The 55,266-nt window shown below is 66.6% G+C and carries 53 protein-coding genes and 4 tRNA genes (2 of these 57 running past the window's edge); 29 read left to right on the forward strand and 28 right to left on the reverse strand.

The window, feature by feature from the left end; translation table 11 throughout:
- On the reverse strand, positions 1-268 hold the 5' portion of the coding sequence (locus ACZ5YA_RS11050; protein ID WP_306636550.1) for a sulfatase-like hydrolase/transferase. 1,301 nt of this gene lie to the left of the window's left edge; 268 of the gene's 1,569 nt are visible here — the first part of the coding sequence; its start codon is at positions 266-268; its stop codon lies beyond the left edge, outside the window.
- 10 nt (positions 269-278) lie between these two features.
- Entirely contained in the window at positions 279-1,253 is a 975-nt protein-coding gene (locus ACZ5YA_RS11055) for a Bug family tripartite tricarboxylate transporter substrate binding protein (protein WP_059372143.1), read from the reverse strand.
- Positions 1,254-1,419: 166 nt separating this feature from the next.
- Between ACZ5YA_RS11055 and ACZ5YA_RS11060 the strand changes: the two genes are divergently transcribed.
- The 6 genes from ACZ5YA_RS11060 to ACZ5YA_RS11085 all read left to right on the forward strand — a co-directional run bounded on the left by ACZ5YA_RS11060 (position 1,420) and on the right by ACZ5YA_RS11085 (position 8,643).
- Entirely contained in the window at positions 1,420-1,944 is a 525-nt protein-coding gene (locus tag ACZ5YA_RS11060) for a MarR family winged helix-turn-helix transcriptional regulator (RefSeq protein WP_059372141.1), read from the forward strand.
- Positions 1,945-2,265: 321 nt separating this feature from the next.
- Positions 2,266-4,311: a TonB-dependent siderophore receptor gene (locus ACZ5YA_RS11065; protein WP_223283453.1), complete on the forward strand. Its 2,046-nt coding sequence runs from the start codon at positions 2,266-2,268 to the stop codon at positions 4,309-4,311.
- Between the two features lie 147 nt (positions 4,312-4,458).
- A complete protein-coding gene (locus ACZ5YA_RS11070) occupies positions 4,459-5,484 on the forward strand; it encodes a 2-keto-3-deoxygluconate permease (protein ID WP_082400881.1) in 1,026 nt (341 codons plus the stop codon).
- The gene (gene dtnK, locus ACZ5YA_RS11075; protein ID WP_118933694.1) at positions 5,481-6,698 is read left to right on the forward strand and encodes a D-threonate kinase; all 1,218 of its coding nucleotides are present in this window, start codon (positions 5,481-5,483) and stop codon (positions 6,696-6,698) included. The genes ACZ5YA_RS11070 and dtnK overlap by 4 nt, the downstream gene beginning before the upstream one ends.
- Complete coding sequence (gene pdxA, locus ACZ5YA_RS11080) at positions 6,695-7,747, forward strand: 4-hydroxythreonine-4-phosphate dehydrogenase PdxA (RefSeq protein ID WP_059372138.1); 1,053 nt, start codon at positions 6,695-6,697, stop codon at positions 7,745-7,747. The genes dtnK and pdxA overlap by 4 nt, the downstream gene beginning before the upstream one ends.
- A gap of 5 nt (positions 7,748-7,752) precedes the next feature.
- Positions 7,753-8,643: a GntR family transcriptional regulator gene (locus tag ACZ5YA_RS11085; RefSeq protein ID WP_251881998.1), complete on the forward strand. Its 891-nt coding sequence runs from the start codon at positions 7,753-7,755 to the stop codon at positions 8,641-8,643.
- Positions 8,644-8,718: 75 nt separating this feature from the next.
- Here ACZ5YA_RS11085 and ACZ5YA_RS11090 read toward each other — a convergent pair whose 3' ends face one another.
- Positions 8,719-9,387, reverse strand: coding sequence for a FadR/GntR family transcriptional regulator (locus ACZ5YA_RS11090; protein ID WP_059372134.1), 669 nt, complete (start codon positions 9,385-9,387; stop codon positions 8,719-8,721).
- Positions 9,388-9,575: 188 nt separating this feature from the next.
- Between ACZ5YA_RS11090 and ACZ5YA_RS11095 the strand changes: the two genes are divergently transcribed.
- Entirely contained in the window at positions 9,576-10,445 is an 870-nt protein-coding gene (locus ACZ5YA_RS11095; RefSeq protein WP_059372132.1) for a fumarylacetoacetate hydrolase family protein, read from the forward strand.
- 59 nt (positions 10,446-10,504) lie between these two features.
- On the forward strand, positions 10,505-11,476 hold the full coding sequence (locus tag ACZ5YA_RS11100; protein ID WP_059372131.1) for a tripartite tricarboxylate transporter substrate binding protein: 972 nt from the start codon (positions 10,505-10,507) through the stop codon (positions 11,474-11,476).
- A 39-nt stretch (positions 11,477-11,515) separates the two neighbouring features.
- Here the strand turns inward: ACZ5YA_RS11100 and ACZ5YA_RS11105 are convergent, their stop codons facing one another.
- Genes ACZ5YA_RS11105 through ACZ5YA_RS11125 form a run of 5 tightly spaced genes read right to left on the reverse strand, consistent with a single transcriptional unit; the run spans position 11,516 to position 16,502 of the window.
- Entirely contained in the window at positions 11,516-13,012 is a 1,497-nt protein-coding gene (locus ACZ5YA_RS11105) for a class I adenylate-forming enzyme family protein (protein WP_464092502.1), read from the reverse strand.
- A gap of 9 nt (positions 13,013-13,021) precedes the next feature.
- On the reverse strand, positions 13,022-13,756 hold the full coding sequence (locus ACZ5YA_RS11110) for a CoA-transferase subunit beta (RefSeq protein ID WP_059372127.1): 735 nt from the start codon (positions 13,754-13,756) through the stop codon (positions 13,022-13,024).
- Positions 13,749-14,582: a CoA transferase subunit A gene (locus tag ACZ5YA_RS11115; RefSeq protein ID WP_464092503.1), complete on the reverse strand. Its 834-nt coding sequence runs from the start codon at positions 14,580-14,582 to the stop codon at positions 13,749-13,751. Before ACZ5YA_RS11115 ends, ACZ5YA_RS11110 begins: the two co-directional genes overlap by 8 nt.
- A gap of 31 nt (positions 14,583-14,613) precedes the next feature.
- Positions 14,614-15,336 carry an enoyl-CoA hydratase/isomerase family protein gene (locus ACZ5YA_RS11120; protein WP_464092504.1) on the reverse strand — a complete coding sequence of 241 codons (723 nt, stop codon included), beginning with the start codon at positions 15,334-15,336 and terminating at the stop codon, positions 14,614-14,616.
- Positions 15,333-16,502: a CaiB/BaiF CoA transferase family protein gene (locus ACZ5YA_RS11125; RefSeq protein WP_059372117.1), complete on the reverse strand. Its 1,170-nt coding sequence runs from the start codon at positions 16,500-16,502 to the stop codon at positions 15,333-15,335. The genes ACZ5YA_RS11120 and ACZ5YA_RS11125 overlap by 4 nt, the downstream gene beginning before the upstream one ends.
- 284 nt (positions 16,503-16,786) lie before the next feature.
- Between ACZ5YA_RS11125 and ACZ5YA_RS11130 the strand changes: the two genes are divergently transcribed.
- Entirely contained in the window at positions 16,787-17,755 is a 969-nt protein-coding gene (locus ACZ5YA_RS11130; RefSeq protein ID WP_118933703.1) for a tripartite tricarboxylate transporter substrate binding protein, read from the forward strand.
- Complete coding sequence (locus tag ACZ5YA_RS11135; RefSeq protein WP_464092505.1) at positions 17,752-19,392, forward strand: FAD/NAD(P)-binding protein; 1,641 nt, start codon at positions 17,752-17,754, stop codon at positions 19,390-19,392. The genes ACZ5YA_RS11130 and ACZ5YA_RS11135 overlap by 4 nt, the downstream gene beginning before the upstream one ends.
- Here ACZ5YA_RS11135 and ACZ5YA_RS11140 read toward each other — a convergent pair.
- Positions 19,301-20,065, reverse strand: coding sequence for an IclR family transcriptional regulator (locus tag ACZ5YA_RS11140; protein WP_118933688.1), 765 nt, complete (start codon positions 20,063-20,065; stop codon positions 19,301-19,303). The two genes, ACZ5YA_RS11135 and ACZ5YA_RS11140, sit on opposite strands and share 92 nt — an antisense overlap.
- A 61-nt stretch (positions 20,066-20,126) precedes the next feature.
- Positions 20,127-20,753 carry a cysteine dioxygenase family protein gene (locus ACZ5YA_RS11145; RefSeq protein WP_464092506.1) on the reverse strand — a complete coding sequence of 209 codons (627 nt, stop codon included), beginning with the start codon at positions 20,751-20,753 and terminating at the stop codon, positions 20,127-20,129.
- A gap of 167 nt (positions 20,754-20,920) precedes the next feature.
- Between ACZ5YA_RS11145 and ACZ5YA_RS11150 the strand changes: the two genes are divergently transcribed.
- The 4 genes from ACZ5YA_RS11150 to ACZ5YA_RS11165 all read left to right on the forward strand — a co-directional run bounded on the left by ACZ5YA_RS11150 (position 20,921) and on the right by ACZ5YA_RS11165 (position 23,236).
- Complete coding sequence (locus tag ACZ5YA_RS11150; protein ID WP_251881984.1) at positions 20,921-21,733, forward strand: SIR2 family NAD-dependent protein deacylase; 813 nt, start codon at positions 20,921-20,923, stop codon at positions 21,731-21,733.
- A gap of 109 nt (positions 21,734-21,842) precedes the next feature.
- Positions 21,843-22,445, forward strand: a complete 603-nt coding sequence (locus ACZ5YA_RS11155; protein ID WP_464092507.1) for a helix-turn-helix domain-containing protein — start codon at positions 21,843-21,845, stop codon at positions 22,443-22,445.
- 120 nt (positions 22,446-22,565) lie between these two features.
- The gene (locus ACZ5YA_RS11160; RefSeq protein ID WP_054453154.1) at positions 22,566-22,793 is read left to right on the forward strand and encodes a hypothetical protein; all 228 of its coding nucleotides are present in this window, start codon (positions 22,566-22,568) and stop codon (positions 22,791-22,793) included.
- A 212-nt stretch (positions 22,794-23,005) separates the two neighbouring features.
- A complete protein-coding gene (locus tag ACZ5YA_RS11165; RefSeq protein WP_118933685.1) occupies positions 23,006-23,236 on the forward strand; it encodes a DUF3079 domain-containing protein in 231 nt (76 codons plus the stop codon).
- 102 nt (positions 23,237-23,338) lie between these two features.
- On the opposite strand, the gene ACZ5YA_RS11170 is transcribed toward ACZ5YA_RS11165, so the two are convergent.
- Positions 23,339-23,415, reverse strand: a tRNA-Arg gene (locus ACZ5YA_RS11170).
- Positions 23,416-23,750: 335 nt separating this feature from the next.
- Here ACZ5YA_RS11170 and ACZ5YA_RS11175 point away from each other — a divergent pair.
- The 3 genes from ACZ5YA_RS11175 to ACZ5YA_RS11185 all read left to right on the forward strand — a co-directional run bounded on the left by ACZ5YA_RS11175 (position 23,751) and on the right by ACZ5YA_RS11185 (position 26,839).
- Positions 23,751-24,440, forward strand: coding sequence for a DUF3313 domain-containing protein (locus ACZ5YA_RS11175; RefSeq protein WP_306636526.1), 690 nt, complete (start codon positions 23,751-23,753; stop codon positions 24,438-24,440).
- A gap of 81 nt (positions 24,441-24,521) precedes the next feature.
- Positions 24,522-25,964, forward strand: a complete 1,443-nt coding sequence (locus ACZ5YA_RS11180) for a DUF1254 domain-containing protein (protein ID WP_464092508.1) — start codon at positions 24,522-24,524, stop codon at positions 25,962-25,964.
- A gap of 98 nt (positions 25,965-26,062) precedes the next feature.
- Positions 26,063-26,839 carry a hypothetical protein gene (locus ACZ5YA_RS11185; protein ID WP_059372074.1) on the forward strand — a complete coding sequence of 259 codons (777 nt, stop codon included), beginning with the start codon at positions 26,063-26,065 and terminating at the stop codon, positions 26,837-26,839.
- Positions 26,840-26,919: 80 nt separating this feature from the next.
- On the opposite strand, the gene ACZ5YA_RS11190 is transcribed toward ACZ5YA_RS11185, so the two are convergent.
- The 9 genes from ACZ5YA_RS11190 to cysS form a co-directional block, all read right to left on the reverse strand.
- Positions 26,920-26,996: transfer RNA gene (locus ACZ5YA_RS11190), tRNA-Arg, on the reverse strand.
- A 128-nt stretch (positions 26,997-27,124) separates the two neighbouring features.
- Positions 27,125-27,201, reverse strand: a tRNA-Arg gene (locus tag ACZ5YA_RS11195).
- Positions 27,202-27,301: 100 nt separating this feature from the next.
- Positions 27,302-28,366 (reverse strand): tRNA 2-selenouridine(34) synthase MnmH, encoded by a 1,065-nt coding sequence (gene mnmH, locus ACZ5YA_RS11200; RefSeq protein ID WP_464092509.1) that lies wholly within the window; start codon positions 28,364-28,366, stop codon positions 27,302-27,304.
- A gap of 152 nt (positions 28,367-28,518) precedes the next feature.
- Positions 28,519-28,611, reverse strand: a tRNA-Ser gene (locus tag ACZ5YA_RS11205).
- An 86-nt stretch (positions 28,612-28,697) separates the two neighbouring features.
- Positions 28,698-29,963 (reverse strand): aspartate kinase, encoded by a 1,266-nt coding sequence (locus tag ACZ5YA_RS11210; protein ID WP_464092510.1) that lies wholly within the window; start codon positions 29,961-29,963, stop codon positions 28,698-28,700.
- 141 nt (positions 29,964-30,104) lie between these two features.
- Positions 30,105-31,079 carry a tRNA lysidine(34) synthetase TilS gene (tilS, locus tag ACZ5YA_RS11215; protein WP_464092848.1) on the reverse strand — a complete coding sequence of 325 codons (975 nt, stop codon included), beginning with the start codon at positions 31,077-31,079 and terminating at the stop codon, positions 30,105-30,107.
- 151 nt (positions 31,080-31,230) lie between these two features.
- Entirely contained in the window at positions 31,231-32,196 is a 966-nt protein-coding gene (locus ACZ5YA_RS11220; RefSeq protein ID WP_059372051.1) for an acetyl-CoA carboxylase carboxyltransferase subunit alpha, read from the reverse strand.
- 36 nt (positions 32,197-32,232) lie between these two features.
- Positions 32,233-32,877: a DNA-3-methyladenine glycosylase family protein gene (locus tag ACZ5YA_RS11225; protein WP_059372813.1), complete on the reverse strand. Its 645-nt coding sequence runs from the start codon at positions 32,875-32,877 to the stop codon at positions 32,233-32,235.
- 20 nt (positions 32,878-32,897) lie between these two features.
- A complete protein-coding gene (gene cysS / locus ACZ5YA_RS11230; RefSeq protein WP_464092511.1) occupies positions 32,898-34,352 on the reverse strand; it encodes a cysteine--tRNA ligase in 1,455 nt (484 codons plus the stop codon).
- Positions 34,353-34,703: 351 nt separating this feature from the next.
- Here cysS and ACZ5YA_RS11235 point away from each other — a divergent pair, with 351 nt between their 5' ends.
- The 3 genes from ACZ5YA_RS11235 (at position 34,704) to ACZ5YA_RS11245 (ending at position 36,797) form a co-directional block, all read left to right on the forward strand.
- On the forward strand, positions 34,704-35,387 hold the full coding sequence (locus ACZ5YA_RS11235) for a tetratricopeptide repeat protein (protein WP_059372045.1): 684 nt from the start codon (positions 34,704-34,706) through the stop codon (positions 35,385-35,387).
- A gap of 134 nt (positions 35,388-35,521) precedes the next feature.
- On the forward strand, positions 35,522-36,031 hold the full coding sequence (locus ACZ5YA_RS11240; protein WP_059372043.1) for a peptidylprolyl isomerase: 510 nt from the start codon (positions 35,522-35,524) through the stop codon (positions 36,029-36,031).
- Positions 36,024-36,797, forward strand: a complete 774-nt coding sequence (locus ACZ5YA_RS11245) for a UDP-2,3-diacylglucosamine diphosphatase (protein ID WP_464092512.1) — start codon at positions 36,024-36,026, stop codon at positions 36,795-36,797. The genes ACZ5YA_RS11240 and ACZ5YA_RS11245 overlap by 8 nt, the downstream gene beginning before the upstream one ends.
- A gap of 87 nt (positions 36,798-36,884) precedes the next feature.
- Here ACZ5YA_RS11245 and ACZ5YA_RS11250 read toward each other — a convergent pair whose 3' ends face one another.
- The 3 genes from ACZ5YA_RS11250 to azu form a co-directional block, all read right to left on the reverse strand.
- Positions 36,885-37,748 (reverse strand): undecaprenyl-diphosphate phosphatase, encoded by an 864-nt coding sequence (locus tag ACZ5YA_RS11250; RefSeq protein ID WP_059372038.1) that lies wholly within the window; start codon positions 37,746-37,748, stop codon positions 36,885-36,887.
- Positions 37,749-37,766: 18 nt separating this feature from the next.
- Positions 37,767-39,350 carry a TerC family protein gene (locus ACZ5YA_RS11255; RefSeq protein WP_059372036.1) on the reverse strand — a complete coding sequence of 528 codons (1,584 nt, stop codon included), beginning with the start codon at positions 39,348-39,350 and terminating at the stop codon, positions 37,767-37,769.
- 195 nt (positions 39,351-39,545) lie between these two features.
- Positions 39,546-39,995: an azurin gene (gene azu / locus ACZ5YA_RS11260; protein ID WP_059372035.1), complete on the reverse strand. Its 450-nt coding sequence runs from the start codon at positions 39,993-39,995 to the stop codon at positions 39,546-39,548.
- Positions 39,996-40,328: 333 nt separating this feature from the next.
- Here azu and ACZ5YA_RS11265 point away from each other — a divergent pair, with 333 nt between their 5' ends.
- The 7 genes from ACZ5YA_RS11265 to ACZ5YA_RS11295 are packed head-to-tail and all read left to right on the forward strand — an operon-like array spanning position 40,329 to position 49,058.
- Complete coding sequence (locus ACZ5YA_RS11265) at positions 40,329-42,539, forward strand: 4Fe-4S binding protein (protein ID WP_464092513.1); 2,211 nt, start codon at positions 40,329-40,331, stop codon at positions 42,537-42,539.
- A gap of 54 nt (positions 42,540-42,593) precedes the next feature.
- Positions 42,594-44,510, forward strand: coding sequence for a TAT-dependent nitrous-oxide reductase (gene nosZ, locus ACZ5YA_RS11270; protein ID WP_059372033.1), 1,917 nt, complete (start codon positions 42,594-42,596; stop codon positions 44,508-44,510).
- A gap of 29 nt (positions 44,511-44,539) precedes the next feature.
- Positions 44,540-45,811, forward strand: coding sequence for a nitrous oxide reductase family maturation protein NosD (locus tag ACZ5YA_RS11275; protein WP_464092514.1), 1,272 nt, complete (start codon positions 44,540-44,542; stop codon positions 45,809-45,811).
- Complete coding sequence (locus ACZ5YA_RS11280) at positions 45,808-46,710, forward strand: ABC transporter ATP-binding protein (RefSeq protein WP_059372029.1); 903 nt, start codon at positions 45,808-45,810, stop codon at positions 46,708-46,710. Before ACZ5YA_RS11275 ends, ACZ5YA_RS11280 begins: the two co-directional genes overlap by 4 nt.
- Positions 46,707-47,537, forward strand: coding sequence for an ABC transporter permease (locus tag ACZ5YA_RS11285; protein WP_059372027.1), 831 nt, complete (start codon positions 46,707-46,709; stop codon positions 47,535-47,537). Before ACZ5YA_RS11280 ends, ACZ5YA_RS11285 begins: the two co-directional genes overlap by 4 nt.
- Positions 47,534-48,034, forward strand: coding sequence for a nitrous oxide reductase accessory protein NosL (locus tag ACZ5YA_RS11290; RefSeq protein ID WP_059372025.1), 501 nt, complete (start codon positions 47,534-47,536; stop codon positions 48,032-48,034). Before ACZ5YA_RS11285 ends, ACZ5YA_RS11290 begins: the two co-directional genes overlap by 4 nt.
- A 25-nt stretch (positions 48,035-48,059) precedes the next feature.
- Positions 48,060-49,058 carry an FAD:protein FMN transferase gene (locus ACZ5YA_RS11295; protein ID WP_464092515.1) on the forward strand — a complete coding sequence of 333 codons (999 nt, stop codon included), beginning with the start codon at positions 48,060-48,062 and terminating at the stop codon, positions 49,056-49,058.
- Between the two features lie 67 nt (positions 49,059-49,125).
- On the opposite strand, the gene ACZ5YA_RS11300 is transcribed toward ACZ5YA_RS11295, so the two are convergent.
- Entirely contained in the window at positions 49,126-49,911 is a 786-nt protein-coding gene (locus tag ACZ5YA_RS11300; RefSeq protein ID WP_059372021.1) for an inositol monophosphatase family protein, read from the reverse strand.
- Positions 49,912-50,041: 130 nt separating this feature from the next.
- Between ACZ5YA_RS11300 and ACZ5YA_RS11305 the strand changes: the two genes are divergently transcribed.
- Entirely contained in the window at positions 50,042-50,833 is a 792-nt protein-coding gene (locus tag ACZ5YA_RS11305; RefSeq protein WP_118934149.1) for an RNA methyltransferase, read from the forward strand.
- Between the two features lie 66 nt (positions 50,834-50,899).
- On the opposite strand, the gene ACZ5YA_RS11310 is transcribed toward ACZ5YA_RS11305, so the two are convergent.
- Entirely contained in the window at positions 50,900-51,889 is a 990-nt protein-coding gene (locus ACZ5YA_RS11310) for a Bug family tripartite tricarboxylate transporter substrate binding protein (RefSeq protein WP_013395179.1), read from the reverse strand.
- A gap of 159 nt (positions 51,890-52,048) precedes the next feature.
- Here ACZ5YA_RS11310 and ACZ5YA_RS11315 point away from each other — a divergent pair, with 159 nt between their 5' ends.
- Positions 52,049-52,810: an IclR family transcriptional regulator gene (locus ACZ5YA_RS11315; RefSeq protein ID WP_059372016.1), complete on the forward strand. Its 762-nt coding sequence runs from the start codon at positions 52,049-52,051 to the stop codon at positions 52,808-52,810.
- A 73-nt stretch (positions 52,811-52,883) separates the two neighbouring features.
- Here the strand turns inward: ACZ5YA_RS11315 and ACZ5YA_RS11320 are convergent, their stop codons facing one another.
- The 3 genes from ACZ5YA_RS11320 to ACZ5YA_RS11330 all read right to left on the reverse strand — a co-directional run.
- Entirely contained in the window at positions 52,884-53,717 is an 834-nt protein-coding gene (locus ACZ5YA_RS11320; RefSeq protein WP_280016441.1) for a mechanosensitive ion channel family protein, read from the reverse strand.
- A 151-nt stretch (positions 53,718-53,868) separates the two neighbouring features.
- A complete protein-coding gene (locus ACZ5YA_RS11325; RefSeq protein ID WP_251882087.1) occupies positions 53,869-54,984 on the reverse strand; it encodes a DUF1513 domain-containing protein in 1,116 nt (371 codons plus the stop codon).
- Positions 54,974-55,266, reverse strand: the end of a protein-coding gene (locus ACZ5YA_RS11330; RefSeq protein ID WP_464092516.1) for an imelysin family protein. Its footprint extends 796 nt past the window's final position; 293 of the gene's 1,089 nt are visible here — the last part of the coding sequence; its start codon lies off the right edge, out of view — the gene reads right to left on this strand; it ends in the stop codon at positions 54,974-54,976. The genes ACZ5YA_RS11325 and ACZ5YA_RS11330 overlap by 11 nt, the downstream gene beginning before the upstream one ends.

A 55,266-nucleotide genomic window follows, 5' to 3' on the forward strand; every position in this document is an offset into this window, starting at 1 on the left:
CCAGGTATTCGCCCAGCGTGATTTCGTTGACCGACAGCGGCACGCGGTTCCAGGTGGCGCCATGGCTGGAGGGATAGCGGCCGGTGTAGTAGCTCATGCGCGAAGGTCCGCACACGCCCGAGTTCACGAAGGCGCGGTCAAAGCGCACGCCGCGCGCCGCCAGCGCATCCAGGCTGGGCGTCTGCAGGTAGGGATGGCCATAACAGCTCAGGTGGTCCGCCCGCAGCTGGTCGGCCATGATGAACAGCACGTTCTGTACATCGCTCATCGCCGCCCTCCTATTGCGTGGCCGTGAAGCCGGATGCGCGCACCACGGGCTCCCACTGCTTGCGGTAGGCGGCCAGGGCGTCGGCCGTGCCGCGCGCGTCCAGCGACACCGGCTCCAGGTACGCGGCACGCACGGCCTCCTGCATGGCGGGCTCGCGCAACACCGCCGCGATTTCCGCGCCCAGTCTGTCGGCCTTGGCCTGCGGCATCGCTGCCGGCGCGAAGAAGGCGTTCCAGCCGTCGGCCGCGAGGTTCACCCCGCCTTCCTTGAAGGTGGGCACGTCCTTGAGTTCGGTATCGCGCGCCTCGCCAGACACGGCGAGGATGCGGATCTTGCCGGCGCGGTGCTGCGGCAGCAGCGTATCCAGCGTGTCTATGCCTTGCGGCAGGATGCCGCCTATCAGCTCGGAGATCAGCGGACTCGATCCGCGGTAGCCCACGACTTCGGGCTCCAGGCCGATTTCGCGCCCCAGCATCAGCGCGAAGAAGTGCGGCAGGCTGCCGGTGGCCGGCACGCCCACGGCGAACTGCTTCGGGTTCGCCTTCAGCCACTGCCGCAGGCCGGCCAGGTCCTGGATCGGCGAATTCGCCGCCACCGCCATCGCAAACTTGTAGCTGCTGACCAGCGACACGGGCTTGAAGTCGCGCTGCGCGTCATAGCCGGGTTGGGCATAGACCAGCGGCGCCACCACCATCACGGCCGGGTTCGCCAGCATCAGCACGTTCTGGCCGGCCGGCGCCGCATGCAGGGCTTGCGCCGCGATGCGGCCGCCCGCTCCGGTCCTGTTTTCGACCACCACGGGTACGCCCACCCGGTCCTTGAGCCGGTCCGCGACCAGCCGCGCAATGCGGTCCGAACTACCGCCTGGCGGATAGCCCACCACCACCGTCAAGGTCCCGTCCAGCGGGGCCTGCTGCGCACCGGCCAGCGGCGCGGCCCCCGCAAGTATTGCCGCCGCGGCAGCGCCCGATATCCATTTACGCATGGTCAACTCCTGGAGACAGCGGCCCGCTGTCGATGATGGTTGTCACTGCCTGGCCGATACCCAAATAGGGAAATTGAATTTAGCAACGCGCATGTTTGTTGATCTAATCCAGGACTTCCCATAACGATATGCAGCGCGAACTGCAACGCCACCAGGAGGAAAAGCCATGCCGACCGATCCCGCGTCCGGACAACGCCAGCTTTCGGACATGCTGATGTACCGGCTGTACCAGGCATGGTCGCAATCGAATCCGGTATTCCTGCGCCTGTGCGAAGGACGCTTCGGCATCACGCGGCGCGAATGGCGAGTGCTGGCCTGTGCCATCGAGGGCGGCATCATGAGTTCGGCTGAACTGGCGGCCGCTGCAAAACTGGATCTGGCGCGTACCTCGCGCACCCTGGGCGCGCTATGCGAAAAAGGCTGGCTGCGCCGCCTGCACGACAGCGCCGACCGCCGCGTGGTGCGTGTGGAAGCCACGGTAGAAGGCTGCACCCTGTACGACGCCTTGCTGCCCGAAGTCTCGCACCTGAACGACCTGCTGGTGCAGGACCTGAGCGCCGACGAGGTCGCCTTGCTGCGCGACCTTCTGGGCCGCATCGAACAGCGCGGCCGCCGCATGGCCGAGGGCAACATCGTCTCGGAAAAGGCCAGCCGACGCGACGGCGGCACCCGCCGGCCGCGCCACGCCTGAGCCGTTCTGTCGCGCCTCGCCAACAGGCGCGCGGCTCCCGCGCCCCTGCCCCAAACGTCGCCAAGCCACTGATAGGACGGCGCTTTTCGTCGTCGGCCTTACCGCCCGGCAAGCTTTGCACGGCTTTTTTACATCTGCGGGCCGCGGATTTCCTGACATTCTCGATGCAGTAAATTAATAATAGTTATCGTTGTCATTTGCATCCAGAATCGGCCGAATTCAGGCCGAGGGGGAAATCCGTTGAAACACCACCCTGATCCCGCCGCCCGGCGCGCGCGGCCGCTGGTCCTGTTGCCTGTCGCCGCCGCGCTTGCCGCCTGCATGGGCGGCGCAGCGCAGGCCCAGCCCGCCGCATCCGGCGAGCCGGCCACCATCCTGCCCGCCGTGCAGGTCACCGGCACCGGCGAAACCGCGACCGGCCCGGTAGAAGGCTATGTCGCCACGCGTAGCGCCACCGCGACCAAGACCGACACGCCCTTGTCCGAAACGCCGCAGGCCATCACCGTGATCCCGCGTGAACAGATCGTGGACCAGGGCGCGCAGAACATCCAGGACACCATGAACTACGCGGCAGGCGTGCGCCCCAACGCCTATGGCGTGGACAACCGCGCCGACTACGTGCGCATCCGCGGCGTGGAGCCGGTGCAGTACCTGGACGGCCTGCGCCAGTATTTCAGCTTCAACAACCCGCGCACCGAGGTCTATGCGATGGAGCGCGTGGAAGTGCTGCGCGGCCCCTCCTCCATGCTGTACGGACAGGGCAGCACGGGCGGCATCGTCAACCTGGTCAGCAAGCGCCCGCTGGAGGAAACGCAACGCGAAATCGGCGTGGTGCTGGGCAACCACAACCGGCGCGAGATCCAGGCCGACCTCACGGGCCCGGCCAGCGAGGACGGCCAATGGCTGTACCGCGTCATCGCCGTGGGACGCGACAGCGATACCCAAGTTCAATACGCGCCGGACGACCGGCTGATGCTGGCGCCGTCCCTCACCTGGCGCCCCAGCGCGGCCACCTCGCTGACGCTGCAGGCCACCTGGCAGAAGGACCGCGCGGGCACCACGCAGTCCTTCCTGCCGTGGAGCGGCTCGGTGCAGGAAAATCCCAACGGCCGCATCCCGACCCGGCGCTTCGCCAGCGAGCCCGGTTTCGACGCCTATGACACCGAACAGTTCAGCGTGGGCTGGCTGTTCGAGCATCAATTCAACGACACCTGGAAAGTGCGCCAGAACTTCCGCAATACGGTCAGCAGCGTCGACTACAAGACGCTCTATCCCAACGTCTACGGCGCGCGCCGCGGCGATTCCTACATCGATCCGGAACAGACCACCGTCGACCGCATTTTCTATGTCAACAAGCCGCGCATGCGCACGCTGCTGGCGGACCAGAACCTGGAAGGCAAGCTGAACTGGGGCCGCACGGAACACACGGTGATCTTCGGCATGGACTATTCGCGCTACCGCGAGACCAGCCAGACGGCCAGCGGCGCGGGTTCGCCGTTGAACCTGTACCACCCCGTATACGGCAACGCGCCCGAGTACGAACTGTCGGACACCCCCAAGATCAATCAGCAGCAGATCGGCTTCTACGCGCAGGACCAGATCAAGTTCGACAAGAACTGGATCTTCCTCGCCGGCATCCGCCGCGACCGCGCCGACAGCACCACCGAAGGCCAGGACCGGGAAACCGACATGGCCACCACCAAGCGCTTCGGCCTGATGTATGCCGCGGACAACGGCTGGTCGCCCTATCTCAGCTACAGCGAGTCGTTCACGCCCATCGCCGGCGCCGACTTCTACAACCAGCGCTGGAAACCCATGCGCGGCAAGCAGGTGGAGGCCGGCATCAAGTACATGCCGAAGGACGCCGACATCGAATTCACCGCGGCCGCCTACGACCTGCGCGAGAAGAACCGCCAGACCAACGACCCGGACAATCCGAACAACCAGATCCAGGCCGGCAAGACCCGCACGCGCGGCGTGGAGCTGGAGCTGCGCGGCCGCGTCACCAAGGAACTGGACGTAATCGCCAACTACATCTACACCGACCTGGACCCGCAGCTTGAGGCCCAGCCCAAGCACATGGCCTCCATGTGGGGCAAGTACCGCTTCGCGCTGGCCGGCCAGCCCGGCTTCGCGGTGGGCGCGGGCGTGCGCTACCTGTCGGCCTTCCGCGACGGCGGCGCTCCGGAAACGCCGGCGGTCACGCTGTTCGACGCCATGCTCAGCTACGACAACGGTCCCTGGCGCTATGCGCTGAACGTGAACAACATCGCGGACCGCACTTATGAGGTGGTCTGCCTGGATCGCGGCGACTGCTTCTATGGCGCACGCCGCACCGTCATGCTGAGCGGCGCCTACCGCTTCTAAAATCGGAACTGCCTCCGGGTCCGGCAACCTGTACGTACATGCTGTACGTACAGGTGTACACTACGGTTTTTCATCCCTGATCAACCGTGTGACAGACGCGCGCTCGAACGTCTGCAACCCATAAAAACCGTCTTGGAGACTCCGATAGTGTCGACCGAAACTTCCCGCTCGCCCTTTTTTGGCACGATGCAGAAAATCCCCGGTGGATTGATGCTGGTGCCGCTGATCCTGGGTTCCTTGATCGGCACCTTCGCTCCCGACGCGTTGGCGATCGGCGGCTTCACCACGGCGCTGTTCAAGAACAGCGCCCTGCCCCTGATCGCGCTGCTGATCTTCGCCACCGGCACGCAGGTCAATGCGCGCACCGGTGGCCCGATCCTGGCCACCGCCGGCACCATCCTGTTGATGAAGACCCTGGTGCCCGCCACCCTCATCATCATTCTGGGCAGCTACGTCGGCCTGGACGGCGTGCTGGGCGTGTCCATCCTGGCGCTGCTGGCCGCCTTCGACAACAGCAACGGCGGCCTGTGGCTGGCCTATACCGGCCAGTACGGCGATGCCCGCGACCGCGGCGCCTATGTGGCCAGCGCGGTCAATGACGGCCCCTTCTTCAGCCTGCTGTTCCTGGGCGCCTCGGGCCTGGCCGACATCCCCATGATCGCCCTGGTGGCGGCGCTGGTGCCGTTCCTGCTCGGCGTGGTGGTCGGCAACCTGGACCCCAAGTGGCGCGACGTGCTCAAGCCCGTGCCCAACATCGTCATCCCGTTCTTCGCCTTCGCCCTGGGCACCGGCATCAATCTGGGCGCCGTGGTTTCCGGCGGCGTCAGCGGCCTGATCCTGGGCCTGATCATCAGCCCCATCACCGGCGGCCTGGTCTATCTGGGCTATCGCTACATCCTGCGCCGCGGCGGCAAGAGCGGCCTGGGCTTCGCCGCTGGCACCACCGCCGGCAACGCCATTGCCACCCCCGCAGTGGTAGCGGCCGCCGATCCCAACTTCCAGCAATACGTGTCGACCGCCACCGCCCAGGTCGCCGCCTGCGTGCTGATCAGCTCGATCCTGGCGCCCATGCTGGCCTCGTATTTCCTCAAGCGCGCGGGCGAACTCAAGTCCGAGGACGCCGACCCCACGGTCGCCCCCGCCCTGCGTGAAGCGCGCGGAGAGGCGCTTTGAATCCCGCCATCGCCATCGTCGCCGATGACCTGACCGGTTCGGGCGACACGGCGGTGCAGTTCGTGCGCGCCGGCTGGAACACCCATCTGTCCATCGGCGGCGCCGACGAGGCGCTGTCGGGTTCCGGCGCCGCCGGCGTGGAAGTGCTGGCGGTCACGACCAACAGCCGTCCCCTGTCGGCCGCCGACGCGGCCGAGGCCGTCTGGCAGAACGTGCGCCGCCTGCGTGCGGCCGGCGTCACGCGCCTGTACAAGAAGGTGGACTCCACCTTGCGCGGCGCCTTCAAGGCCGAGATCGACGCGGCGCGCGAGGCTTGGGGTCCGGACACCATTGCGGTGATCTGTCCGGCCTTCCCGGCCACCGGCCGCACCGTCGAACAAGGCGTGCTCTACGTCAACGGCAAGCCGGTCACCGAGACCTCGGCGGCCACAGATCCGGTCACACCCGTGACCGAAAGCCATATCCCCACCCTGCTGGGTTGCGCCCATGTGGCGGCGCAGCAAGACGACACGCCGCAAGCGCTGGCGGCCCGCATCCGCGCGGCCGGCAGCACCGTGGTGGTCGACGCGGCTACCGAAGCCGACCTGGAGCGCCTGGCGCGCGCCATCGGCTTGTTGGGTGTGCACGCCCTGCCCGTGGGCGCGGGCGGCCTGGCCGTGCCGCTGGCTCGGGTTTGGGCCGGCGCCGACCAGACCGCGCCGGTCGTGGTGGTGGTGACCTCGCAGCACAGCGCGGCGCGCGCGCAAGCCGCCGCCCTGCAAGCCTCGGGCGCCGACACCTGGACACCCTCGCTGGCTCAATTGGCCGACGACGCCGCATGGCAGGCCTGGAGCCAGCCGCTGCTGCAAGCGCATGGCCAATCGCCGGCGCAAGCCGGCACGGTGCTGCTGCTGGCGCCCGAAGGCCAGCTGGACGGCCTGGATTCCGAGACCGTCGCGGAACGCCTGGGCGGCCTGGCCGCGCAATTGATCGCCAGCGCGAACGCGGCCGGCGTGGTCGCCACGGGCGGTGACGGCGCGCGCAGCGTGCTGGTGGCGCTGGGCGCCCGCGGCATTGCGCTGGTGGATGAAGTGATGGGCGGCGTGCCCCTGGGCACGCTGACCGGAGGCACGGCCGCCGGCCTGCCCGTGGTGACCAAGGCCGGCGGCTTTGGCACCGAAGATGTACTGGTTCGCGCGGTGCGCGCGATCCGCGACAGGAGATTCAAGCGATGACACAACCCCAACCGGGCAAGCTGCCCCTGCTGGCCGTAACCCTGGGCGACGTGGCGGGCATCGGGCCGGAAATCACGGCCAAGATGCTGATGGGCCATGACGAACTGCGCCAGAAGGCCCGCCTGCTGGTGGTCGGCGACGTGGACGTGATGGCCAACGCCGTGCGCAGCCTGGGCGGCGACCCCGCCATCGTGCGCAAGCTGGACCGCGCCGCCGACTGCGCCAACACGCCCGGCACCATCGAAGTGCTGCAGGCAGGCCCGTCGCTGGCCCATGTGAAGCTGGGCGAGATCAGCGCGGACGCGGGCGACGGCTCGGTGCGCTTTGTCACCACGGCCTGCGCCCTGGCGCGCGCCGGCGAGGTTGACGGCATCGTCACCGCCCCGCTGAACAAGGCCGCCATGCACGCGGCCGGCCACAAGTGGCCCGGGCATACCGAACTGCTGGCGCACGAGTTCGGCGTCAAGACCTTCTCGCTGGTGCTGTCGGCCGGCGACCTCTACATTTTCCACGCCACCACCCACGTGTCGCTGCGCCAGGCCATCGAAGACCTGACCCCGGCGCGCATGCGCGCGGTGCTGCGCCTGGCCGGTTCCTTCGCCAAGGCGCTGGGCCGCGGCGACCAGCCGGTGGCGGTGTCGGGCCTGAATCCGCATGCCGGCGAAAACGGCATCTTCGGCACCGAAGACGCCGACATCCTGGCGCCCGCGGTGGCCGAAGCCAATGCCGCCGGCATCCTGGCCGCGGGCCCGATTCCGGCCGACGCGCTGTTCCCGCAAGCCGTGCGCGGCAAGTGGAAGTTCGTGATCGCCTGTTACCACGACCAGGGCCACGCGCCCTTCAAGGCGGTCTACGGCGACGACGGCGTCAACATCACGGTGGGCCTGCCGGTCGTGCGCGTGTCCGTGGACCACGGCACCGCCTTCGACATCGCCGGCCGCGGCATCGCCCGCGAAGACAGCCTGATCCTGGCCGCCGAGCGCGCCGCGCATCTGGCCCCGGGCTGGACGCATGTGTGGGAAACTGCGCGGGCACAAACCGGAGGTTGATTCCCATGGCGCCCGCCACGCACGACGCATTGCCCGTACTTGATCGCTCCGGCGATATCCCGCTGCACGCCCAGGTGGCGACCCTGCTGCGCGGATACATCCGCACGAACAAGCTCGCGGCCGGCGCCGTGCTGCCCAGCGAGGCGGCGCTGTGCGAACGCTTCGGCGTGGCGCGCAGCGTGGTGCGCCAGGCGCTGGCGGCCCTGGCCACCGAAGGCCTGATCCAGCGCGAAACCGGGCGTCCTGCCACCGTGGCGGCGCCCCAGGAACACCGCCGGCTGGTGCAGCGATCCACCGGCCTGTACGAGCAGTTCGCGCAGTCCGGCGTGGCCTTGCAAACCCGCGTGCTGGCGTTCGCGCGCGCCGAACCGCCCGCCGATGTGGCGGCCTTCTTCGGCACCACGCAATTGCTGATGCTGGAACGCCTGCGGCATGTGGCCGATGCGCCGCTGGCCTATGTGCGCACATGGCTGCCCGCCGGCGCGGTACCCGGCCTGCGCGCCGAAGATCTCGCCGACGCATCCCTGCACGGCGTGCTGACACGGCGCTTCGGCCTGCGCCCCGGCGCCGGGCGCAACCAGATCCGGGCGGTGGCGGCCGACAAGACGCTGGCGGAACTGCTGGACACGCAAGCCGGCACGCCGTTGCTCATGCTGCAAGGCCAAGGCATGGACCAGCATGGCCGCCCCCTGGAGTGGTTCACCACCTGGCACCGCGCCGAGCAACTGGTGTTCGACGTGGACGTCAGCATGGGACATGAAAGCGTGCAGCCACGGCTGCAGACGCCCGACGCGCCCGCAGAGCCCTCGCCCGAGGGCCACGACCCGCTGGCGCGCGCCCAAGCCCTGGTGGCCGAGCTTTCCGCCGAACTGGCCAGGCTGCGCGCGCAGCCCTGAGGCGCGCTTCCCGCGGCGGCCGATCTTGCACCGGTCATGCCCCGGCCGCGCCGCAGCCTGCGGACGCGGCAGCCCCTAGCCCAGCAGGTTGTCCCTCACGTGCAGCAGATGCCGCCGCACGGCCTCCATGGCCCGTTCCGCGTCCCGGTCATGCAGCGCATCAACGATCTCGCGATGCTCCACCTGATAGGCCTGGCGCCGCTCGGGCGTCAGGCTCCTGCGCTTCAAGGCGCCCCAGGTCGCTTGCGAGCGCGCCGCCGTCATCAGCGCGAACACTTTTTCGATGAAGAGATTGTGCGTGGCCGTCGCCATCAATTCGTGCAATTTGGCGTCCCAGATCTCGAACGCTTCGAAGCTGTCGGCGGCCTCTGCGCGCGCGCAGGCGTCCTGCATCGCGGCGAAATCGGCAGGGCTGCCATGCTGCACCACCAGGGCCGCGATGGCCGGCTCCAGCACCAGCCGCGCCGCCATCAGTTCGGCCGGGCTGGTGGACAGCACTTCGGTGCGCAGCAGCCCTTCCGTTTGCGCCAGCGCCGAGGAGGGATTGGCGTAGGTGCCGCTGCCCACGCGCTGCGAAATCAGGCCTTCGTTCTTCAAGTCGGCCAGGGTGCGACGCACCGTTGAACGGCTGATGCCGAATTGTTCGCTCAGGGCGCGTTCCGTGGGCAGGCGATGGCCAGCAGGCCAGGCGCCGGATTGCAGATTCTCGATGATGACCGCGCGCAAGGCGGAAGCTTTGTCCATGGACCGCCCCAGAATAGCTAGCGGCCAGATGATACCAAAACAGACCAATAAACCAAGAAAAACCTGGAGATTCCGTTAGGAAAGTTGGTTTATTTGGTATATCCTCTCCCGAAATTGGGCCTTGATATTCGCCCAATTGGTATTTTTTGGTATTAAACAAGAGCGGCCGGACCGCTCAGGGAGCAAGCATGAAGATTGCAGTATTCCGGATCCAGGGCGAGCGCCGCATCGGCGTGGTGTCCGACGACGGTGGCAGCGTGACCGCCCTGGACTTCCCGCGCGAACTCGCGGCCGCGGGCGCGCTGACCGCCGTGGAATGGCTGGCCGAGGGCCGCGCCCTGCCGGCCAAGGTCGGCTCGTCCTACCGCTGGGACCAGGTCGAGCATGAGGCGCCCCTGCCAGCGCAGCGGCGCAACCTGTTCTGCGTGGGCCGCAACTACCACGCCCATGCCAAGGAACTGCGCGACTCCGTCTTCAAGGACAACGACGCCAATCCCGAATCCTGGCCCATCGTGTTCACCAAGGTGCCGCAGACCGTGGTCGGCCCCTGGGCCGACGTGCATCTGCCCGTGGGCGTCTCCGACAAGATCGACTACGAAGCCGAGCTGGCGGTGGTGATCGGCAAGGGCGGCCGCAACATTTCCCGCGCCGAGGCCATGAGCCACGTGATCGGCTACACGGTGGTCAACGACGTTACCGCGCGCGACGTGCAGATGCGCCATCAGCAGTGGGACCTGGGCAAGTCCTTCGACACCTTCTGCCCCATGGGCCCCTGGCTGGTGACGGCCGACGAGCTGGACGGCCAGAAGACGCGCGTGCGCTGCTGGGTCAACGGCGAGCTGCGCCAGGACGGCAACACCGAAGACCTGATCTTCGACATCCCCACGCTGATCGAAACCTGCTCGCGCGGCATCACGCTGTATCCGGGCGACGTCATCGCCACCGGCACGCCGGCCGGCGTCGGCCAGGGCCTGAACCCGCCGCAATTCCTCAAGCACGGCGACGTGGTGCGGGTGGAGATCGACGGCATCGGCCACATAGAAAACCGCTTCGTCTGAGGACAAGCCCCGGAATGAACACGGGGCGGCTCGGCAATAAGAAGCACAAGGAGTGAGACATGAATCTGCGTTGCTACCGGGCGGCCGCGGCTGCCTTGCTATGGCTGGGAGCCGCGAATGCGCTGGCCGCCGGCTACCCTGAACGCCCCGTGACCATGGTGGTGCCCTTCCCGCCTGGCGGCGTCGCCGACACGATCGCGCGGCCGCTGGCCCAGGCCATGGGCGACAAGCTGGGCCAGGCCGTCGTCATCGAAAACAAGGGCGGCGCGGGCGGCGCCATCGGCATCGGCCAGGCCGGCCGCGCCAAGCCCGACGGCTATACGCTGCTGATGAGCCTGTCGTCGATTTCCATCCTGCCCGCAGCCGACCGCCTGCTGGAACGCAAGCCGGCCTATCAGCTGGACCAGTTCGTGCCGATCGCGCGCATCACCGCCGATCCGACCGTGCTGGTGGTGCGCGCCGACGCGCCGTACAAGACGCTGCAGGAATTCGTCGACGCGGCGAAGAAGCAGTCCGGCAAGTTCAGCTACGGCTCTTCCGGCATCTACGGCACCATGCACGTGCCGATGGAAATGCTGCAGAACGCCGCTGGCATCAAGATGATGCACGTGCCCTTCACCGGCGCCGGCCCCGCGGTGCAGGCGCTGGTGGGCGGCCAGGTCGATGCCCTTGCCACCGGGCCGTCCAGCGTCATGCAGCTGATCCAGGCGGGGCGCGTCAAGGCGCTGGCGCATTGGGGCGACGGCAAGCTCGACAGCCTGCCGGACGTGCCGTCCTTCAAATCGCAAGGCTATGACATCAGCTTCGTGCAGTGGTCGGGCGTATTCGCCCTGGCCGGCACGCCGCCGGCCGTCGTGGAGAAGCTGCGCCAGGCAGTCAAGGACGTCGCCACCAACCCCGAGGTCCAGGCCCGCATCGCCGGCACCGGCAGTCCGGTGCAATACCTGGACGCGCCGGCCTTCGACGAGTACTGGAAGAAGGACTCGGCCTCGCTGGAGGTCGCGGTCAACCGGATCGGCAAGGTCGAATAGCCCAACGGGACGCCCGGAATTCCGGGGCGTCCCCCCGGTTCATGAACGCAGGCTGGCGGGTGCAAGCTGCCGCGCCAGCGCCTTGCGGTCGACCTTGCCCACCGCGTTCTCGGGCAGGCGCTCGATCCACAACACCTCGCGCGGCACGTAGATGCGGCCCAGGCGCGCCAGCACCTCCGCCTGTATGCCGGACGCATCCGGCGCGGCCGCGCCCGCGCGCTGCACGAAGATCACCGGCACTTCGCCCAGGTCCTCGTCGGGCGCGCCCACCACGCAGCAGGCGGCCACGCCCGGCAGGCCCGTCACCACCCCCTCGATCAGCGCTGGCGAGATGTTCTCGCCGCCGCGGATGATCACGTCCTTGATGCGGCCGGTGATGCTCAGATAGCCCTGCTCGTCGAAACGCCCCAGGTCCCCAGTGCGCAACAGCTGCGGCGCGCCGGTGTCGGCGCTGTCCACGCCCACATAGCCCAGCATCAGGCTGTCGCCCGCGATGCAGATCTCGCCTTCGCCGCCCGGCGCGGCCTCGCTGCCGTCCGGCAGGCGCAAGGTCACGCTCTGGCCGGCCAGCACGGTACCCACCGACCCCACGCGGCGCGCGGCAGGCGGGTTCATGGTCGAGGTGCAAGTGGCTTCCGACAGGCCATAGGACACCACCAGCGGGCAGCCCAGGAAGGCTTCGATGCGCCGGTGCAGCGCTTCGGTGATCGGCGCCGAGCCGCAGCGCGCAAAGCGCAACGCAGCCAGGCTGGCCGGCTCGAACTCCAATTCCAGCATGCGCGCGTACATGGTCGGCACGCCCGTGATCAGGCTGGGCCGGAACTCACGCAGCAAGCCCGGCATGTCTTCGGCCCGGAAGCGCCCCGCCAGCGCCACGCAGGCCCCCGCCAGCAGCGGCGCGAAAATCTGGTTGTTGAGCGCATTGGTGTGATGCAGCGGCATCACGTGCAAGAGCCGGTCTGCCGGCGTCAAGCCGGTGTGCGCCAGCACCCCGCGCGCATTGTTCGCCAGCCCGCGGTGGCTCAACAGCACGCCCTTGGGATTGCCGGTGCTGCCGGAGGTGAACAGCAGCAGGCCCGCGTCGCCGGGCGCGGCCTCGCCGCTGCCCGTCCAGTCCAGCGGGCCTTGGGCCACGGCAGCGGCGTCCAGCAGGCGTTGCGGCGCCAAGCCGCTGGCACGGGCCGTCGCCGCGTTCGCCGCATCGTGCAGTATCCAGCCCAGCCCCACCGCCGCCACGCGCCTGGCAGTCTCGGCATCCGACAGGCGCGGCTCCAACGGACATGGGCAGGCGCCCGCCGTCATCACGCCCAGGATCGCCAGCACCTGGGCCTGCGACCGCTCCATCGCGATGGCCACAGGACTGCCGCGCCGCACCCCGGCGGCGCGCAGGCCGCCCGCGATGCGCCCGACCTCCTGGCGCAGGCCGGCATACGTCAGCATGCCGTCCGCGGTCAGGATAGCCGGCCGTTCGGCCCATTGCGGCAGGGCCCACAGGCGCGCGAAGGCAGCCACCAAGGTGGCGTCGGCAAGCGTCATGGCAAGCTCCTAGCGCAGCGCGACGGCGGCGTCGCGTTCAAACTGCCCATCGGGATCCAGCTCGCGCAAGGCGCGCATCTCGGCCGCCGTCGGCAGCGCGGACGGCTCGGCGCCGCTGGCGTCGAATTCGAAACCCGTGCGCTCGCGCACTTCAGACAGGCTGGATTCCGGGTGCCATGACTGCAAAGCCAGCCGCCCGTCGCGCTTGACGAACACGGCGATCGGCGTGACCACGCCATGAAATCCGCCCCAGGACGTCATGAAGTCCAGCTTGGGCACGAAGGTGCGCCGCGAGTGCTCGGTGCGCCAGGTGCAGGCGCGCCTGGCGGTGGGCAGCATCACCGCGCCGCCCCCGCCGCCCGGCAAGCGCACCTTGGGTTCGTGCCAGTCGCCGATGCAGGAATTGTTGGCGCAGCCTTCGCCGTCGATCTGCGCCGCGCCCAGGAAGGTCAGGTCCATGCGGCCGCGCGTGCACAGATCGTAGAAGTCTTCGTTGGAGAAGATCGACGCGGTGTGCTCGGCCAGCACCGGATCGGAACTGGAGATCGGCACATGCGAGGGCAGCGGGTTCACGCCGCCGGCGACGTTGATGTAGACGAAGTCCCAATCGTAGGCGCGCTTGGCCAGCAGGCAGGCCAGCATCGGCAGGGTGGAATTCACGCCACTGAAGGTGATCTCGTCCGGCCGGATGAAGCGCGCCAGATTGGTGACGATGTACGAAAAGCCCGACCATTGCTCAGCCATGCTGCACCTCCCGCGCTTCGGGCGCCGCAGCCAGGTGCGCCTGCAGATCGCTGTGTTTGTCCATGTACGCTTCCACCGCCGGATAATCGATGGCGTAGTCCGGCCAGCAGGATCCCGGCCATGCGCCCTGCGGCGCGACGGCATAGGCCTGCACCATGAAGAACGGCACCAGCGTGGATTCCGGATTGGCCTCGAACACCGCGCTGTCGACCACCTTCTCGGCCACCACCAGCACGCTGCCCGCGGCGCGCGACATGATGCGGTCCCAATGCGCCGTGCCGTGCACGCGCACATTGCCCAGCGCGTCCACCTCCGAAGCATGAATCACGGCGAAGTCCGGCCGGATCGCCGGCACCACCCAGGTCTTCTGCCCGCTGCCATACGGATCGTCCAGGCACTTCCAGCCGTTCAGCTCCGGCAGGCCGCTACCATGCAGGCCGCCGCAAGGCTGGAACGGCACGCCAAACGCCGCCGCCCGCAGGCCGGCCGTGAGGCTGGCGCAGGCGTGTTCTTCCAGCTCGATCTCGCGCCGCTCGACCGCCTTGCGGTACCAGGGCGCCAGGCCGAAGTTCCCTTCCATGGCGACGATGCCCGCGCGCACGCGGCGCAGCACGCCCGCGCGGCACAGGATGTCCACGTCGTAGCCCGGCGACTGCTTGACCAGTTCCAGGTCGCGCCGGCCCTGCCGGATCAGTTCGCGCACGAAGGCGAACGGTCCGCGGTCCAGGAAGCTGCCGCCCAATGCGATCGACGCGCCGTTGGGCACCAGTGCCGCCAGCTCCGCCAGCGAGCACTGCTTGTTCTTCTGATTGAAACCCGATGCCATTATGTCTCCTTCCCTGCGTGTTCTTCTTCGATCAACGCGCCTGCAGATAGGCCGCTACCCGGTCCTTCAGGCCCGGCAGTGCGGCAGAACGCACCAGGCGGGCAAGATCGATATCCGGCGCCTCCGAGGACAGCGCCGCATACAGCTGGACGCGGCTCGCGCAGCTGAGAGCAGATGCGGCGTCCAGCGCCTCGCGCTCGACGGCCGGCCAGTCCTGCACGTCGGCAAGGCGGCTCGCGAAGCCGTCGCGCAAGGCTTCTTCTGCGCTGAATGTGGCCGCCTGCTCCAGCACCGCGCGCGCCCGCTCGGCGCCGACCAAGGCTGCGTAACGGCGCGTCCCCAACACCAGGCCAAACTTCAGCCCAGGCATGCGGAACGTGGCGTCGGACGCGCTGACCCGCCACTTGCAAGCGCCGAACAAGTCCACGCCCGCGCCGAAGTTACGGCCATGCGCCAGCCCCAGCGTGAGGCACGGCGAGGCCGCCAGCCGCTGCAGCAGCATCTCGATGCGCACGAAGCGCAGCAGCAGATCGCCTTCGCTCTGCTCCTGCCAGCCGCCGAAGTCGAAGCCCGCGCTGAAGTTCCTGCCCTCGCCCTTCAAGACGATGAGCTGGGCGCCGCCAGCCTCGGCCGCATCCAATGCGGCAATCAGCTCCTCCACCAGCGGCGCCGACAGCGCATTCATCTTGTCGGGCCGCGCCAGCGTCAACACGTGCGCCGCGCCCTGTTTGTCGATGCGCAGGACCTCGCTCATGCCGCCGTCCCCTTCCTGGCGGCGCGCAGCGCGCCCAGCACTTCATCGTTGTGTTCGCCCAGGGCGGGCGGACGGCGGCGCAAGGCCGTGGTCTGGCCGTCGAAGCGCACCGGCAGGCCGAACGTGCGCGTGCGCACGCCGTTGGGCAGGTCCACGGGCTGCACCCAGCCCATGTGCTCAACCTGCGGGTCGGCCAGCACCTCTGAATAGGTGTTGATGGGCGCGCACGGCACGCCGGCCGCACGGAAACGCGCCAGCCAGGTCTGCGCGTCCTCGGCTTCGAAGATCGCTTCCAGGATCTCGCGCAGCGCTGTCTGGTTGCGGGCGCGGGCGCTGGTGTCGGTGAAGCGCGGGTCGGCCAACAGATCCTCGCGGCCTACCGTTGCGCATACGCCCTTCCACAAGGCCTGGTTGCCCGCCGCCATGCCGAAGTAGCCGCCCTTGCAGCGGAACGCCTGGTAGGGCGCATTGCGCGGATGGGCCGATCCCAGCTTGACGGGATCCTTGCCGCTGCCGAAGAACTCCGAAGTCTGCAGAGCCGCGATGCCCAGGGTGGCGCCCAGCATGGGTACGTCGATATGCGTACCCTGCCCGCTGGCCTGGGCCGCGCGCAAGGCCGACGCAATGGCGAAGGCGCCGTACAGGCCGGCCGAAAAGTCCGCCACCGGCACGCCACACTTCACGGGTTCGCCGCCCGCTTCGCCGGTCACGCTCATGATGCCGCTCATGGCCTGGATGGTCAGGTCGAAGCCGCCTTCCTGCGAACGGGGCCCCGACTGGCCGTAGGCCGAGATCGAGCAATAGACCAGTCTGGGATTGGCCTCGCGCAGCTGCGCATAGCCCAGGCCCAGGCGGTCCATCACGCCCGGCCGGTTGTTCTCGATCAGCACGTCGGCGGACAGCGCGAGTTCGCGCGCCAGAGCCAGGTCGCCGGGGTCCTTCAGGTTCAACGTCACCGAACGCTTGTTGCGGTTGAGGGACGCGAAGTTCTCGCTGTAGCCGTCGGAAATGGGCGGCCAGCTGCGCAGCGTATCGCCGCCTTCGGGGTTCTCGATCTTGATCACGTCGGCGCCCATGTCCGCCAACAGCATGCCGCAAAAAGGCCCCGCCGCAACATTGCAAATCTCCAGCACCGTGATGCCGGCCAGCGCCGAACTGGGTGTCATGTCTGACCTCTCGTTATGAAAATTCAATATTTGGGACAAAGAAAACATTATAAGAGTTGGCCTTCAAGACTGGCATCATCCAGCCCATCTCTAGCGTTTGTTTGCGATTTTTAGCGCGAATCCTAGTGCATTCCCTAAGTAGCATGCTTAATTGTTGACCAGCATAGCACCGTGTGGAATTCTAAGTAAACCATTTATTGAAACTCGAGTCCTATATTTTAGGATTTTCATAAAGGGCCGCGACGCGGCATATGACGGCCCGCACCGACACCAAGGAGACTTCCATGAAGAAAATGTGGCGCATTGCCCTGACAGGCATGGTGCTGGCTTTGGCAGGCGGCGCGGCCGCGGCCGACAACTGGCCCGCGAAACCCGTGCGCATGGTGGTCCCCTTCCCGCCCGGCGGCGCGACGGACGCGGCCGCGCGCATCTACGCGCAGCACCTGGGCGACTACCTGGGGCAGAGCGTGGTGGTGGAAAACAAGGCGGGTGCGGGCGGCGAAATCGGCGCTGAGTATGTGGCCAAGTCGGCCGCCGACGGCTACACCCTGCTGATGGGCGCCGTGGGTAGCCACGCGATCCACGCGGCCATGCCGGACAAGCCCGGCTACGACTTCGGCACCGCCTTCGTCGGCGTGTCCATGGCGACCAGCATGCCCATGGCCGTGGCGGTGAACAGCAACAAGATTCCCGCGAAGAACGTGCAGGAGCTGATCGCCCTGGCCAAGAGCAAGCCCGGCACCATCACCTTCGGCTCGGCCGGCCCCGGCACGTCCCAACACATGGCGGGCGAACTCTTCCAGGTCGTGACCGGCACGCGGCTCATGCATGTGCCGTACCGTGGCAGCGGGCCCGCCATCACCGATCTGCTGGGCGGCCAGATCGACATGGTGATCGAAACGCTGCCGGCGCTGCTGCCGCAGGTCGCAACCGGCAAGATCCGTCTGCTCGGCGTCACCACCGCCACGCGCGCCACGGCGCTGCCAGACCTCCCCACGCTCGCCGAGCAGGGCGTAAAGGACTACTCGGTCGCGACCACCTACGCGCTGCTGGCTCCCGCGGGCACGCCGCCCGCCGTGGTGGACAAGCTCTCGGCCGGCATGCAGAAGGCGGCTGCCATGGCTTCCGTGCAGCAAGCCGCGCAGAAGCTGGGCGCCGACGCCGTGGCCACCACTCCTGCCGACACCAGCCGCGTGCTCAAACAGGAAGTCGCCCGCTGGGCCGACGTCGTGCGTTTGTCGGCGGCCAAATGACGGCGCCCGGCACGACACCGCCCGCGGCGGACCTGGCCATCGTCGGCGGCGGCTCGGTGGCCGTCAGCTTCCTGTATCAATTCCTGCTGTCCCTGGAACCGGGCGGCGGCCGGGCGCTGACGATCGCGCTGTTCGAGCCGCAGGCCGAGCCGGGCGCGGGCGAGGCCTACCAGGAGGATCTGCCCAGCAACCTGCTCAATATCCCCGCCGGCAACATGTCGGCGCGGGCCGACCACAGGATGGATTTCGTGGACTGGCTGCGCGCCCAGGATCCCGCCTGGCTGCGCGCGCAAGGCGCGGACTCGATAGCGCCGGCGGACTTCCTGCCGCGGCCATTGTTCGGCGCCTACATGCGCGCAGTCTATGCGCGAGCTTGCGAGCTCGCGCGCGCACAGGGCGTCACGCTCACACACGTGCGCAGCCGTGTCCGACGCGTGGCGCCGCTGCCTGGCTGCGGCGCGCGGGTCGAACCGGAATCGGGTCAGCCCTGCCTGGCGCGTTACGCCGTGCTGTGCAACGGCAACCTGCCCTCGCAGGCCTTTCCGGAATTGCGCGATGCGCCCGGCTACTTCAACAGCCCTTACCCGGTCCAGGCGCTGACGCGCGGTATCGCCGCCGACGCCCCGGTCTGCATCATCGGCACCAGCCTGAGCGCCGTGGACGCCATCGCAGCCTTGCGGCAAGCGGCGCATCGCGGCCCCATCCTGTGCGCGTCGCGCAATGGCCGGCTGCCGTCGGTGCGCAGTCCGCACAATCGCGCTCCGGACGCACTGCGCCGCTTGAGTCCGGAGGGCGTTGCGCGCCTGGCCGCCACGCACGGCGGGGCCCTCTCGCTCGAGGTCATTGCCGCGGCGCTGCGGGAAGAAGTGCAGGCGCTGGACGGCAGTCTGGCAGCCGCAGACGTGTTCGGGCTGGACGGCGAGGCCCGCGCCGCGCTGGACGACGAGATACGGCGGTCCGAACAAGCCGCGCGCCCCTGGCAGGCGGTGGCGGCCGCAACCAATGCCGCCGTGGACCTGATCTGGCATCTCATGCCGGACGCCGAACGCGGCCGCTTCCAGTCGCAATGGCGTTCGCTATGGATGGCGCGGCGCGCCACCTTTCCGATGCGCAACGCGCTGAAGCTGCAAGCCCTGCTCCAGAACGGCCAGTTGCAGGTCAGCGGCGGTTATCTGGACAGCCGCCACGACAGCGCCAGCGGCCTGTTCCACACGCGCTTGCGCGACGCGGCGGGCGCCGTCTCCACCCACGCCAGCCGCTATCTGATCAATGCCACCAGCTTCTCGGTGGACACCGCAAGCACGCAAGATCCGCTGGTGTCCGCGCTATTGCGCGAGGGCCACGCGCAGCCCGATCCCCATGGCGGCCTGGCGCTGGACTATGCCACGGGATGCCTCAAGAACGCCGCAGGCGGGATCGAGCCGGATATCTCGGTGCTGGGCAGCTTGGCGGGCGGCACGTATTTCTGGACCACGTCCATGGACGTGAATGCGCGGCTGGCTCGCGGCCAGGCGCAGCGCATCGGCGCGGCGCTGGCGCGGTCCGCTACTGATCCAGATAGCCCCGGCGATAGCCCATCCCTTGCGAGATGGACTGGGCACAGGCGGCCACGTCCGGCGCCAGCTGCTTCATCCTAGCGGCGCTCAGGCGGTCCAGCGGGCCGGAGATGCCTATCGCGGCCACAGGCTGGTCCAGGCTGTTGAACAAGGTCACGGCCAGCCCGCCCACGCCTTCGCGCCATTCGCCCCGGTTGACCGCGTAGCCGGTGCGGGCGATCTTGCGCAGTTCGTCCTTCAAAAGCGGCATGGACACGATGGTCGAGGACGTGTGGCGCACGAGCTTGTCGGCATAGCGCTCGACATAGCCTTCCGCCTGGTAGGCGAGCAAGGCCTTGCCGGTGGCGACGGCATAGGCCGGCGCGCGTCCGCCCACCATGGAATAGGCGCGTATGGGCTGGGGGCTGTCGATCTTGTCCACGTAGACCACGTCGAAGCCGTCGAGCACCGACAGGTGCACGGTTTCGCCGGTCTGGTCGGCCAGCGTGCGCATGTAGGGCGCGGCCAGCTTGCGCACGTCCAGCTGGGCCAGCTGACGCGCCGCCAGCTCGAACAGCCGTACCGCGCCGCGATAGCCGCCGCCGTCATCGTCCTTGGTCACGTAGCCCGCATGGATCAGCGTCTGCAAGGTGCGGTGCGTGTTGCTGCGGGTCAGCCCGACGCGGGCGGCGAGCGCGTCGATGGTGCGCGGCGGATTATCCACGTCGGTCACCGCCTCCAGCACCATCAGACCTTTGAGCAGCGTCTTGTCCATTGTTTATTTTCCTAATATTTAGGACAAGAAAATAGCATGGGACGCCGCGCGCGAACAGACCCTAGCGTGCGCCCCCGGCAATGGCCGCGCGCACGGCTTCCGAGCGGTCCCACAGGTTGGGCAGGCTGGGCGATGAATAGCCGGACACGAAAGGCTTGGCCTGCCCCGTCGCCGGGTCATATACGTGGCGCGACACGGCGCCGATGTTGCCGCCGTAGAGATGCACGCTGATCGATACGCGGTCGGCGTGGGCGTTGGACACGCGGTGGATGTCGCCTTCGGCCGGCGACAGGCGCTCCACGTCGCCCGGCTGCAAGGTGGTCGGGGCGCCCGCCGGCGTAACGCTGCCGTCTTCGCCGCGAACATAGCGCTGGTTGACCTCCGCCCCGCGCAGCATGCCCACATAACCCCAGACCTCGTGATCATGCACCGGCGTGAACTGGCCCGGCCCCCACACGAAACTCACCAGCGAAAAGCGCTCCAGCGGATCGCAGTGCAGCAGATATTGCTGGTAGTACTGAGGATGGGGCGCGGTACAGGCCTCGGGCAGCCAATCGTCATGGCGCACCAGGTCTGTGAATGCGGCCTGCAGCTCCGGCGTCTGCGCCAGGCCCGTGGGCGTGGTCAGCCGGGTCGCGGCGGCGATGAAGCGGCGCAGCCTGTCCAGGCCGCCTTGAGATTCGGGCATTGCGTCTCTCCGTGAACTCTGGAAATCCCAGATTGAAAAAACAGTATCCACGATTCAGGATGGACACGCATCCTTGCCCCTGCTTCCGCCCGGGTAATCGCGCCTGGCTTTTCTTGACAGGCCCAGGCCCGCGCGTGCAGCGTATCGGACTGGCTTCAAGATTGAAAATGAAAAACACGCATCACGATATTCCCCCCGCGCTGGCGCAGACGCTGCGCCAGGCGCGGCGCGTCGTCGTCTTCACGGGCGCCGGCGTCTCCGCCGAAAGCGGCATCGCCACCTTCCGAGATGCGCTGACAGGCCTGTGGTCGCGCTTCGACGCACAGGCTCTCGCCACGCCCGAAGCGTTCCGCTCCCACCCCGACCTCGTTTGGGGCTGGTACGAATGGCGCCGCGCGCAGGCCCTGCGCGCCGCGCCGAACGCCGCGCATCGCGCCATCGCGGAACTGGCGCGGCACGTGCCCGAGCTGCTCGTGGTCACGCAGAACGTCGACGATCTGCATGAACGCGCCGGCAGCCTCCATGTCGCGCACCTGCACGGCAGCCTGCACGCGCCGCGCTGCTCGGCCTGCGGCGCCGCTCATGCCTTTGCGCAGGCGTTCCCCGACGAACCCGGGCAAGGAAGGCGCATCGATCCGCCAGCGTGCACGCATTGCGGTGCGCCGGTACGGCCCGGCGTCGTGTGGTTCGGAGAAAGCCTGCCGCATGATGAGTGGGACAAAGCCATGCGGGCCGTCGAGCAATGCGACCTGCTGCTGAGCATAGGCACATCGGCGCTGGTCTACCCCGCGGCAGAACTGCCGCAACGCGCACTGCGCCACGGCGCAACCGTGGCGCAGATCAATCCGGCCGCCACGCCGCTGGACGCGCACGCACACCACAACGTACGCGGCGCGGCCGCAGCGATCATGCCCAGGTTGCTTGCGGACGCGGGCTTCGGCCCCACCGATTACAGCCCTGCGCGCAGTGAAGATTCGTGAAGATGTCGGGGTCTGATGTGGCGCACAATCATCGACTCAAGTCAGGCGAGGGGAAACCCCAAATCCCACCACCCGCACCCCGGGATACATTGGCGGGATAGGTTTGGCCGTGGAGATTATCATTCCGTTTTCCTGGAGACTTCCCGACGTCTTTGTGCGCTCGCCGGACGGTGTCTTGCACCGTGTGGTGCGCCACGCCACGACCGCGGAAACCATCGCCCAACTCGAGAGCATGCCCAGCAACTATCACCTGGACTGCGAGTGCATGCTCGACAACGGCGAAGCCCTGCACTGGATCGGCGACAACCAATATCGCCAATTGAATGGCGGCGCCATTTTCACCGCCGAAGCCGCCACCACCACGCCTCGGGCCGATTCCCGCAAGAGCGCTGCCGCCAAGAGCAGCCTGCACGACCCCCGCAGAAAATCCGCCGCGCGCAGAACACCCGCGCAGGGGCAGAGTCATTTACCATTAGCTGTCGTCAATCTAAAAACCGGCAACGACTGGAGCCTGATACGCGCCTGGCGCGAGCATCTCAATATCAGCACCGCTGATATGGCTGCACGGCTAGGAGTGGACCACTCCATCTATATCGAACTGGAACGGCCGCGCCCGCGGCCCAGGCAGGTTATCCTGGACCGCGTATCCGAAGCCCTGGGCGTCACTCCCGACCAGCTCGACGATTCATTGTTTGGAGGGCACCTTCATTAGCCTGACGCGGGAACATCAAGCTTCCCGCCCTGGCATACTGAAATGCCCGAACGACTTTGGCGCCGTATATCCAATGGCCCGCGCATGGAGGTATCGCATATGCTCGGCACCGCAAGACGATTGACCGACGTCCTCGCCACCGCGCCGGACGGCACGCTCTACCGCATTGAACGCTTCGTCTCGGACCCCGACGCGTATTCCGCGCTGGGTACCTCGCGCTTCGATCCGAAGACGCATTGCGTATGCCGCACCAGCACAGGCGAAAAAGTCGCGTGGCTGGGCGGACAGACCTACCAGCTGCTCAAGAGCGGCACCTCCTTGACGGCGGTGGACCGACGACGCCACTAGGCGCACGGGGCCGCCGCGCCTGGCCGGGCGGCGCTCTCTCCTCCCGCATTCCCCAAAGCCGCGGCCCGACGCGCGACACTGCGCGCGTCGGGCCGCGGGCGTGGCGCTTGCGCCAGATCAAGGAATTCCGCGCGCGCCCGGCAGTACGCTGGACACATATCTGAAAAGAATGGCGCTGCCGTCGCGGCGCCCTCCGTCAGCAGGCATCCAGCATGGCCAAGAAGTTTCCCTTGCACCCGAAGCACCCCGAACGCATATGCTGGGGCTGCGACCGCTATTGCGCCACCGACTCGATGGCCTGCGGCAACGGCTCCGGCCGCACCATGCACCCCGCAGAGACGCTGGGAGACGATTGGTACACGGTCGGAGACTGGGGATTCGACGACGAAGATGACAAGACCCCGGACCAGGTCCGAACCGCGGAGCCAGCCCCGACGCACTGAAGCGCGACGCACCGGCGCAATCCGCGCCGCAAAACAAAAAGGCCTTCGATCGAAGATCAAAGGCCTTTCCGTTTTCTTTCGATTTCATCCAAGCAAGAAGCTTGGCGCGCCCGGCAGGATTCGAACCTACGACCCCCTGGTTCGTAGCCAGGTACTCTATCCAGCTGAGCTACGGGCGCTCCGAAAGAGGCGTGTTTATACCATGAAAAATAAAGGGTGCGCAAATCAGGCCGCCCGAAGCCCGCACCCGCGCTGCGCCCGAATCGCGATCCCGGGACAGGTGCCCCGCCTCGGTCACGCGATTCCTTCCACAAAACGCGCACAAAGGGAATAGTTCAGAAAACCCGGTTCACTCGTCCGCGTTGCGAAATTTCACGCTTGGAAAAATAATTGGTTTCCTGTGCATATAGGTCAAAAAATGCGCCCACGAGCGGAAAGCAGCTCTTGCACAGGACCTCTCGCCGACGCCTGCAGTCGGGGCTCTCCTGCCCCCTGTCTGTCAGAAGGAACTTGCATGGACATCAAGAATTCCTCGGGCGCGCTTGTTCTGAGCCTCGCTGCCGCGATCCTGGCCACAGGCTGTTCCACCGCTCCCAAAACGACAGAGTCCGGCTTTCTGCCGGATTACTCGATGCTGCACCAGGCCCCCGCCCCCGATGGCGGGACCCGCCTGGTCTACCTGAATCCCGACTTCAACCCATCGCGCTATACGGCAGTCTGGCTCGATCCCATCGAGTATTACCCGGAACCTCGGCCAACCGCGGACGTTTCCATGGAAACCCTCACGGAGATACGCGTAGCGGTCGACGAAACGCTGCGGCGCAAGGTCGGCGAACAGGTGAGGCTGGTCGATCGCGCCGGGCCTGGCGTCGCCCATATACGCATCGCCATCACCGCGGTGGGAACCTCGGAGCAGGCGCTGCGGGCCTATCAATACATCCCCGTCGCGTTGGTAATGACCGAAGCCCGCGCCGCCCTGGAAGGAGGCATGGCGCGCAACGCCAGCGTCGCCATCGAGTCCCGGGTCACGGACAGCATGTCGGACGAATTGCTATATGCGTCCGTGCGGGGCGGCACGGGCGAGAAAGTCACCAACGCCACCCAAGGCGCGGGCGGCGTTCGCCTGTCCAAGCTGCAACCCCTGATCGATGAATGGACCGCCGGCGCGGCCCGGGAAATCGGCAAGTACGTCCGACCACGCTAGAGCAAGGCATCACGCGGCACAGCCTGGCCTGTGCCGCGGCACTTCGTGCTTTTCAACCCATGAGTCCGTTGGAGCGATCCCATGAAGCTAACACGCCGCACATTGAACGCAGGTGGCCTTGCTCTGCTCGCCACCAGCGCCCTGGGCGCAGTCGCCCGGGCCGCCGATGGCCTGATCGCCGATCTGCCCGAAGGCGACGAGCAGTTCGGCTTGGCAACCGATGTCTACATCTACGCCTACCCCCTGGTGACCATGGAGATGACCAGAAGAGTCATCACCAACGTCGCGGAACCCAAGGGCACGCGGGCGCCAATGGGGAATCTCATCAAGCTGCGCCAGTACCCCGACGCCAAGTTCCGCGACGTGACCGCGCCTAACGCCGACACGCTCTACACCACGTCCTTCTTTGATGTTGGCGACGAGCCCTGGGTCGTCAGCCTGCCCGACATGAACGGACGCTATGCCCTGTTTCCGATGCTGGACGGCTGGACGACGGTGTTCGACGTGCCCGGCAAGCGCACCACCGGCACGGGAGCGCAAACCTTCATGGTCAGCGGCCCCGGATGGGAGGGCTCGATTCCGCAAGGCATGGTCCAGTACAAATCCCCCACCAGCATCGTCTGGCTGCTGGGTCGCATCTACTGCACCGGCACGCCGGAAGATTATGCGCAAGTGCACAAGCTGCAGGACGAAGTGAAGCTCTGCCCCTTGAGCGCTTGGGGCAAGGACTGGACCCCGCCCGCGGGCAAGGTCGACCCCGCCATAGACATGAAGACCGCGGTACGCGAGCAGGTCAACAACATGGACGCGGTCGAGTACTTCACCTTGTTCGCGCAGTTGCTCAAGCGCAATCCGCCCAACGCCGCCGACGCAGCCATCGTCGCGAAGATGGCCGCGATAGGCATCGTGCCGGGACAGGACTTCGACAAGAGCCAGCTCGACCCCGACATCGCGAAGCGGGTCCCGCAGGTGGGCTTCGGACGCATCATGACGCACTTCAAGTCCAGCGGCGGCGACATCCAGGACGTCGATGGCTGGGGCTACACGACCAAGACGGGCATCTACGGCACCAACTACGTCCAGCGCGCCCTGATCACCGCGATCGGCCTGGGCGCCAACCGCCCGCAGGACGCCATTTATCCCACTTCCCTGAAGTCAGACACCGGCGCCGTCAGACGCACCTACAACGGCTCGGAGAAGTACGTGCTGACCTTCAAGAAAGGGCTTACGCCGCCAGTCTCCGGCTTCTGGTCGCTGACGATGTATGACGCGCGCTACTTCTTCGTCGACAACCCGCTGAACCGCTACTCGATCAGCGCGCGCCAGCCCCTGAAGGCCAAGCCCGACGGCTCGATCGACCTGCTCATACAGCATGAATCGCCCGGCCCAGACATGGAGTCGAACTGGCTGCCTGCGCCCAAGGGCCCATTCATCCTGATGATGCGTCTTTACTGGCCCAACGAAAGCAACCCGTCCATCATCGACGGCTCCTGGACCATCCCTCCGGTAAGGCGGGTCACCTGACACCTGGGTTGCGTCGCACCGGCCCCTGGCCGGCTTTGCGCTCACCGCAGGCGTGATGGATGCGCTTCGTCACGCCTGCAGTTTGGGGAGGGTTTGCAATGAAAAAGAAAATCACGGGCTGCCTGGTCTGCGGGCTGCTGCAAGCCGGGACCGCGCTGGGCGCCGAAGCGGAGCCTGCTCCCGCAGCGGGGACCCTGCCTTCGAACGAATGGCAGTTCTCGGTCACGCCCTACTTCTGGGCTGCCGGTCTGTCCGGCAAGACATCCCAATCACGGTCGCCCGTCATCGATATCCACGCGGGCTTCGACAAATTGTTCGACAACCTCGACTTCGGCGCCATGCTCATCGGCGATGCGCGCAAAGGACGCTACAGCGTGTTCGGCGACCTGATCTACACCAAGATCGGCACGCAGGGGGATACGCCGCGCGGCATCCTGGCCTCCAGCGCGGACGTGAAAGCCTCCACGTTCGCGGGACTGCTCGGGGTCGGTTATTCCTTGCTGGAAAACTCACCGCATCAACTCGACGTTGTCGCAGGCCTGCGCGTCTGGTCGGTCGACACCGACATCACGCTCAAGGGCGCGCACCTGGACGGCAGAACGCGCAGCGACGGCGCCACGTGGGTCGACGGCCTGGTGGGCGTGCGCGGAAACTACATGCTGAGTTCGAAGTACTACATCACCGGCTGGGGCCTGATCGGCGCGGGCGGCGCCGAAGCGGATTGGGATGTGGGCCTGGGCCTCGGCTACAACTTCAGCAAGAATGTCTCGGCGGCGATAGGCTATCGCGCACTGGGCGTGGACTACAGCAGCGGCGGCTTCAAGTTCGACGCCGTGCTGCAAGGCCCCATGGCGGGCCTGACGATCCGCTTCTAGATGGCGGCGCAAAACAAAAAGGCCTTCGATCGAAGATCAAAGGCCTTTCCATTTTCTTTGCTGTATTGGCCAAGTGAACTTGGCGCGCCCGGCAGGATTCGAACCTACGACCCCCTGGTTCGTAGCCAGGTACTCTATCCAGCTGAGCTACGGGCGCTCCGGCAAAGAGGCAAAATTATATCAGAAAAATCTTGCCGTTTTTACTGCTCTTGCTATTCAAACGAGACGTTCAATCACATCGTTTCACCCGACACCGGCTGATTAAAACCAATGCGGAATCAAACTTGGCGCGCCCGGCAGGATTCGAACCTACGACCCCCTGGTTCGTAGCCAGGTACTCTATCCAGCTGAGCTACGGGCGCATTCGCGTTTGAAAGCAAGCCTTGAATAATAGCGTTATTTCGCGAAGCGTGCAAGTGAAGCACTGATTCATGCGATCACAGCATTCACGATGAAGAATGCTCAGGCCGCGCCATCGCTCGCACCCAGCCTCGCCAGCAACGCCCTCGCCTGCTCCACCACGTCGCCGTCATTGGGCCTGAATTCCAAGTGCAGCGCCTGCGGCAGTTGCGTGAAGTGCGCATGGCAGCTGCGCGCGTAGGCAGGATCGTAGTGCCGGTCTATGAGCTCCTGCGCCAGCTCGGCGCGCGCGCCGCTGTCGACCAAGGCCAGCCAGCCGTTCACGCGCTCGCGGCTGTGCAGGCCTATCATGCGCTGCAGCTGCGCCTTGAGCGATTCGGGATCGTCGAACAGATGCGCGTAATCCTGCTGCAGAAAGGCAGCGCGATCCTCGCGACTGGAGCGGACCTCGACACACGGACTGGCGTGCACAGCAGCCAATAACGCGGCGGGCAAGGCGACCGCGCCGATCTTGCGGCTCTCCGCTTCAACAAACACAGGCCGCGACGCGTCGAACGCGCGCAGGCGCTGCGCCAGCCGCGTGTCGAAGCCCTTTTGCGAGGGCTGCGCGACACCGGCCCAGGCGCCCAGCAATGACCCGCGATGCGCGGCCAGTCGCTCCAGGTCCAGCGTCTGCGCGCCGGCCTGGTCCAACGCGCTCAACAAGCGCGTCTTGCCGCTGCCGGTGGGCCCGGCCAGCACGATGTAGCGCAAGCCCGCCGGCAGGCTATCCAGCGCGTCCAGCGTGGCCTGGCGATAGGTCTTGTAGCCGCCGTCCAGTTGCCGCGCGCGCCACCCTATCATGTTGAACATCGTCGTCATGGAGCCGGAGCGCGTGCCGCCGCGCCAGCAATAGATCAACGGCCGCCAACCCTGGCGCCGGTCGGCGAAGGTCGTGTCCAGATGCGCTGCGATGTTGCGCGCCACCAGCGCCGCGCCGACGCGCGAAGCCTCGAAGGGCGAGACCTGCTTGTACAGCATACCTACCACCACGCGCTCTTCATTGCTCAGCACAGGCGCGTTGATCGCGCCGGGAATGTGGTCATCGGCGAATTCGAGCGGCGTGCGCACGTCGATGACTTCATCGAAGTCGTGCAGCCGGTCAAGGGGAGCAAGCAGGTGCTTCAAGGGATCTGCGCCACAAAGGGAATCGGGAATTTTCTCATGCGACGCAGGCTCGCTCACGAGCGCGCTTGGCGCCCATGAAAAAACCCGCAATCACTTGCGTGATTGCGGGTTTTTTATCTCCGGTGCTGACCGAAGCCAGATCGGAGAGAATCTGGCGGAGATGGTGGGATTCGAACCCACGATGCAGTTTTTAGCCACATACTCCCTTAGCAGGGGAGCCCCTTCAGCCTCTCGGGCACATCTCCGAAGAGAACGAGATTCTAGCACGACTTTTTTCACTCTTGCCCGTTATCGGGCACTTATTGAAAAAAAATCGTGCCGGAGTCTTGAATCAGGCCTTTTCGGCAGGCGCCTGGTCCAGGCCGAAGGCCTTGTGCAGCGCGCGCACGCCCAGTTCCATGTACTTGTCGTCGATGATCACCGAGGTCTTGATCTCGCTGGTGCTGATCATCTGGATGTTGATGCCTTCTTGCGAAAGCGTCTGGAACATCAGGCTGGCCACGCCCACGTGCGAGCGCATGCCGATGCCGACGATGGAGACCTTGGCGACCTTCTCGTCGGTGGACAGTTCACGCGCGCCCACGGCGGGGATGACTTCCCGCTTGAGCAGATCGACGGCGCGGGCGAACTCGTTGCGGTTGACCGTGAACGAGAAGTCGGTCGAGCCAGCCACGGACTGGTTCTGCACGATCATGTCGACGTCGATGTTGGCGGCGGCGACCGGACCCAGGATGGAGAAGGCGATGCCGGGCTTGTCCGGAACGGCCAGCAAGGTGATTTTGGCTTCGTCGCGGCTGAAGGCGATGCCGGAGACAACGGCGGCTTCCATTTTTTCGTCTTCCTCAAAAGTAATCAGCGTGCCCGAGACCATTTCTTCTGCGAGCGGGATAAGCGGGTCGGTCAGCGAGGACAGGACCCGGACCGGCACACGGTATTTGCCGGCGAATTCAACCGAACGGATCTGCAGGACCTTGGAGCCCAGCGATGCCATTTCCAGCATTTCCTCGAAGGAAACGACGGCCATGCGGCGCGCTTCGGGCACCACGCGCGGATCGGTCGTATAGACGCCGTCCACGTCGGTGTAGATCAGGCACTCGTCGGCCTTGATGGCGGCCGCCACGGCCACGGCCGAGGTATCGGAACCGCCGCGGCCCAGCGTGGTGATGTGGCCTTCCGGGTCGACGCCCTGGAAGCCCGTAACGATGACCACGCGGCCGGCGTCCAGATCGCCGCGGATGCGCTCGTCGTCGATCGACGTGATGCGCGCCTTGGTGAACGACGAATCGGTGCGCACGGGCACTTGCCAACCGGCATAGCTGCGCGCCGGCACGCCTTCGGCCTGCAGCGCGATGGCCAGCAGGCCGCTGCTGGCCTGTTCGCCGGTGGCGGCGATCATGTCGAGCTCGCGGCTGTCGGGCTGCGGCGTAATCTCGCGCGCCAAGCCGAGCAGGCGATTGGTCTCGCCCGCCATCGCCGACGGAACAACGACAACCTGGTGGCCGGCAGCGTGCCACTTCGCGACGCGACGCGCCACGTTCTTGATGCGCTCGACCGAGCCCATCGAAGTACCGCCATATTTGTGAACGATCAGGGACATCTCGTACTCTGGCTGGGAACCCGCCGCAAAAGGTTGACGGGCAAAGCCGTATATTCTAGCGCGGCGGTAAAAATTTGCGCAGCTTGTGCAAAATTCTGTCCACGCCGCGATTTTTTGGGGACATCGGCGGCGCTGATCCGCCTATTCCCGGGGTTCGACCCAGACCCTGCCCCGGTGGCAGCGGATGACGTGGCCGGCCTGCTCCACCCGCAACTGGCGGTCATGGCCCAGGCTATGCAGCCCGCGCAGCTGCCGCAGCAGATCGCGCATCCTGGCATCCGTCGGCATGCGGGCGCCATTGCGTTCCAGCCAATGGCGCAGCACGTGCGCCTGGCGCGCCTCGGACAGCCCGCGCCACGCCTGCAGCGAAAAGCTGGCGCCGTCCGCGGAAGGATCGAGCATGGCGAAGTCGTCGCGCGCCACCTCGTCCAGGATCTCGGCCGCCTCGCCCATGTGCCGCGCATGGCGCGCGACGATGGCGCGCCACCCGGGCCAGCGGGCATCGAGTGCCGGCGCCAGCAATTCGCGCAGGGCGGCGCGGGTGTAGTGGGGATCGGTGTTGGTGGGGTCCTGCACCGGACGCCAGCCGCTGGCTGCCGCCACCGCGTCCGCCGCATGCAGGATCGCCTCGCGGCCGATTTCCAGCCAGGGTCGCAGGTAGACCAGTCCATCGCGCCGGGACAGCGGCGCCATGGCAGCCATGCCAACCAGCCCGGTGCCGCGCAGCAGACGCAGCAGGACCGTTTCCGCCTGGTCGTTGCGATGATGGGCCAACAGGATATGCGTCACTCCCTGCTCTTGCGCCAATTGCGCCAGCGCCGCGTAGCGGGCGTCGCGCGCGGCCGCCTCGATGCCCTTGCCCGCCGCCTGCGCCACCTGCACGCGCGCGACCGACAGCGGCAGCGCGAGCATGTCCGCCAGCGCACGCGCATGCTGCGTCCATGCGTCGGCCGCGTCCTGCAAGCCGTGGTGCACATGGAACAGCGCCAGATCCATGCCCAGGTCGCGCGCCACGGCGGCCGCGTGCACGGCCAGCATGGCCGAATCGGCGCCGCCGCTCAACGCCACGGCGATGCGCCCCGGACGTTCGGGCAAGGCCTGCAAGGCGCGGCGCAAGGCCGCGGCCAGCTCGGCCGACACGGGAAGGGAATGAACTACGCCCGCCACGGCCCGATGCGGAGTATCGGACGCTGGGCGGGCGTTCATGGCGGGATGGCGCGTGGCGCTAGGCCGCGGCGCCGGCAGGCACGCCGGCGCCCTGCCTGCTTCAGGCGCGCACTTCCTGGTAGGCGCCGTAGGACAGCAGGCGCTGGACGCGCTGTTCCACGAGCTGCTCGGGCGTCATGCCCTGGAGCTGGCGCAGGGCGTCGCCCAGCGCGCGGCGCAGCAGGCGGGCCATGACGCGCGGATCGCGATGGGCGCCGCCCACGGGTTCGTTGACCACGCGGTCCACCAGGCCCAGGTCCTTCAGGCGCGGCGCGATGATGGCCAGGGCCTCGGCGGCTTCAGGCGCCTTGTCGGCGCTGCGCCACAGGATCGAGGCGCAGCCTTCCGGGGAAATCACGGCGTAGGTCGCGTATTGCAGCATCAGCACGGCATTGCCCACGGCGATGGCCAGGGCGCCGCCCGAGCCGCCTTCGCCGATGATGGTGCAGATCACGGGGACCTTGAGCTCGGCCATGGCATAGAGGTTGTGGCCGATGGCTTCGGACTGGCCGCGCTCTTCGGCGCCGATGCCGGGATAGGCGCCCGGAGTGTCCACGAACGTGAACACGGGAATGCCGAACTTCTCGGCCAGGCGCATCAGGCGCAGGGCCTTGCGATAGCCTTCCGGACGCGGCATGCCGAAATTGCGGGCGGCGCGTTCCTTGGTGTCGCGTCCCTTCTGGTGGCCGATGACCATGCAGGGCGTGCCGTTGAAGCGCGCCAGGCCACCGATGATGGACTGGTCGTCGGCGTACATGCGGTCGCCGTGCAGTTCATGGAAGTCAGTGAACATTTCGCGCACGTAGTCCAGCGTGTAGGGACGCTGGGGATGGCGGGCGACCAGGGCCGTCTGCCAGGGCGTGAGCTTGGCGTAGATTTCCTTGGCCAAGGTCTGGCTCTTCTGCTGCAGACGTCCGATCTCGTCGGAGATGTCTACGGCCGAATCGGCCTGCACGTAGCGCAGCTGCTCGATCTTGTTCTCAAGCTCGGCGAGCGGTTGTTCGAATTCCAGAAATGTATTGCGCATGTAGTGTGGTTCCGTAGATGGGCTGCCTGGCTTGCGTCAGTATTGGACCGGAGTCGGATCCAGACTGCGCCACAGATACCAGGTGGCCACGGTACGCCAGGGTTGCCACGCCAACGAGACTTCGCGAGCCTCGAAGCGAGAGACAGGCTCGCCGCTGAAATAGTGTAGCGAGATTGCCTTGAGCAACCCAGGATCATCCAGCGGCAGAACATCAGGCCGCTGCAGATTGAAAATCAAAAACATCTCCGCCGTCCAGCGGCCTATGCCCCGGATGGCGGTCAATTCGGAAATGACGGCTTCGTCGTCCATTGCCGCCCATTTCTCGGGATGGACCCGGCGCTCGCCGAAATGCACGGCCAGGTCCAGCACGTACTCGGCCTTGCGCTGCGACAGCCCGGCCGCGCGCAAGCCTTCCAGGCCGACGCGCAGCACGGCGACGGGCGTGGGGCGCTTGCCCACGGCCTCGATGAACTGGGTCCAGACGGTGTCGGCCGCCTTGCTGGACACCTGCTGCCCGATGATCGCCCGCGCCAGCGTCACGAATGGCGTGCCGCGCGAAGTCAGCCAGACTTCGGGATGCTGGGGGATGACCTTCTTCAGGATGCGGTCGCGCCGCATCAGATGGGCTACGGCGGCTTCCCAATACTCGGGCTTGGGAATGTCGAGGTCGGCGGTGGACATGGCGGGCGGGTCCTGCGGGTTCAAGCGCGACGCCATTGCGTCACGCCGCCCGGCTTGTCGTCGAGTTCGATGCCGGCTTCGCGCAGCTCCACGCGGATGCGATCGGCTTCGGCGAAGTTGCGGGCCGCCTTGGCGGCCGCACGCGCGTCGATCAGGGACTGGATCGCCTCGGCGTCCAGCGCGCGGCGCTCGCCCTGCTCCATGGCTGCCGCCGAATAACGGGTGGGCGATTGGAAATAGGCTGCGGGATCCTGCTGCAGCAGGCCCAACAGGGACGCCAGCGCCTTCAACTGGCCGGCGCTGCGCGTGCTCTTGTTGCGGTTGGCGTCGGAGGCCAGCTCGAACAAGGCCGCGACCGCGCCCGAGCTGTTGAAGTCGTCATCCATGGCCGCCTTGAAGGCCTGGGCCTGCGGCTCGTTCCAATCGATGCCCTGGGTGTCGGCAGGCACGTTCTGCAGCGCCTGGTACAGGCGGTCGAGCGCGTTCTGCGCGTCGATCAGATTGTCCGGCGTGTAGTTCTGCGGGCTGCGGTAATGGTTGCGCACAATGAAGAAACGCACCATTTCCGCTTCGCGCGGGTTGACGTCATAGACGGCCTGGTCGGCGGTCGGCTCTTGCCGGGCGATGGTCTGGCGGATGGTGCGGAAATTGCCCAGGGACTTGGACATCTTGTCCGAGTCGACCATGAGCGGGCCGCAATGCATCCAGATGTTGGCCAGCACGCCGCCGAAAGCACCCTCGGTCTGGGCGATCTCGTTTTCATGGTGCGGGAACTTCAGGTCCGGACCGCCGCCGTGGATGTCCAGCGGCAGGCCCAGCAGCGACTTGCTCATGGCCGAGCACTCGATGTGCCAGCCCGGACGGCCCAGGCCGTACGGCGATTCCCACTTGGTGTCGGCCGGCTCGTCCGCCTTGGCGGACTTCCACAGCACGAAATCCAGCGGATCGCGCTTGGCCGAACCCACCGCCACGCGCTCGCCGGCGCGCAGGTCGTCCAGCGTCTTGCCGGACAGCTTGCCGTAGCCGGGAAAGCCGCGCACAGCGTAGTTCACATCGCCATCGTCGGCCTGGTAGGCCAGGCCGTTCTGCTCGAGCTTGCCGATGATGTCCAGCATCTCGCCGACGTACTCGGTCGCGCGCGGTTCGCGGTCCGGCGTCTGGACGCCCAGCGCGCGCTCGTCGGCGTGCATGGCGTCGATGTAGAACTCGGTGACTTCGCCGATGCGGCGGCCGGTCTCGACGGCGCGGCGGATGATCTTGTCGTCGATGTCCGTGATATTGCGCACATAATCGACCGCCAGGCCGCTGGCGCGCAGCCAGCGCTGCACGATGTCGAACGACACCAGCATGCGGGCGTGGCCCAGATGGCAAAAGTCATAGACGGTCATGCCACACACGTACATGCGCACCTGACCAGCCTGGGCCGGCTTGAACGGTTCTTTGGTACGCGACAACGTGTTGTAGATTTGCAGCATGGCGCTTATAGGCTTTATCTAAGTTTTCCGTGGCGGTTGCGGAAAGTTGCTGCCGAAGGAAAATACCTTCGGCGCGTGCCGCCGGGTCGGATGTCGATCCCGCCGATTTCGATCCTGCGATTTCGATCCCGCGGTTTCGATCCCGATCTCGGCTTCGGGCCATAATCTCACTGGCGCCGGCCGTTCCGAACCCGCATTTCGAGCCCGCATTCCATCAACGATATCCTGGGGCTTCGTCCCCGATGTCGAGCCAAAACTCAACCGGGGCTAAAATGGCGGTCGTCAAGTATAGCAAGCGGCCCGGTCGCGCGCGTAAGCGTCGGCCTGCCAAGACTTTTAACGGATGCCCAAGTGACTATCAAGCCGCGCTTTCGCGTCGCCCTGCTCGCCCTGGCCCTTGCGGGCGCGCCGGTTGGAGCCTCTCTGGCCCAGTCGATGGCCGGCGGCGGTGGAACCAACCCCAACGCCAACCGCACCACCCTGGATCCCATCCCGCCCGAGGGCGGCTGGGATAGTCTGGCCAAGCTGCTGGAAGCCGCCAAGCCCAGCGTCGACACCCGCCTGACGCCCTCGGCCTCGCAGATCACGACGCACATCGAGCGCCTGCTGAACCACGGCGACAACGCGGAAGCGCTTGCCATGATCGAAAAGCGCCAGGAGCAGATCAAGGACCAGCGCGGCACCGACGTGCAGCTGATGTTCCAGCACGCCCGCGCGCTGGCGGCCCTGAACCGCACCAGCGAAGCCATCGACGTCTACACCGAGATGACCAACCGCTTTCCGGAGCTGCCGGAACCTTGGAACAACCTGGGCGCTCTATATGCAGGGCGCGGCGAACTCGACCGCGCACAGGACGCCCTGTCGATGGCCCTGCGCGCCGACCCCAACTATGCCGCCGCCCGCGCCAATATGGGCGATCTGCAGCTTCTGCAGGCCTTGAACACCTACAAGAAGGCCGCCGCCGACGGCGTGCCCGGCATGCAGGAAAAGGTCCGAGAAGTCGAAACCATGCTGAAGGATAAACACGGCAAATGATGTCCCGCTACTCCCCCCTACACCTGCTGCGCCTGACGGCGTGCTCGTTCGCGCTGGCTGCATTCGCCCCAGCGCTCGTCAGCGCCGCCCCTGCGGCCAATTCCTCCACCTCCACCTCTGAAGGCACAAAAGCCATGAGCACCAACCCCCGCGTCAAGCTTCAAACGAACCAAGGCGACATGGTCATCACCCTGGATGCCGCCAAGGCTCCCAAGACCGTCGAAAACTTCCTGACCTACGTCAAGGAAGGTTTCTACAACGGCACGGTGTTCCATCGCGTGATCGATGGCTTCATGATCCAGGGCGGCGGCTTTGAGCCCGGCATGAAGCAGAAGCAGACCCATGCCCCCATCGAAAACGAGGCCAACAACGGCCTGAAGAACGACAAGTACACCCTGGCCATGGCCCGCACCAGCGATCCGCACTCGGCCACGGCGCAGTTCTTCATCAACGTGTCCAACAACGACTTCCTGAACTTCACCGCGCCCACGCCCAACGGCTGGGGCTATGCCGTGTTCGGCACCGTGACCGAAGGCACGGACGTGGTCGACAAGATCAAGGGCGTGAAGACCGGCAACAAGGGCTTCCACCAGAACGTGCCGAACGACGACGTGATCATCGAGAAGGCCGAAGTTCTTGAATAAGATCACGCTGTCCGGCCCCATCTGGCTGGCGTCCGACCTGCATCTGGGACCGGCCACGCCGGCCACCTCGGAGGCCTTCCTGGCCTTCCTGGAGGCCGCGCGGGAGGAAGCCGGCGCCCTGCTGCTGCCGGGCGACATCTTCGATGCCTGGATCGGCGACGATGTGATCCGCGCCGCGCCGCCGTGGCTGGCCACGGCGCTGACGGCGCTGCGCGACACCGCCAGCCGGATTCCGGTCTGGCTGGGCCGCGGCAACCGCGACTTCCTCATCGGGGAAGAACTGGCCCAGGCCCTGGGCGCCAAGCTGCTGCCCGAACCGGCGCTGCTGGAAACGGACTATGGGCAAATCCTGCTGACCCATGGCGACGAGTTCTGTACGGACGATGCCGCCTACCAGCAGTTCCGCAAGATGGTCCGCGATCCGCGCTGGCAGGCCGAATTCCTGGCCAAGACGATCCCCGAACGCCTGGCGATGGCGCAGCAGGCCCGCGGCGAAAGCCAGGCTGCCAACCAGATGAAGTCCATGGAGATCATGGACGTCAACGCCGCCGCCATTGAATCCGTCTTCCGCGAAACCGGCGTGCGCGTGCTGGTGCATGGCCATACCCATCGCCCCGCCCGCCACGTGCTGGAAGTGGACGGCAAGAAGCGCGAGCGCTGGGTCCTGCCCGACTGGGACTGCGACCATGTCTCGCCCGCCCGCGGCGGCTGGCTGATCATCGACCAGGACGGCCTGCAGTTCTACGACCTGGAAACGGAAGCGTAGCCCTCGGGCGCGCCGCCACGGAAAACAGCAAGGGCCGCGCAAGCGGCCCTTGTCGTTGCTGCAGCCGGCGCCATGCCGGCCGTGCCATCAGCGCGTGAAGATCCAGGCTGCGACGACGCCGCCGAAGATGATCCGGTACCAGGCGAACACGCGATAGGTATGGTTGGCGACGAAGCGCAGCACGGCGCGCACCACCACCATCGCGCTCAGGAACGCGGCCACGAAGCCCACGGCAATGCCCGCCAGATCGTGCTGCGTGAGCAGATCCATGTTCTTGTACATGTCGTAGACCGCCGCGCCCAACATCGTGGGCATCGCCAGGAAGAACGAGAACTCGGTGGCCGTCTTGCGCTGGATCCCGGCGATCATGCCGCCGATGATGGTGGCGCCCGAACGCGAGGTGCCCGGAATCATCGCCAGGCATTGCGCCACGCCCACGCCCAGCGCCTGCTTCCAGGAGATCTGCTCCAGCGTGCGGGCCGTGGCGCGCTCATCCGAGGCGGTATCGTCGGCCGCGCCCGGCATGTCGCCCGGCGTATGGTGCGTCTTGCGCTCCACGTACAGCATGATCAGGCCGCCCAGCACCAGGGTCACGACCACCACGGCCGGGTGGTAGAAGACGCTCTTGATGGCCTTGATGAAGATCGCCCCGATGACGGCGGCCGGCAGGAAGGCGATGATCAGGTTGCGGGTGAAGGCCACCTCGCTGGGCACGCCGGTCAGGGTGCCGCGGATCAGCGTCAGGAGGCGGGCGCGGAACACCCACATCACCGCCAGGATGGAACCCAGCTGGATCACCACCTCGAACACCTTGCCCTGGCTGGATTCGAAATTGATCCAGTCGCCCACCAGGATGAGGTGGCCGGTGCTGGACACGGGAATGAACTCCGTCAGGCCCTCGATGATGCCCAGGACGAAAGCTTTGATCAGGTATAGGGTGTTTTCGGTCACGATGGCAGGTCGGTCCAGTTAGTCGTTGGCTAGGGATTCGTCGTCCGCAAGCATTTCCTGCGGCCGCTTTTCGACGCGCACCAGCGCGATGCGGCGGCCGTCCATTTCCAGGACTTCAAAGCGGAAATGCTCGTGGTGGATTTCGTACTCGCAGACGTCGCCCGGCTTGGGCAGGTGCCCGAAGCGCGACAGCAGGTACCCCGCCAGGGTTGAAAAATCCTGGGCGTCATCGACCAGGCCCTCGGTTTCCAGCACTTGCTCGACATGGTGCAGGTCGGCCGCGCCGTCGATTTTCCAGGTGTTCTCGCCGTCGGCGACGATGTCGGGCAGTTCGTCCTCGTCGGGGAACTCGCCGGCGATCGCCTCGAAGACGTCGATCGGCGTCACCAGGCCCTCGATGGCGCCGAACTCGTCGGCCACCAGCACCAGCTGGCCGCGCGAACGCTTGAGCGTGTCCATCAGGCGCAGGATGCCGATGGACTCGTGCACGATGATGGGGTCGCGCAGACGGTTGCGGCGTACCCTGCCCTCGGTGATCAGGTCGGCCACCAGGTCCTTGGCGCGGCCGATGCCCAGCACCTCGTCCAGGGAACCCCGGCAAACGGGGAAAAAGCTGTGCGGCGCCTCGGTCAGCTGGCGGCGGATGGTTTCCGGGTCGTCGTCGATATTGATCCACGACACATCCGTGCGCGGCGTCATGATCGAACGGATCGACCGCTCGGCCAGCGTCAGCACGCCGCTGACCATATTGCGCTCCTCGACCCCGAAAGCCGGGATGGCCGGACCGTTCGCGCTGGGCAGGTCGGGTTCGTCGGCGGGCGGGCGCTTGCCCAACATGCGCAGCACGGCGGAAGCGGTACGTTCGCGCATCGGCCGGCGCGCATCCAGCTTGAGCAGGTTGCGGCGCGCCACCTGGTTGAGCGCCTCGATGGCGACCGAGAAGCCGATGGCCGCGTACAGGTAGCCCTTGGGCACCTTGAAGCCGAAGGCTTCGGCCAGCAGCGAAAAGCCGATCATGAGCAGGAAGCCCAGGCACAGCACCACCACCGTGGGGTGGGCGTTGACGAAGCGCGTCAGTGGCTTGGACGCCAGCAGCATGATGCCGATGGCGATGACCACGGCGATCATCATGATGGCCAGATGGTCCACCATGCCGACGGCGGTGATGACCGAGTCCAGCGAGAACACCGCGTCCAGCACCACGATCTGCGTGACGATCACCCAGAAGCTGGCGTACACGCGCGGCCCCGATGAGCCGCCGTGCTGGGAGCCCTCCAGGCGCTCGTGCAGTTCCATGGTGCCTTTGAACAGCAGGAACAGGCCGCCGATCATCAGGATCAGGTCGCGGCCCGAGAACGACAGCGGGCCGATGGAAAACAGAGGGGCGGTCAGCGTGACCAGCCATGACATGACCGACAAAAGGCCAAGACGCATGATGAGCGCCAGGCTCAGGCCCATGATGCGCGCGCGGTCGCGTTGCGCAGGGGGCAGCTTGTCCGCCAGGATGGCGATGAAAATCAGGTTATCGATCCCCAGGACGATCTCAAGGATGACCAGGGTAAGCAAGCCGACCCACGCAGTAGGGTCCAGCAGCCACTCCATCAGGAGCTCCAGAAGTTACACGACCGGTAATCGTACATGGAAAATCCGTGACACGCCGGTGACGAACCCCGTCCTTATGCCTGAGACGCAGGCGGTTTAGGCCTGTAGAACCAGGACATCCGAGGTCTGGCGCCGCAGTCGGAACGGACGAAAAAAAACCGGCTCCCAGCCGGTTTTCACATCCGGGACAGCCGATCAGTCGCTGAGCTTGAGCGTGCCCTTCATCATGGCCCAGTGACCCGGGAAAGAGCAGAAGTAGGCATAAGCCTCGCCCGGGGTGAGCTTGGAGACGTCAAACGTAACCGAATCCGACTCGCCGCCGCCGATGACCTTGGTGTGGGCGATGACGCGGGTGTCGCCCGCCTTGACGTAGTCCTGCGGCAGTCCGGCGTTCATGCCGTCGGTGGCCACGGCCGTCTTGTCGGCCTCCTTGGTCAGCACCCAGTTGTGGCCCATGGCGACCTTGGGCATTTTGCCGACGTGCTTGAGGTGAACGGTGAATTGCTTGCAGCTTTTGTCGACGACCATTTCCTTCAGGTTGTACTGCATGGCGTCGTTGCTTTCTATGGTTGCTTCGCACTGAGCGGCCAACGCGGGCAGGCTGGCTGCGGACAGAGCGATGGCGAGGGTGGCTTTTGCCAGCATGGAGATTCTCCGTAAACGTTGGCGGCTCTTCCGACACGCGTGAGGCACATGCCTCGCGTCGCTGCCGCCACGCACAAGTCTATGGCGCAGCGCAAAGCGCGCTATTGACCGGCATCAATAGCGCCTCGTTCAACCCCTCCAAAACGGGGATATCCCCTACGCCGCATGCGGGTATTGCCCGCCAGCGGTCCGCGCGCGAACGCCGATTGACAAACCGCAATACGACCGATGCCGAGCATTCTTAGGATGCCTGCAAACAAACACAATCAGCAGAGTACGAAAATGCGAGGCAGTAAAGCGGCGGGGCGCGGGTTCAGTCGGTACCAGTGGTTCGTGCATGCAGTCTTTCTAGTCTTGCTGCTGTGCGCGCAGGTCTTCAGCGCCGCCCAGGCCCAGCGCCTGCCGGACTTCCTGGGCGGCATCCCCATCGGACAGATCTTCCCCGGCGCCGACCGCGCCGATCCTCCCGCCGGCAAGCCCATGGTTGCCAAGGTCTATGCGGGCACGCGCCAACTGGGCGTGGTCTATCTGACTTCCGACGTCGTCAACACCCGCGGCTACTCCAGCAAGCCCATCGACGTGCTGGTCGGCCTGGCGAACGATGGACGCATCGTCGGCGCCCGGCTGGTGGAACACCACGAGCCCATCGTGCTCATCGGCATTCCGCAATCCAAGGTCGACCATTTCATCAGCGGCTATGTGGGGCTGAACTTCGTCGACTCCCCTCCCCGCCATGGCGCCCCGCCGCCGGTGGACATCATCAGCGGCGCGACCGTCACACTGATGGTGATCGGCGACAGCATCACGCGCTCGGCCATCGCCGTGGCCCGCGCCCACGGCATCGACAAGACCGCCGCAGCGGCGCCGCAGGCCGCGCCCGTTGCCGCCCGCGTCGTGGACGATGCGCGCGATGCCGTCCAGTCCTGGCAGGATCTGCTGGATGCAGGCGCGGTGCGCAACCTGCGGCTGAGCCCGGAGGACGTGAACCAGGCATTCCGCGCATCGGGAAGGAACGACGCCGCGGCCAATACGGAAGGCAGCGCCGACGCAGACGGCTTCATCGACCTGTACGCCGCGCTGGTCAGCGTGCCTGCCATCGGCCGCAGCCTGCTGGGCGACACGGAATGGCAGCGCCTGAAGGAAAGGCTCAAGCCCGGCCAGCAGGCCGTGCTGGTGGCCGGCAACGGCGCCTACTCGTTCAAGGGTTCGGGCTACGTGCGCGGCGGCATCTTCGACCGCATCGAGATCATCCAGGACGAAAGCAGCTTCCGCTTCCGCGACCGCAACCACCAGCGCCTGGCCGACGTGGCCGCGCAGGGCGCGCCCGCGTTCCGCGAGGTAGCCCTGTTCGTCGTGCCCGAGGACGCCACGCTGGATCCGGTCGCGCCCTGGCGCCTGCAGCTGATGGTACAGCGCGTGCTCAGCGTCAGCGACAAGGCCTTCGTGACCTTCGATCTGAGCTATGAACTGCCGGCGGCCTATACCCGGCCGGTGCCAGGCGCGCAGGCATCCGCCGCGCCCTCGCCGGCTGCCGCTCAAGCCGCCCCGGCCCAGGCCGCTCAGGAAGAAGACGCCGCGCCCGCGCTATGGAAACAGATCTGGCGCGGCAAGGCCGGCCAGGTCGCCGTGCTGACGGTGGCGCTGCTGGTGCTGGTCGGCGTCTTCTTCTTCCAGGACCAGCTTGCCAGCCGTCCGCTGCTGCATGACCGCCTGCGGTTGGCGTTCCTGGCGTTCGCGCTGTTCTGGATCGGCTGGTACGGCCAGGCCCAGCTTTCCGTGGTCAACGTGCTGACCTTCTTTTCGGCAATGCGCAGCGACTTCCGCTGGGAGTACTTCCTGATGGACCCGCTGGTGTTCATCCTGTGGTGCGCCACGGCCATCTCCATGGTGTTCTGGAACCGGGGCGCCTTCTGCGGCTGGCTATGCCCCTTCGGCGCGCTGCAGGAACTCAGCAACCGCATCGCCCGCCGCCTGGGTGTGCGCCAGCTCAAGATCAGCCATGGCGTGAACCAGCGCCTGTCGACCCTGAAGTACGTGATCTTCCTGCTGCTATTCGGATTTTCGCTGTACGACCTGGCGCTGGCCGAGCAGCTGTCCGAGGTCGAACCCTTCAAGACCGCGATCATCCTGCGCTTCATGCGCTACTGGCCCTTCGTCGCGTTCGCCGTGGCGCTGCTGGCGGCCGGCCTGTTCGTGGAGCGCTTCTTCTGCCGCTATCTCTGTCCGCTGGGGGCCGCGCTGGCGATCCCTGCGCGGTTGCGCATCTTCAACTGGCTGCGCCGCTACCGCGACTGCGGCAATCCCTGTCAACGCTGCAACCTTGAATGTCCGGTGCAGGCGATCGACCCCACCGGCGAGATCAATCCGAACGAGTGCATCCAGTGCCTGCACTGCCAGATGCTCTACCACCACGAGCAGAAATGTCCGCACCTGATCCAGAAGAAGGCCAAGCGGGAGCGCCGCCGCACGCCCGCGGCCGAACCCGCCGAGCAGGTCATCGTCATGCACCGCGCGCCGAATCCGAATAACGAACCTGGCGCCTGATCCCGCTTTCCGCACCGCGGCGCCCGGGGCGCCGTTCCTACCAAGGAGTTATCCATGTCAGACAAGAATCCCGACAAGGCCGGCCTCACCCGCCGCAGCTTCCTCGGCACCGCAGCCATCACGGGCGCCGCCGGCCTGGTGGCGGGCGCACAGATCACCACCGCCCACGGCAAGGATGCGAAGGGCGGCGCCAATGGCGTGCTGGGCCACGTCGCGCCCGGCGAGCTGGACGAATACTATGCCTTCAACTCCAGCGGCCAGTCGGGCGAGGTGCGCGTGCTGGGGCTGCCCTCCATGCGCGAACTGGTGCGCATCCCCGTCTTCAACCATTGCAGCGCCACCGGCTGGGGCCGCACCAACGAAAGCCGCAAGATCCTGACCGAGGGCCTCACGCCCGAAACCCGCGAGTACCTGAAGGACAAGGGCGGCGTCTTCATCAACGGCGATGCGCATCACCCCCATCTGTCATTCACCGACCGCACCTACGACGGCCGCTACCTGTACATCAACGACAAGGCCAACAACCGCGTCGCCCGCATCCGTCTGGATGTGATGAAGACCGACAAGATCACCGAACTGCCCAACGTCTCCGGCGTGCACGGCCTGCGGCCGCAGCGCTACCCGCGCACGGGCTACGTCTTCGCCAATGGCGAGCACATCATCCCGCTGCCTAACGACGGCAAGGTGACGGACGATCCCAAGAAGAACTTCTTCGCCATCTACACCGCCCTGGACGGCGACACCATGAAGGTCGCCTGGCAGGTGCTGGTCGACGGCAACCTGGACAACGGCGACGCCGACTACCAGGGCAAGTACTCGTTCTCCACCTGCTACAACTCGGAGAAAGGCGTCACCGTGGAGGAAGCCTCGGCCAACGAGCAGGACTGGGTCGTGGTGTTCAACATCAAGCGCATCGAGGAAGCCGTCAAGAATGGCGACTTCAAGATGATGGGCGGCGTGCCTGTGGTCGACGGACGCCATGGTTCCAAGTACACCCGCTACATCCCGGTGCCGAACTCGCCGCACGGCTGCAACGCCGCGCCCGACGGCATCCACCTGGTGCTCAACGGCAAACTGTCGCCCACCGTCACGGTGCTGGACGTGCGCACACTGGACGATCTGTTCGACGACAAGATCAAGCCGCGCGACTGCGTGGTGGCCGAACCCCAGCTGGGCCTGGGACCGCTGCACACGGCGTTCGACGGCCGCGGCAACGCCTACACCACGCTGTTCATCGACAGCCAGATGGTCAAGTGGAACATCGATAAGGCCAAGCGCGCCTACAAGGGCGAAAAGGTCGATCCCATCATCCAGAAGCTGGACGTGCACTACCAGCCCGGCCACAACCACTCGACCATGGGCGAGACCCGCGAAGCCGACGGCAAATGGCTGGTATCGCTGAACAAGTTCTCGAAGGACCGCTTCCTGAACGTCGGCCCGCTCAAGCCCGAGAACGACCAGTTGATCGACATCTCCGGCGACGAGATGAAGCTGGTGCATGACGGCCCCAGCTTCGCCGAACCGCACGACATGTGCCTGGTGCACCGCTCCAAGGTCCATCCCGTGAGCGTCTGGAAGCGCGACGACCCGATGTGGGAAGACGCCCGCCAGATGGCCAAGAAGGACGGCGTTTCGCTGGACGACGCGGCCAAGGTCGTGCGCGACGGCAACAAGGTGCGCGTGTACATGATGGCGGTCGCGCCCATGTTCAGCCTCAAGAAGTTCGAGGTCAACCAGGGCGACGAGGTCACGGTGGTTGTCACGAACATGGAAGTGATCGAAGACCTGACGCACGGCTTCACGCTCGAAGGCCACGGCATCGCCATGGAGATCGGGCCGCAGGCCACCTCCTCGGTCACCTTCACGGCGGACCGGCCGGGCGTGTACTGGTACTACTGCCAGTGGTTCTGCCACGCGCTGCACATGGAGATGTCCGGCCAGATGGTCGTCCATCCCAAGAAGACCGCGTAGCGCTTATGAAGCTCGCCGCAATCCTTGGGATGAGCGCAAGCAGGGCCGTCGGCGCCGCGCTGCTGGCGGCCGCCGGGCTGGCGCTGCCGGGCGCGGCGCCCGCGGCGACCCTGGAGATCGCCGCGGGCGCCGACCTGGCGGCGGCGATCGCTTCCGCCGCGGCCGGCGACCTGCTGCGGCTGGCGCCCGGCTCCTACGCCGGCGGCATCGTCATCGACAAGCCGCTGACGCTGGAGGGTCCGCCCGACCGCTCTGCCATCATCGCCGGCACGCGCCAGGGGCGCACCGTCTGGGTCACGGCCGCGGACGTGTCGCTGCGCAACCTGACAGTCACGCGTTCCGGCCTCAGCCTGTCCGACATGGACGCCGGCATCTTCCTGGACCGCGAGGCGCACCGCGCACTGGTGGAGCGCAACGACGTCCTGGACAACCTCGTGGGCGTGCACGTCTGGGGGCCGGCCGACGCCACCGTCCGCGGCAACCGCATCGTGGGCAACAAGGAGCTGCGCGTGGCCGAGAGAGGCAACGGCGTGACGCTTTGGAACACCCCCGGCACACGCGTGCTGGACAACGACATATCCGCCGGCCGCGACGGCATCTTCGTCAACACCAGCAAGCTCAACACGTTCAGCGGCAACCGCTTCCACGACCTGCGCTATGCGGTGCACTACATGTACACCAACGACAGCGAGATCAGCGGCAACGTTTCGACCGGCACCGACATCGCCTACGCCATCATGTATTCGCACCGGCTGGTGGTGCGCGACAACGTCGCGCTGGACAGCCAAGAACAGGGCCTGATGCTGAACTACGCCAACCATTCCACCATCGCCAACAACACGGTGGACCGCGCCGGGAAATGCGTGTTCATCTACAACGCCAACCGCAATACCTTCCTGGACAACCGTTTCTCCAACTGCGACATCGGCGTGCATTTCACCGCCGGGTCCGAAGGCAACCGGATCTCGGGCAACGCCTTCATCAACAACCGCAATCAGGTGAAGTACGTGGGCACCCGGACGCTGGACTGGTCGGTGGACGGACGCGGCAATTACTGGAGCGACAACACCGCCTTCGACCTGGACGGCGACGGCATCGCCGACACCGCCTACCGGCCCAACGACGTGGTCGACCAGCTGCTGTGGCGCGCGCCGGCGGCCCGCATCCTGCTCAACAGCCCGTCGATTTCCATCGTGCGCTGGGCGCAATCGCAGTTTCCCGCCATCCTGCCCGGCGGCGTGATCGACAGCGCCCCGTTGATGCAGCCCCCGGCCACCGCAAGCACCAAGGAATCCCCATGAGCACCGACCTGGTGGCGCTTACCGGCGTCAGCAAGCACTATGGCTCGCAGCGGGCCATCGACGGCCTGGACCTGCAGCTGCGCGAAGGCGAATGCGTCGCGCTTGCCGGACACAATGGCGCCGGCAAGAGCACGATGATCAAGCTCATCCTGGGCCTGATACGTCCCACCCGCGGCCGCGTCGCGATCTTCGGCCAGGACGCCCACAGCCCCGCCGCGGCGCGCCTGCGCGGCCGGATCGGCTACCTGCCCGAGACCGTGGCGCTGCATCCGTCGATGACCGGCGAGGAAACCCTGGCGTTCTACGCCAGGCTCAAGCGCCAGCCGCTGTCGGGCAACGCCGCGCTGCTGGAGAAGGTCGGCATCGCCGGGGCCGCGCGCCGCCGCGTGGGCGGCTATTCCAAGGGCATGCGGCAGCGCCTGGCGCTGGCCCAGGCGCTGCTGGGCCAACCCCGCGTGCTGCTGTTCGACGAGCCCACCACGGGCCTGGACCCCGCCTCGCGCCTGATGTTCTACGACATCGTCCACGAACTGCGCGCGGCCGGCGCCACGATACTGCTAAGCACGCACGCCCTGTCTGAGCTGGCCGGACATGCCGACCGCATCGTCGTGATGAAGGCCGGAAAAAAGATCGCCGACGGCGCCATGTCGGCGCTGCGGCGCTCCACCGGGCTGCCCATCCGCATCCGCCTGACCTTTGCCGATGCCAGCGCGCCGCCTCCCGGCGGCGATTGGCGCCGCATTGATGCCGGACGCTTTGAACTCGCCTGCCCCGAGAGCGGCAAGGTCGAAGCGATCCGCGGCATCGGCGCGCTGTCGCCGGCCATCGCCGACCTCGACATCCAGGTCCCGGGCCTGGACGACATCTATGCACATCTGCTTGAACGGGAAGACGTATGAACGCGGTATGCACCATCATCGGCAAGGAAATCCGCGACGGCCTGCGCAATCGCTGGGTGCTGGCGACCGCCCTGCTGCTGGCCGCGCTGGCGCTGGCGCTGGGTCTTTTGGGCAGCTCGCCCACGGGCACGGTCAAGGCCGAACCGCTGACCGTCACGGTAGTCAGCCTGTCCAGCCTGTCCATCTTCCTGGTGCCGCTCATCGCCATGCTGCTGGCCTATGACGCCGTGGTCGGCGAAGTCGACCGTGGCACGATGGCGCTGCTGCTGAGCTATCCGGTGTCGCGCGGGCAGGTGCTGATCGGCAAATTCATCGGCCACCTGGCCATCCTGGCGCTGGCCACGGGCGCGGGCTACGGTTCGGCAGGCCTGGCACTGCAATGGGCCTACGGCGGCCTGGACGCCAGCGCATGGCAGCCGTTCGCCCTATTGATTGGCGCCAGCGTGCTGCTGGGCGCGAGCTTTCTCGCCATGGGCTATCTGATCAGCTCCCTGGTGCGCGAACGCGCCACCGCGGCCGGCATCGCCGTCGGCGTCTGGCTGTTCTTCGTGGTGATCTACGACATGGCGCTGCTGGGCGTGCTGGCGGCCGACCAGGGCCGCCACGTCAGCCCCGGCCTGCTCAACGCGCTGCTGCTGCTCAACCCGTCCGACGTATACCGCCTGCTCAACCTGACGGGCTTCGAGAATATTTCGCTATATGCCGGCATGGCGGGCGTGAGCGACCAGGCCAGCCTGCCGCTCGCCGCGCTGGTCGCCGCGCTGCTGCTGTGGATCGCCGTGCCGTTCCTGCTGGCGACCGCGGCCTTCAGGAACAAACCGCTATGAAACGCCTGCGACTCCTCCTGGCTGTCTCCACCTTGCTGCTGACCGCGGCCTGCGGCAGCGGCGCCGCGCCAGAAACCGCGCCCCCGCCGCAGGCCGTGACGACGGAGTCCGTCGGCCATTACTGCGGCATGGCGCTCAACGAGCACAACGGCCCCAAGGGACAGATATTCATCAAGGGACAGGCCGCGCCGGTCTGGTTCTCTTCGATCAAGCAGGTCTTCGCCTACACCCTGCTGCCCGAAGAACCCAAGGGCATCAGCGCCATCTACGTCAACGACATGTCCACCGCGGGCGCGGGCGGCGCGCCGGACCCGTCCGCCTGGATCGACGCGCGGCAGGCTTACTACGTCATCGAAGGGCGCTATATCGGCGGCATGGGCGCCGAAGACGCCATCCCCTTCTCCCGGCGCGATCATGCCCAGGCTTTCGCCGATACCCATGGCGGCCGCGTCGTCACCTTTGCCGACGTGCCGGAAAGCTATGTCTTCGCCCAATAGTCCGCGCCTCTACAGGCCTATCGCCATGAACCCTACCCGCCGCCGTTTCATCGGCATCGCCGCCGCAGCCAGCGCGCTGGCGCTGACGCCCGTCGCCGCGCGCCGCGCCGCCGCCTCGATCGCACCCGCCACCTGGCAAGGCACGGCGCTGGGGGCCGACGCCGAGCTGCGCCTCTACCATCCCGACACCGGCACGGCCCAGCGCCTGATCGCCCAGTCCTTGCAGGAACTGCGGCGGCTGGAAGCCATCTTCAGTCTGTATCGCGACGACAGCGCCCTCTCTGTCTTGAACCGCCAGGGCTTCCTGGACAGTCCGCCGGCCGACCTGCTGCGGCTCCTGAGCGAAAGCCGGCGCTACAGCGAACTGACCTCAGGCATGTTCGATCCCACCGTGCAGCCCTTGTGGCAGCTATATGCCGAACACTTCTCGCAGCCGGACGCTGCTGCTGACGGTCCCCCGCCCCAGGCCATCGCGCAGGCGCTGTCGCGCGTGTCCCATGCCGACGTGATGCTGGATGGCAACCGCATCGAACTGCTGCGGCCCGGCATGGGCATCACGCTCAACGGCATTGCCCAGGGCTACATCACCGACCGCGTCACCGACCTGCTCAGGCGCGGCGGGCTGGAGCGCGCACTGGTGGACATGGGCGAAATACAGGGGCTGGACAGCCGCGCTATCCCGCAAGCGTGGAAGGTCGGCATCGCCGATCCGCGCGACCCGGCGCGCCTGCTGGCAAGCGCAAGCATGACGAACCAGGCCCTGGCGACTTCCGGCGGCTATGGCACCGCCATCGACCCGGCGGGCCGGTACACGCATCTGTTCGATCCCCGCACCGGCCGCGCGCGCCCGCGATACCAGAGCGTGTCCGTCATGGCGCCTTCCGCCACCATGGCCGATGCCCTGTCGACGGCTTTCTCGCACATGCCGCTGGAAACGACGCAGGCGGTGGTGCGGGAGCTGGGGCTGCGTGCGTGGTTTGTGATGGAGGATGGGCAGTTGGTATTGCAGGGGCAGGCTGGCTGAGCCTACGCCCGCACATGAAAAAACCGGCCAATGGCCGGTTTTTTCATTCTGGCGGCAGCGTTCCGCTTCAAGCCGCCGAAGGCGGATTCAGCGAAGACAGCATCTGCGTGAAGATCTTGGGGCTGGCGGCCAGCACGTTGCCGCTGTCCATCCAGCCTTGTTCGCCGTCGAAGTCGGCGACCAGGCCGCCGGCTTCCAGCACCATCAGGCTGCCCGCGGCCAGGTCCCAGGCCTTCAGGCCCACGCCGCAGAAGCCGTCCAGGCGGCCGCAGGCCACGTAGGCCAGGTCCAGCACGGTGGAGCCCAGGCGGCGCACGCCGGTGCTGCCTTCGGCCATCTGGCGGAAACGCGCGGAGCCTTGTTCCGGATCGCCGGAGTTGGGCCAGTGCGCGCCCAGCAGCGCTTCGTGGTAGCGGGTACGGCCCGAGACGCGCACGCGGCGGTCGTTCAGGAAGGTACCGCTGCCACGGCTGGCCGTGAACAGTTCGTTGCGGCTCGGGTCATAGATGACCGCCTGCGTAACCTGGCCGCGCTGCGTCAGGGCGATGGACACGGCGTAGTTGGGCAGGCCGTGGATGAAGTTCGTGGTGCCGTCCAGGGGATCGATGATCCACTGGAATTCGGCCTGGTCGGGGCCTTGCAGGCCGAATTCCTCGCCCAGCACGGCGTGGTCTGGGTAAGCCGCGCGCAGCGTCTCGACGATGGACTCCTCGGCGGCGCGATCGACTTCCGTGACATAATCCCGCGGCCCCTTGCGAGCCACGCTGAGTCGTTCCAAATCCATGCTGGCACGGTTGATAATGGTGCCGGCACGCCGGGCCGCCTTGATGGCGATGTTGAGCATCGGGTGCATAAAATTCCGTACGAATGCGATGAGTTGGCTTGATGATAGGCCGCTTGCCGCCCCCCGGTCCGCCGTTCCCCGACAGGGGGAAATCGACCCAAAAAACCAGGAAGGCACTAAGCCAAACGTGCCATTTTAAATGACTCAAGCATTTTCACGTGTTCGCTTCGTTATGGTGAACCCCAGCCACCCCGGAAACGTGGGTTCGGCGGCCCGCGCCATCAAGACCATGGGCTTCTCCGAACTGGTCCTGGTCGAGCCTAAATTTCCAGATGTAACAAGCCAGCCGGAGGCCGTGGCGCTTGCCAGCGGCGCGCTGGACGTGCTGGAAAATGCCCGCATTTACGCATCCCTGGAAGAAGCGCTGGCGCCGGTCACCATGGCTTTCGCGCTGACCGCCAGGGTGCGCGACCTGGGTCCCCCGCCCTGCGACATCCGCCAGGCGGCCGAACTGGCCCGCGCCCACCTGGGCGAGACGGCCGAGGGCGTCGCGGCCGTGGTGCTGGGCACCGAACGCGCGGGGCTCACCAACGCCCAGATCGCGCTGTGCCAGCGCATCTGCCATATCCCCGCCAACCCCGAGTACAGCTCGCTGAACGTGGCCCAGGCCCTGCAGTTGGCCGCCTGGGAGCTGCGCTACGCGCTGCTGGTGGACCAGGGCGCGGCGCTGCTGCCGGCCTCCACCGCGCAAGAGGCGCCCCGCGGCGCGGCGCCGGCTTCCAGCGAGGCGGTGCAGGCCTTCCTGGCGCACTGGGAAGAAGCGCTGGTCGGCGTGCAGTTCCTGGACCCGGCCCACCCCAAGAAGCTGATGCCGCGCATGCGGCACCTGTACTCCCGCCTTGCGCTGAGCCGCGACGAGGTGGACATGATGCGCGGCGTATGCACCGCCATGCTGGCCACGGCGCGCCGCAACGGCGGGGCAAAAAAATAGGGGCGCAGGCTTACGCCTGTCCCCCAGCAAGGTTTGCCGGGCGGCTTGCCGCCCGGAAATCGAAAATCAGTCCACCTTGGCGCCCGAGGCCTTGACCACCGGGGCCCAGCCTTCCACTTCCGACTTGATGAACTGGCCGAATTCGGCCGGCGTCGTCTTCACGCCCACGGCGCCCAGCTTCTCGAAGCTGAGCTGCACTTCGGGCTTGTCCAGCGCCTTGACCATGGCCGCGTTGAGCTTGTTCACGACTTCCGGCGGCGTGCCGGCGGGCGCGATCAGGCCGAACCACGACGACACGTCGAAGTTGGCGAAACCGGATTCCTTCATGGTCGGCACGTCAGGCGCGCTCTTGGAGCGTTCCGTGGTGGTCACGGCCAGGGCGCGCAGCTTGCCCGATTGCACGTGGGGCCAGGCCGACGGCATGTTGTCGAACATGAACTGCACCTGGCCGCCGATGAGGTCGGTCACGGCAGGCGCGCTGCCCTTGTACGGCACGTGCAGCACGTCGATGCCGGTCTGCATCTTGAAAAGCTCGCCCGCCATGTGGATGGACGTGCCGCTACCGGACGAAGCGAACGCCAGCTTGCCGGGATTCTTCTTGGCGTAGTCCACCAGCTCCTGCACCGACTTCACGGGCACTTGCGGGTTCACCACCAGGATGTTCGGCACCTTGGCGCCCAGCGCCACCGGCGTGAAATCCTTGGTCAGGTCGAAATTGACGTTCTTGTACAGGGTCTGGTTGATGGCGCTGGTCACGGCCACGAACAGCAGCGTGTAGCCGTCGGGGTCTGCGCGCTTTACCTGGTCGGTAGCGATGTTGCTGCCGGCGCCGGGCTTGTTCTCGACCACGAAGGACTGGCCGAGGCTTTCAGTCAGTTCCTTGGCCATGATGCGGGCGATCACGTCAGTAGTGCCGCCGGCGGAAAAACCGACCACGATGCGGACGGGCTTGTCAGGGTAGGCGGCATGGGCCGAGCCCATTGCGAATGCGCTTGCGGCGGTAGCCAGAAGGGTGGCGGCGATACGCCGCAGTCCAGGCTTTTGACCTGTAGTCATAGAGTCTCCGTGCAGGTACTGTCCATCAAGTGGACGATTTGAATTGTTCGATGCAGCATTCTGAGCTATACACATGCACTGCATCAAGGTAGAGTCCACAGCACGGACAGTGGTTTTCCCTTGAATATTCCGTAATAACCCGAGTTTTCAGAGATTTTCATGCAAGATAGCGACGCCGCGGCCGCGGGTCCACGCACATTGCGGCGCGGGCTGGCCGTCCTGGCCGCCCTGCGCGACCAGGGTCCCGATGGCCTGAGCGTGACCGATATCGCCCGCCTCACGGGCATACAGCGCCCCACCATCTACCGTCTGCTGGCCGCCTTGCTGGACGCCGGACTGGTGCTGGCCGTGACCGGCACCAAGAAATACCGCGCCCAGCTGGCGGTGGACCCGGACACGCGCTCGCGCGATCCGCGCGTGCGCCAGTTGCTGCCCGTGCTGCGGCGCCTGGCCGACCGCACCGGCGACGCGGTCTTCCTGGTCGTGCGCGAAGATGACGATTCCATCAGCCTGCATCGCGAGATCGGCAGCTATCCGGTGCAGATCCTGGCCACCTACGCCGGCAAGCGCCAGCCGCTGGGCGTGGGGTCGGGCGGCATGGCCCTGCTGGCCGCCCTGCCCGACGACGTTGCGCGCGGCATCGTCGAGCGCAACTCGGGCCGGCTGGACGAATATGGCGGCATGACACCGCAAGAGATGTACCGCCTGATCGAAAACACCCGCGCCCGCGGCTATTCCGTGGTGGGCAACCACGCGGTGCGCGGCGCGCTGGGCGTGGGCTGCGCGCTGCTGGATGCCCAGGGCGCGCCGATCCTGGCGGTCAGCGTCACGGCCATCATCGACCGCATGCCTGCGCAACGCCAGCGCGAAATCGCCGGCTGGATCAAGAACGAACTCGCGCGCCTGTCGATGCAGGCCTGAGGTCTGCTGCCGCCAGCAAAAAAATGGGCGCCCATCGGGCGCCCATTGGCATTCCAGAGCAGACCGGCCTGCTTCAGGCCGCGGCGCCCGGCTTGGCGTTCTGGATCTCGCGCATGGGGATCGGCGGCTGGAAGCCCGCATCTTCCAGCGACTTGCGGATGTCCTGGTACAGGCCCCAGCGCAGGTCCCAGTACTTGGCAGACTCGGTCCATACCCGCACGTTCACGACGACGCCGTTTTCCTTGTAGTCGACCACCTTCACCAGCGGTTCAGGATCCTTCAGCGTTTCCGGACGCGCATCGACGATCGCGCGCAGCTTGGCCACCACGACTTCCAGGTTGTCGCCATAGCGCACCGGCACCGGGATATCCAGGCGACGCGTCTTGTTGCGGCTGTAGTTGGTGATGGTGGCGTTCCACACCGTGCTGTTGGGCAGGGTCAGATGAATGCCGTCGACCTGGATCAGGCGCGTCAGGAAGAGACCGACCTCTTCCACCGTGCCGTCCACGCCGGTGCTCAGCGCCACGTATTCGCCCGCGCGTATCGGGCGCAGAATCAGCAGCATGATGCCGGCGGCGATATTCTGCAGCGTGCCTTGCAAGGCCAGACCCACGGCCAGGCCGGCGGCGCCCAGCACCGCGATCAGGCTGGCCGTCTGGACCCCGAAGCGCGCCAGTACCGCAATCACGGTGAAGATGCGCACCGTCCAGACCACCGTGCTGTAGAACATGGGCACGATGGTGGGGTCGATCTTCTTGGAGCGCGTGGCGGCGCGGCGCACCCAGCTGCCCAGCAGCGATGACACCCACCAGCCGATGACGAGGATCAGCAGCGCAACCGCCAGATTGAGGCCCAGGTCGACCAGCTTGGGAGCCCAGGCGTTAAATTCTTTCAAGGCTTCTTCCATGGATACTCCTGCGGAAAAGTTGAGGCCGCGCAGCGTCCCGGCAACGGGCGCCTGGCGGCCTGAAAAAAGCAGCCGAAAACTTTATCAGATGGCGCTTGCGATAAGGGCCGCATCGCGGCCCCGTTGTGTCAAGCTTTGTAAGCAAACGGGATCAGACCCGCGCCGGGATCTTGCGGAAATGATTGTCCCAGGACACCTCGCGCGACGGCGCCAGCACGGGCTGCTCCTTGCCGGACGCGTCAATGCGCAGCATCGCTCCCAGGCCGCTGCTCAGCAGGAAGCCGTCTCCGGCGGCCGGCGCCACGCCGCAGCCGTCGGCCAGTTCGGTCGTGCCCAGGCAACGGCCGCTGGCCGCGTCCCAGTAGATCACCTGTCCGCCTACCGGGCTGGACGTGGCGACCACGCCGCCCGCGGTATCCACGGCCACCGAGCCGACGTAGTTGCGCATCTGGCGCAAGGCTGGCGCCGGCCCTTCGAACAGTTCCAGCTGCGCGCCGCGCCTGTGCCGACCCACCAGCGCCGGCCGGTCCGCGGCCGGACCCATGTACTGGCAGCCGAACCAGACGCAGCCGTCGGCAGTCAGCGCGAGGTGGCGGATGGACAGGCGATGCAAAGCGGGCTCCAGCTCCACTCTCTCCAGCAGCTCGCCGCTGGCCGCGTCGATATAGGCCAGCGAGGGCCGCATCGTGTCCAGGTTGAGTTCCAGCTTGCCGTAGTCGGGATGCGTGAGGATGCCGCCATTGGCGACGCATAGCGTCTTGCCGTCGGGCATCAGCACGACCTCGTGCGGACCGATGCCGCCGCTGTCGAATTCGCCGATGCGGCGGTACGCGCCGCCGGGCGAGGCGTCGTACAGCCCCAGCACGCCCCGGCCCGCTACAAAATCGTTCTCGGTGGCGGCCAGCAGCCGGCCGCCGTCCACGTAGGCGCCATGGCCGAAGAAGTGGCGCTCTTCGTGCATGGGCAAGGCCTGGGGCTCGCCCCCGCGCAGCGAAAACGCCAGCGCGAAGAAGCCCGGCTGGCGGCCGAAGACGACCGCGCGTTCCCCCGCGGCATCGATGGCGAAGCTGTGGCCGCGCGCGGGCATCGGCACCACCAGCCGATCGTGTCCCGCTTCATCCAGCAGCGCGGTTTCGTCGCGCCCGCCGCGCTTGCGCGCGCTCAGGTACAGGACATCGCCGTCCTTGGGCGCAGCCGCCAACGCAGCCGCCGGGGCCAGGCCCAGCGCGGCCGCGAGCGACAGGAAGCGGCGCCGGTCAATCACCATCGAGCGCATTGAAGCCGATCGTGACGCCCAGGGCCGGCGCCAGATTCTCGTCAACGATGGCCTTGGCGTTCTTGAGGGTCAACGCCGCCAAAGTCAGTTGTTGGCGCCCTTCTTCCTGCGCCAGCGCCTGCTCCAGCGGCTGCGGCACGTCCAGCAGCACGCGCGCCGCGCTCGCCAGTTCACCGCGCACGGACTCGGCCATCCAGGCGTCGCCCTTGGGCAGCGCATAGGCCCCCGCCTGATAGAAAGCCTGCAGCCCGTCCAGATTGGCCGCCAGCAGGC

Source organism: Achromobacter sp. JCM 18799 (assembly GCF_055395645.1).

Bases quoted from the DNA above. Each gene is read 5' to 3' on its own strand.
- ACZ5YA_RS11055 (WP_059372143.1), bottom strand. From the start codon at position 1,253: ATGCGTAAATGGATATCGGGCGCTGCCGCGGCGGCAATACTTGCGGGG.
- ACZ5YA_RS11060 (WP_059372141.1), top strand. From the start codon at position 1,420: ATGCCGACCGATCCCGCGTCCGGACAACGCCAGCTTTCGGACATGCTG.
- ACZ5YA_RS11065 (WP_223283453.1), top strand. From the start codon at position 2,266: ATGGGCGGCGCAGCGCAGGCCCAGCCCGCCGCATCCGGCGAGCCGGCC.
- pdxA (WP_059372138.1), top strand. From the start codon at position 6,695: ATGACACAACCCCAACCGGGCAAGCTGCCCCTGCTGGCCGTAACCCTG.
- ACZ5YA_RS11085 (WP_251881998.1), top strand. From the start codon at position 7,753: ATGGCGCCCGCCACGCACGACGCATTGCCCGTACTTGATCGCTCCGGC.
- ACZ5YA_RS11090 (WP_059372134.1), bottom strand. From the start codon at position 9,387: ATGGACAAAGCTTCCGCCTTGCGCGCGGTCATCATCGAGAATCTGCAA.
- ACZ5YA_RS11095 (WP_059372132.1), top strand. From the start codon at position 9,576: ATGAAGATTGCAGTATTCCGGATCCAGGGCGAGCGCCGCATCGGCGTG.
- ACZ5YA_RS11100 (WP_059372131.1), top strand. From the start codon at position 10,505: ATGAATCTGCGTTGCTACCGGGCGGCCGCGGCTGCCTTGCTATGGCTG.
- ACZ5YA_RS11105 (WP_464092502.1), bottom strand. From the start codon at position 13,012: ATGACGCTTGCCGACGCCACCTTGGTGGCTGCCTTCGCGCGCCTGTGG.
- ACZ5YA_RS11110 (WP_059372127.1), bottom strand. From the start codon at position 13,756: ATGGCTGAGCAATGGTCGGGCTTTTCGTACATCGTCACCAATCTGGCG.
- ACZ5YA_RS11115 (WP_464092503.1), bottom strand. From the start codon at position 14,582: ATGGCATCGGGTTTCAATCAGAAGAACAAGCAGTGCTCGCTGGCGGAG.
- ACZ5YA_RS11120 (WP_464092504.1), bottom strand. From the start codon at position 15,336: ATGAGCGAGGTCCTGCGCATCGACAAACAGGGCGCGGCGCACGTGTTG.
- ACZ5YA_RS11125 (WP_059372117.1), bottom strand. From the start codon at position 16,502: ATGACACCCAGTTCGGCGCTGGCCGGCATCACGGTGCTGGAGATTTGC.
- ACZ5YA_RS11130 (WP_118933703.1), top strand. From the start codon at position 16,787: ATGAAGAAAATGTGGCGCATTGCCCTGACAGGCATGGTGCTGGCTTTG.
- ACZ5YA_RS11135 (WP_464092505.1), top strand. From the start codon at position 17,752: ATGACGGCGCCCGGCACGACACCGCCCGCGGCGGACCTGGCCATCGTC.
- ACZ5YA_RS11140 (WP_118933688.1), bottom strand. From the start codon at position 20,065: ATGGACAAGACGCTGCTCAAAGGTCTGATGGTGCTGGAGGCGGTGACC.
- ACZ5YA_RS11145 (WP_464092506.1), bottom strand. From the start codon at position 20,753: ATGCCCGAATCTCAAGGCGGCCTGGACAGGCTGCGCCGCTTCATCGCC.
- ACZ5YA_RS11150 (WP_251881984.1), top strand. From the start codon at position 20,921: ATGAAAAACACGCATCACGATATTCCCCCCGCGCTGGCGCAGACGCTG.
- ACZ5YA_RS11165 (WP_118933685.1), top strand. From the start codon at position 23,006: ATGGCCAAGAAGTTTCCCTTGCACCCGAAGCACCCCGAACGCATATGC.
- ACZ5YA_RS11175 (WP_306636526.1), top strand. From the start codon at position 23,751: ATGGACATCAAGAATTCCTCGGGCGCGCTTGTTCTGAGCCTCGCTGCC.
- ACZ5YA_RS11180 (WP_464092508.1), top strand. From the start codon at position 24,522: ATGAAGCTAACACGCCGCACATTGAACGCAGGTGGCCTTGCTCTGCTC.
- ACZ5YA_RS11185 (WP_059372074.1), top strand. From the start codon at position 26,063: ATGAAAAAGAAAATCACGGGCTGCCTGGTCTGCGGGCTGCTGCAAGCC.
- ACZ5YA_RS11210 (WP_464092510.1), bottom strand. From the start codon at position 29,963: ATGTCCCTGATCGTTCACAAATATGGCGGTACTTCGATGGGCTCGGTC.
- ACZ5YA_RS11220 (WP_059372051.1), bottom strand. From the start codon at position 32,196: ATGCGCAATACATTTCTGGAATTCGAACAACCGCTCGCCGAGCTTGAG.
- ACZ5YA_RS11225 (WP_059372813.1), bottom strand. From the start codon at position 32,877: ATGTCCACCGCCGACCTCGACATTCCCAAGCCCGAGTATTGGGAAGCC.
- cysS (WP_464092511.1), bottom strand. From the start codon at position 34,352: ATGCTGCAAATCTACAACACGTTGTCGCGTACCAAAGAACCGTTCAAG.
- ACZ5YA_RS11240 (WP_059372043.1), top strand. From the start codon at position 35,522: ATGAGCACCAACCCCCGCGTCAAGCTTCAAACGAACCAAGGCGACATG.
- ACZ5YA_RS11255 (WP_059372036.1), bottom strand. From the start codon at position 39,350: ATGGAGTGGCTGCTGGACCCTACTGCGTGGGTCGGCTTGCTTACCCTG.
- azu (WP_059372035.1), bottom strand. From the start codon at position 39,995: ATGCTGGCAAAAGCCACCCTCGCCATCGCTCTGTCCGCAGCCAGCCTG.
- nosZ (WP_059372033.1), top strand. From the start codon at position 42,594: ATGTCAGACAAGAATCCCGACAAGGCCGGCCTCACCCGCCGCAGCTTC.
- ACZ5YA_RS11275 (WP_464092514.1), top strand. From the start codon at position 44,540: ATGAGCGCAAGCAGGGCCGTCGGCGCCGCGCTGCTGGCGGCCGCCGGG.
- ACZ5YA_RS11280 (WP_059372029.1), top strand. From the start codon at position 45,808: ATGAGCACCGACCTGGTGGCGCTTACCGGCGTCAGCAAGCACTATGGC.
- ACZ5YA_RS11285 (WP_059372027.1), top strand. From the start codon at position 46,707: ATGAACGCGGTATGCACCATCATCGGCAAGGAAATCCGCGACGGCCTG.
- ACZ5YA_RS11290 (WP_059372025.1), top strand. From the start codon at position 47,534: ATGAAACGCCTGCGACTCCTCCTGGCTGTCTCCACCTTGCTGCTGACC.
- ACZ5YA_RS11295 (WP_464092515.1), top strand. From the start codon at position 48,060: ATGAACCCTACCCGCCGCCGTTTCATCGGCATCGCCGCCGCAGCCAGC.
- ACZ5YA_RS11300 (WP_059372021.1), bottom strand. From the start codon at position 49,911: ATGCACCCGATGCTCAACATCGCCATCAAGGCGGCCCGGCGTGCCGGC.
- ACZ5YA_RS11305 (WP_118934149.1), top strand. From the start codon at position 50,042: ATGACTCAAGCATTTTCACGTGTTCGCTTCGTTATGGTGAACCCCAGC.
- ACZ5YA_RS11310 (WP_013395179.1), bottom strand. From the start codon at position 51,889: ATGACTACAGGTCAAAAGCCTGGACTGCGGCGTATCGCCGCCACCCTT.
- ACZ5YA_RS11315 (WP_059372016.1), top strand. From the start codon at position 52,049: ATGCAAGATAGCGACGCCGCGGCCGCGGGTCCACGCACATTGCGGCGC.
- ACZ5YA_RS11320 (WP_280016441.1), bottom strand. From the start codon at position 53,717: ATGGAAGAAGCCTTGAAAGAATTTAACGCCTGGGCTCCCAAGCTGGTC.
- ACZ5YA_RS11325 (WP_251882087.1), bottom strand. From the start codon at position 54,984: ATGGTGATTGACCGGCGCCGCTTCCTGTCGCTCGCGGCCGCGCTGGGC.